Origin of the sequence: Streptomyces canus, from assembly GCF_030815415.1 — a bacterium.
GTDB lineage: Bacteria > Actinomycetota > Actinomycetes > Streptomycetales > Streptomycetaceae > Streptomyces > Streptomyces canus_F.
Window position 1 is genome coordinate 7,858,220 of the sequence record NZ_JAUSWW010000001.1, and the last position, 57,671, is coordinate 7,915,890.

Annotated in this window: 49 protein-coding genes, 2 rRNA genes and 4 pseudogenes (2 of these 55 running past the window's edge); 38 read left to right on the plus strand and 17 right to left on the minus strand. The window is 70.5% G+C overall.

Going from position 1 to position 57,671, the window contains the following annotated elements:
- From QF037_RS36355 to QF037_RS36370, 4 genes and pseudogenes are all read left to right on the plus strand, one after another.
- Positions 1–2,957: ribosomal RNA gene (locus QF037_RS36355) — 23S ribosomal RNA — on the plus strand (it extends 167 nt beyond the left edge of the window).
- A gap of 104 nt (positions 2,958–3,061) precedes the next feature.
- Positions 3,062–3,178, plus strand: a 5S ribosomal RNA gene (gene rrf, locus QF037_RS36360).
- A 108-nt stretch (positions 3,179–3,286) separates the two neighbouring features.
- Positions 3,287–4,522: pseudogene (locus QF037_RS36365) on the plus strand (hypothetical protein); the annotation flags it as partial.
- Between the two features lie 210 nt (positions 4,523–4,732).
- Positions 4,733–5,566 carry a tetratricopeptide repeat protein gene (locus QF037_RS36370; RefSeq protein WP_307037535.1) on the plus strand — a complete coding sequence of 278 codons (834 nt, stop codon included), beginning with the start codon at positions 4,733–4,735 and terminating at the stop codon, positions 5,564–5,566.
- A 65-nt stretch (positions 5,567–5,631) separates the two neighbouring features.
- Here QF037_RS36370 and QF037_RS36375 read toward each other — a convergent pair whose 3' ends face one another.
- A complete protein-coding gene (locus tag QF037_RS36375; RefSeq protein WP_307032626.1) occupies positions 5,632–6,924 on the minus strand; it encodes a DUF1015 domain-containing protein in 1,293 nt (430 codons plus the stop codon).
- Between the two features lie 72 nt (positions 6,925–6,996).
- Here QF037_RS36375 and QF037_RS36380 point away from each other — a divergent pair, with 72 nt between their 5' ends.
- The 4 genes from QF037_RS36380 (at position 6,997) to QF037_RS36395 (ending at position 11,098) form a co-directional block, all read left to right on the plus strand.
- Positions 6,997–8,025: an HAD hydrolase-like protein gene (locus tag QF037_RS36380; protein WP_307032627.1), complete on the plus strand. Its 1,029-nt coding sequence runs from the start codon at positions 6,997–6,999 to the stop codon at positions 8,023–8,025.
- Positions 8,026–8,103: 78 nt separating this feature from the next.
- Positions 8,104–9,147 carry a FecCD family ABC transporter permease gene (locus tag QF037_RS36385; RefSeq protein ID WP_307032629.1) on the plus strand — a complete coding sequence of 348 codons (1,044 nt, stop codon included), beginning with the start codon at positions 8,104–8,106 and terminating at the stop codon, positions 9,145–9,147.
- A complete protein-coding gene (locus QF037_RS36390) occupies positions 9,144–10,181 on the plus strand; it encodes a FecCD family ABC transporter permease (RefSeq protein WP_307032631.1) in 1,038 nt (345 codons plus the stop codon). The genes QF037_RS36385 and QF037_RS36390 overlap by 4 nt, the downstream gene beginning before the upstream one ends.
- Before the next feature lie 20 nt (positions 10,182–10,201).
- Positions 10,202–11,098, plus strand: a complete 897-nt coding sequence (locus QF037_RS36395; protein ID WP_307037537.1) for an ABC transporter ATP-binding protein — start codon at positions 10,202–10,204, stop codon at positions 11,096–11,098.
- A 1-nt stretch (position 11,099) separates the two neighbouring features.
- On the opposite strand, the gene QF037_RS36400 is transcribed toward QF037_RS36395, so the two are convergent.
- Positions 11,100–11,447, minus strand: a complete 348-nt coding sequence (locus tag QF037_RS36400) for an SCP2 sterol-binding domain-containing protein (protein WP_307032633.1) — start codon at positions 11,445–11,447, stop codon at positions 11,100–11,102.
- Between the two features lie 42 nt (positions 11,448–11,489).
- Here QF037_RS36400 and QF037_RS36405 point away from each other — a divergent pair, with 42 nt between their 5' ends.
- The 6 genes from QF037_RS36405 (at position 11,490) to QF037_RS36430 (ending at position 17,643) form a co-directional block, all read left to right on the plus strand.
- On the plus strand, positions 11,490–11,795 hold the full coding sequence (locus QF037_RS36405; RefSeq protein ID WP_307032634.1) for a hypothetical protein: 306 nt from the start codon (positions 11,490–11,492) through the stop codon (positions 11,793–11,795).
- Between the two features lie 7 nt (positions 11,796–11,802).
- Positions 11,803–12,618: a TlyA family RNA methyltransferase gene (locus tag QF037_RS36410; RefSeq protein ID WP_307032637.1), complete on the plus strand. Its 816-nt coding sequence runs from the start codon at positions 11,803–11,805 to the stop codon at positions 12,616–12,618.
- Positions 12,615–13,520 (plus strand): NAD kinase, encoded by a 906-nt coding sequence (locus QF037_RS36415; protein WP_307032639.1) that lies wholly within the window; start codon positions 12,615–12,617, stop codon positions 13,518–13,520. Before QF037_RS36410 ends, QF037_RS36415 begins: the two co-directional genes overlap by 4 nt.
- A 186-nt stretch (positions 13,521–13,706) precedes the next feature.
- The gene (gene recN / locus QF037_RS36420; RefSeq protein WP_307037540.1) at positions 13,707–15,425 is read left to right on the plus strand and encodes a DNA repair protein RecN; all 1,719 of its coding nucleotides are present in this window, start codon (positions 13,707–13,709) and stop codon (positions 15,423–15,425) included.
- An 85-nt stretch (positions 15,426–15,510) separates the two neighbouring features.
- On the plus strand, positions 15,511–16,284 hold the full coding sequence (locus QF037_RS36425) for a hypothetical protein (protein WP_373463982.1): 774 nt from the start codon (positions 15,511–15,513) through the stop codon (positions 16,282–16,284).
- A gap of 222 nt (positions 16,285–16,506) precedes the next feature.
- Positions 16,507–17,643: a glycosyltransferase family 4 protein gene (locus tag QF037_RS36430; protein ID WP_307032642.1), complete on the plus strand. Its 1,137-nt coding sequence runs from the start codon at positions 16,507–16,509 to the stop codon at positions 17,641–17,643.
- A gap of 5 nt (positions 17,644–17,648) precedes the next feature.
- Here the strand turns inward: QF037_RS36430 and QF037_RS36435 are convergent, their stop codons facing one another.
- The 3 genes from QF037_RS36435 to QF037_RS36445 form a co-directional block, all read right to left on the minus strand.
- Entirely contained in the window at positions 17,649–19,277 is a 1,629-nt protein-coding gene (locus QF037_RS36435; protein WP_307032644.1) for a PucR family transcriptional regulator, read from the minus strand.
- 110 nt (positions 19,278–19,387) lie between these two features.
- On the minus strand, positions 19,388–20,770 hold the full coding sequence (locus tag QF037_RS36440; protein WP_307032646.1) for an FAD-binding oxidoreductase: 1,383 nt from the start codon (positions 20,768–20,770) through the stop codon (positions 19,388–19,390).
- A 66-nt stretch (positions 20,771–20,836) separates the two neighbouring features.
- The gene (locus QF037_RS36445) at positions 20,837–22,639 is read right to left on the minus strand and encodes a glycoside hydrolase family 15 protein (protein ID WP_307037543.1); all 1,803 of its coding nucleotides are present in this window, start codon (positions 22,637–22,639) and stop codon (positions 20,837–20,839) included.
- Positions 22,640–23,151: 512 nt separating this feature from the next.
- On the opposite strand from QF037_RS36445, the gene QF037_RS36450 reads away from it, so the two are divergent.
- The 10 genes from QF037_RS36450 to QF037_RS36495 all read left to right on the plus strand — a co-directional run bounded on the left by QF037_RS36450 (position 23,152) and on the right by QF037_RS36495 (position 34,866).
- A complete protein-coding gene (locus QF037_RS36450; protein WP_307032649.1) occupies positions 23,152–24,801 on the plus strand; it encodes a CTP synthase in 1,650 nt (549 codons plus the stop codon).
- A gap of 82 nt (positions 24,802–24,883) precedes the next feature.
- Positions 24,884–25,510 (plus strand): NUDIX domain-containing protein, encoded by a 627-nt coding sequence (locus QF037_RS36455; protein ID WP_307032651.1) that lies wholly within the window; start codon positions 24,884–24,886, stop codon positions 25,508–25,510.
- Between the two features lie 233 nt (positions 25,511–25,743).
- Positions 25,744–27,807: a tetratricopeptide repeat protein gene (locus QF037_RS36460; RefSeq protein WP_307032653.1), complete on the plus strand. Its 2,064-nt coding sequence runs from the start codon at positions 25,744–25,746 to the stop codon at positions 27,805–27,807.
- A 135-nt stretch (positions 27,808–27,942) separates the two neighbouring features.
- Positions 27,943–29,067 carry an alanine dehydrogenase gene (gene ald, locus QF037_RS36465; protein ID WP_307032655.1) on the plus strand — a complete coding sequence of 375 codons (1,125 nt, stop codon included), beginning with the start codon at positions 27,943–27,945 and terminating at the stop codon, positions 29,065–29,067.
- Between the two features lie 346 nt (positions 29,068–29,413).
- Complete coding sequence (locus tag QF037_RS36470) at positions 29,414–30,592, plus strand: ParA family protein (RefSeq protein WP_307032657.1); 1,179 nt, start codon at positions 29,414–29,416, stop codon at positions 30,590–30,592.
- Entirely contained in the window at positions 30,577–31,140 is a 564-nt protein-coding gene (locus QF037_RS36475) for a hypothetical protein (protein WP_095046257.1), read from the plus strand. The genes QF037_RS36470 and QF037_RS36475 overlap by 16 nt, the downstream gene beginning before the upstream one ends.
- A gap of 18 nt (positions 31,141–31,158) precedes the next feature.
- Positions 31,159–32,208 carry a segregation and condensation protein A gene (locus QF037_RS36480; protein ID WP_307032660.1) on the plus strand — a complete coding sequence of 350 codons (1,050 nt, stop codon included), beginning with the start codon at positions 31,159–31,161 and terminating at the stop codon, positions 32,206–32,208.
- Complete coding sequence (gene scpB / locus QF037_RS36485; RefSeq protein WP_307032663.1) at positions 32,205–32,861, plus strand: SMC-Scp complex subunit ScpB; 657 nt, start codon at positions 32,205–32,207, stop codon at positions 32,859–32,861. The genes QF037_RS36480 and scpB overlap by 4 nt, the downstream gene beginning before the upstream one ends.
- Positions 32,861–33,985 (plus strand): pseudouridine synthase, encoded by a 1,125-nt coding sequence (locus QF037_RS36490; RefSeq protein ID WP_307032665.1) that lies wholly within the window; start codon positions 32,861–32,863, stop codon positions 33,983–33,985. The genes scpB and QF037_RS36490 overlap by 1 nt, the downstream gene beginning before the upstream one ends.
- A gap of 335 nt (positions 33,986–34,320) precedes the next feature.
- Positions 34,321–34,866, plus strand: coding sequence for a TIGR03086 family metal-binding protein (locus QF037_RS36495; RefSeq protein ID WP_307037544.1), 546 nt, complete (start codon positions 34,321–34,323; stop codon positions 34,864–34,866).
- 21 nt (positions 34,867–34,887) lie between these two features.
- Here the strand turns inward: QF037_RS36495 and QF037_RS36500 are convergent, their stop codons facing one another.
- Entirely contained in the window at positions 34,888–35,778 is an 891-nt protein-coding gene (locus QF037_RS36500; RefSeq protein WP_307032667.1) for a DUF72 domain-containing protein, read from the minus strand.
- A gap of 77 nt (positions 35,779–35,855) precedes the next feature.
- Between QF037_RS36500 and QF037_RS36505 the strand changes: the two genes are divergently transcribed.
- Positions 35,856–36,575: an NUDIX hydrolase gene (locus QF037_RS36505; protein ID WP_307032669.1), complete on the plus strand. Its 720-nt coding sequence runs from the start codon at positions 35,856–35,858 to the stop codon at positions 36,573–36,575.
- A complete protein-coding gene (locus QF037_RS36510; protein ID WP_307032671.1) occupies positions 36,572–37,591 on the plus strand; it encodes an ADP-ribosylglycohydrolase family protein in 1,020 nt (339 codons plus the stop codon). Before QF037_RS36505 ends, QF037_RS36510 begins: the two co-directional genes overlap by 4 nt.
- A gap of 10 nt (positions 37,592–37,601) precedes the next feature.
- On the opposite strand, the gene QF037_RS36515 is transcribed toward QF037_RS36510, so the two are convergent.
- From QF037_RS36515 to QF037_RS36525, 3 genes are read right to left on the minus strand one after another with little or no spacing between them, the layout of a single operon-like run.
- Positions 37,602–38,021: a Rieske (2Fe-2S) protein gene (locus QF037_RS36515; protein WP_307032674.1), complete on the minus strand. Its 420-nt coding sequence runs from the start codon at positions 38,019–38,021 to the stop codon at positions 37,602–37,604.
- Positions 38,018–38,602, minus strand: a complete 585-nt coding sequence (locus tag QF037_RS36520) for a DUF6529 family protein (protein WP_307032676.1) — start codon at positions 38,600–38,602, stop codon at positions 38,018–38,020. Before QF037_RS36520 ends, QF037_RS36515 begins: the two co-directional genes overlap by 4 nt.
- Before the next feature lie 26 nt (positions 38,603–38,628).
- Positions 38,629–39,291, minus strand: a complete 663-nt coding sequence (locus tag QF037_RS36525; protein WP_307032678.1) for a hypothetical protein — start codon at positions 39,289–39,291, stop codon at positions 38,629–38,631.
- A gap of 171 nt (positions 39,292–39,462) precedes the next feature.
- On the opposite strand from QF037_RS36525, the pseudogene QF037_RS36530 reads away from it, so the two are divergent.
- From QF037_RS36530 to der, 6 genes and pseudogenes are all read left to right on the plus strand, one after another.
- Positions 39,463–39,915: pseudogene (locus QF037_RS36530) on the plus strand (YidB family protein); the annotation flags it as partial.
- A gap of 46 nt (positions 39,916–39,961) precedes the next feature.
- Entirely contained in the window at positions 39,962–40,324 is a 363-nt protein-coding gene (gene aroH, locus QF037_RS36535) for a chorismate mutase (RefSeq protein ID WP_046256736.1), read from the plus strand.
- Positions 40,321–41,406, plus strand: a complete 1,086-nt coding sequence (locus QF037_RS36540; protein ID WP_307032683.1) for a prephenate dehydrogenase — start codon at positions 40,321–40,323, stop codon at positions 41,404–41,406. The genes aroH and QF037_RS36540 overlap by 4 nt, the downstream gene beginning before the upstream one ends.
- Before the next feature lie 87 nt (positions 41,407–41,493).
- Positions 41,494–42,180, plus strand: a complete 687-nt coding sequence (cmk, locus tag QF037_RS36545; protein ID WP_307032685.1) for a (d)CMP kinase — start codon at positions 41,494–41,496, stop codon at positions 42,178–42,180.
- Positions 42,181–42,233: 53 nt separating this feature from the next.
- Positions 42,234–42,821, plus strand: a complete 588-nt coding sequence (locus QF037_RS36550; RefSeq protein WP_266830159.1) for a lysophospholipid acyltransferase family protein — start codon at positions 42,234–42,236, stop codon at positions 42,819–42,821.
- 79 nt (positions 42,822–42,900) lie between these two features.
- Positions 42,901–44,379: a ribosome biogenesis GTPase Der gene (der, locus tag QF037_RS36555; protein ID WP_307032688.1), complete on the plus strand. Its 1,479-nt coding sequence runs from the start codon at positions 42,901–42,903 to the stop codon at positions 44,377–44,379.
- A gap of 56 nt (positions 44,380–44,435) precedes the next feature.
- On the opposite strand, the gene QF037_RS36560 is transcribed toward der, so the two are convergent.
- The gene (locus QF037_RS36560) at positions 44,436–44,825 is read right to left on the minus strand and encodes a hypothetical protein (RefSeq protein WP_307032690.1); all 390 of its coding nucleotides are present in this window, start codon (positions 44,823–44,825) and stop codon (positions 44,436–44,438) included.
- A gap of 80 nt (positions 44,826–44,905) precedes the next feature.
- On the minus strand, positions 44,906–45,688 hold the full coding sequence (locus QF037_RS36565) for a hypothetical protein (RefSeq protein ID WP_307032691.1): 783 nt from the start codon (positions 45,686–45,688) through the stop codon (positions 44,906–44,908).
- A 434-nt stretch (positions 45,689–46,122) separates the two neighbouring features.
- On the opposite strand from QF037_RS36565, the gene QF037_RS36570 reads away from it, so the two are divergent.
- On the plus strand, positions 46,123–46,752 hold the full coding sequence (locus QF037_RS36570; RefSeq protein WP_307032694.1) for a LysM peptidoglycan-binding domain-containing protein: 630 nt from the start codon (positions 46,123–46,125) through the stop codon (positions 46,750–46,752).
- Between the two features lie 119 nt (positions 46,753–46,871).
- Positions 46,872–47,492, plus strand: a complete 621-nt coding sequence (locus QF037_RS36575) for a LysM peptidoglycan-binding domain-containing protein (protein ID WP_307032696.1) — start codon at positions 46,872–46,874, stop codon at positions 47,490–47,492.
- Here QF037_RS36575 and QF037_RS36580 read toward each other — a convergent pair.
- From QF037_RS36580 to QF037_RS36590, 3 genes are read right to left on the minus strand one after another with little or no spacing between them, the layout of a single operon-like run.
- The gene (locus QF037_RS36580) at positions 47,425–48,099 is read right to left on the minus strand and encodes an ATP-binding cassette domain-containing protein (protein WP_307037547.1); all 675 of its coding nucleotides are present in this window, start codon (positions 48,097–48,099) and stop codon (positions 47,425–47,427) included. The two genes, QF037_RS36575 and QF037_RS36580, sit on opposite strands and share 68 nt — an antisense overlap.
- Positions 48,096–50,765, minus strand: coding sequence for an ABC transporter permease subunit (locus QF037_RS36585; RefSeq protein WP_307032698.1), 2,670 nt, complete (start codon positions 50,763–50,765; stop codon positions 48,096–48,098). The genes QF037_RS36580 and QF037_RS36585 overlap by 4 nt, the downstream gene beginning before the upstream one ends.
- Positions 50,765–51,238: a hypothetical protein gene (locus tag QF037_RS36590; RefSeq protein WP_307032700.1), complete on the minus strand. Its 474-nt coding sequence runs from the start codon at positions 51,236–51,238 to the stop codon at positions 50,765–50,767. The genes QF037_RS36585 and QF037_RS36590 overlap by 1 nt, the downstream gene beginning before the upstream one ends.
- Before the next feature lie 123 nt (positions 51,239–51,361).
- On the opposite strand from QF037_RS36590, the gene QF037_RS36595 reads away from it, so the two are divergent.
- Together QF037_RS36595 and QF037_RS36600 are read left to right on the plus strand one after the other, a co-directional pair.
- Positions 51,362–51,949: a hypothetical protein gene (locus tag QF037_RS36595; RefSeq protein WP_307032702.1), complete on the plus strand. Its 588-nt coding sequence runs from the start codon at positions 51,362–51,364 to the stop codon at positions 51,947–51,949.
- Entirely contained in the window at positions 51,918–53,210 is a 1,293-nt protein-coding gene (locus QF037_RS36600; protein ID WP_307032704.1) for an ABC transporter substrate-binding protein, read from the plus strand. The genes QF037_RS36595 and QF037_RS36600 overlap by 32 nt, the downstream gene beginning before the upstream one ends.
- Positions 53,211–53,220: 10 nt before the next feature.
- Here QF037_RS36600 and QF037_RS36605 read toward each other — a convergent pair.
- Positions 53,221–54,064, minus strand: a pseudogene (locus tag QF037_RS36605) (epoxide hydrolase family protein).
- Positions 54,065–54,126: 62 nt separating this feature from the next.
- Here QF037_RS36605 and QF037_RS51105 point away from each other — a divergent pair.
- Positions 54,127–55,162, plus strand: a pseudogene (locus QF037_RS51105) (helix-turn-helix transcriptional regulator); the annotation flags it as partial.
- Here the strand turns inward: QF037_RS51105 and ctaD are convergent.
- Entirely contained in the window at positions 55,047–56,738 is a 1,692-nt protein-coding gene (gene ctaD, locus QF037_RS36620; RefSeq protein ID WP_307032706.1) for an aa3-type cytochrome oxidase subunit I, read from the minus strand. The pseudogene QF037_RS51105 and the gene ctaD sit on opposite strands and share 116 nt — an antisense overlap.
- A gap of 397 nt (positions 56,739–57,135) precedes the next feature.
- On the opposite strand from ctaD, the gene QF037_RS36625 reads away from it, so the two are divergent.
- Entirely contained in the window at positions 57,136–57,351 is a 216-nt protein-coding gene (locus QF037_RS36625; protein WP_307032708.1) for an I78 family peptidase inhibitor, read from the plus strand.
- A 103-nt stretch (positions 57,352–57,454) separates the two neighbouring features.
- On the opposite strand, the gene QF037_RS36630 is transcribed toward QF037_RS36625, so the two are convergent.
- Positions 57,455–57,671 carry the 3' end of a phosphatase PAP2 family protein gene (locus QF037_RS36630; protein WP_307032709.1) on the minus strand. Its footprint extends 779 nt past the window's final position, so the window shows 217 of its 996 coding nt (coding positions 780–996); the start codon falls outside the window, past its right edge — the gene reads right to left on this strand; its stop codon occupies positions 57,455–57,457.

Consider the following 57,671-nt stretch of genomic DNA (forward strand, 5'->3'; position numbering starts at 1 on the left):
TAGGGTATGTGGAGGGAACGCGGGGAAGTGAAACATCTCAGTACCCGCAGGAAGAGAAAACAACCGTGATTCCGGGAGTAGTGGCGAGCGAAACCGGATGAGGCCAAACCGTATGCGTGTGAGACCCGGCAGGGGTTGCGCATTCGGGGTTGTGGGATCTCTCTTTTACAGTCTGCCGGCTGTGAGACGAGTCAGAAACCGTATGGATAGGCGAAGGACATGCGAAAGGTCCGGCGTAGAGGGTAAGACCCCCGTAGCTGAAATCTGTACGGCTCGTTTGAGAGACACCCAAGTAGCACGGGGCCCGAGAAATCCCGTGTGAATCTGGCGGGACCACCCGCTAAGCCTAAATATTCCCTGGTGACCGATAGCGGATAGTACCGTGAGGGAATGGTGAAAAGTACCGCGGGAGCGGAGTGAAATAGTACCTGAAACCGTGTGCCTACAAGCCGTGGGAGCGTCGCGCATCAAGTTTACTTGGTGCGTCGTGACTGCGTGCCTTTTGAAGAATGAGCCTGCGAGTTTGCGGTGTGTTGCGAGGTTAACCCGTGTGGGGAAGCCGTAGCGAAAGCGAGTCCGAATAGGGCGATATAGTAGCGCGCTCAAGACCCGAAGCGGAGTGATCTAGCCATGGGCAGGTTGAAGCGGAGGTAAGACTTCGTGGAGGACCGAACCCACCAGGGTTGAAAACCTGGGGGATGACCTGTGGTTAGGGGTGAAAGGCCAATCAAACTCCGTGATAGCTGGTTCTCCCCGAAATGCATTTAGGTGCAGCGTCGTGTGTTTCTTGCCGGAGGTAGAGCACTGGATAGGCGATGGGCCCTACCGGGTTACTGACCTTAGCCAAACTCCGAATGCCGGTAAGTGAGAGCACGGCAGTGAGACTGTGGGGGATAAGCTCCATGGTCGAGAGGGAAACAGCCCAGAGCATCGACTAAGGCCCCTAAGCGTACGCTAAGTGGGAAAGGATGTGGAGTCGCACAGACAACCAGGAGGTTGGCTTAGAAGCAGCCACCCTTGAAAGAGTGCGTAATAGCTCACTGGTCTAGTGATTCCGCGCCGACAATGTAGCGGGGCTCAAGCGTACCGCCGAAGTCGTGTCATTTCAGCATGAGGGCCAACGCCCGCTGGGATGGGTAGGGGAGCGTCGTGTGCCGGGTGAAGCCGCGCCGGAAGGCAGTGGTGGACGGTTCACGAGTGAGAATGCAGGCATGAGTAGCGATACACACGTGAGAAACGTGTGCGCCGATTGACTAAGGGTTCCTGGGTCAAGCTGATCTGCCCAGGGTAAGTCGGGACCTAAGGCGAGGCCGACAGGCGTAGTCGATGGATAACCGGTTGATATTCCGGTACCCGCTGTGAAGCGTCAAACATCGAACCCATTAATGCTAAGGCCGTGAAGCCGTTCCGGACCCTTCGGGGAATGGAAAGTGGTGGAGCCGCCGAACCACGGTGGTAGTAGGTGAGTGATGGGGTGACGCAGGAAGGTAGTCCAGCCCGGGCGGTGGTTGTCCCGGGGTAAGGGTGTAGGCCGAGTGGTAGGTAAATCCGCCATTCATTAGGGCTGAGACCTGATGCCGAGCCGATTGTGGTGAAGTGGATGATCCTATGCTGTCGAGAAAAGCCTCTAGCGAGTTTCATGGCGGCCCGTACCCTAAACCGACTCAGGTGGTCAGGTAGAGAATACCGAGGCGTTCGGGTGAACTATGGTTAAGGAACTCGGCAAAATGCCCCCGTAACTTCGGGAGAAGGGGGGCCATCACTGGTGATCCGATTTACTCGGTGAGCTGGGGGTGGCCGCAGAGACCAGCGAGAAGCGACTGTTTACTAAAAACACAGGTCCGTGCGAAGCCGTAAGGCGATGTATACGGACTGACGCCTGCCCGGTGCTGGAACGTTAAGGGGACCGGTTAGTCCGACTTCGGTTGGGCGAAGCTGAGAACTTAAGCGCCAGTAAACGGCGGTGGTAACTATAACCATCCTAAGGTAGCGAAATTCCTTGTCGGGTAAGTTCCGACCTGCACGAATGGCGTAACGACTTCTCGACTGTCTCAACCATAGGCCCGGTGAAATTGCACTACGAGTAAAGATGCTCGTTTCGCGCAGCAGGACGGAAAGACCCCGGGACCTTTACTACAGTTTGATATTGGTGTTCGGTTCGGCTTGTGTAGGATAGCTGGGAGACTGTGAACTCTGGACGCCAGTTCAGGGGGAGTCGTCGTTGAAATACCAGTCTGGTCGTGCTGGATGTCTAACCTGGGTCCGTGATCCGGATCAGGGACAGTGTCTGATGGGTAGTTTAACTGGGGCGGTTGCCTCCTAAAGAGTAACGGAGGCGCCCAAAGGTTCCCTCAGCCTGGTTGGCAATCAGGTGTTGAGTGTAAGTGCACAAGGGAGCTTGACTGTGAGACCGACGGGTCGAGCAGGGACGAAAGTCGGGACTAGTGATCCGGCGGTGGCTTGTGGAAGCGCCGTCGCTCAACGGATAAAAGGTACCCCGGGGATAACAGGCTGATCTTCCCCAAGAGTCCATATCGACGGGATGGTTTGGCACCTCGATGTCGGCTCGTCGCATCCTGGGGCTGGAGTCGGTCCCAAGGGTTGGGCTGTTCGCCCATTAAAGCGGTACGCGAGCTGGGTTTAGAACGTCGTGAGACAGTTCGGTCCCTATCCGCTGCGCGCGCAGGAATATTGAGAAGGGCTGTCCCTAGTACGAGAGGACCGGGACGGACGAACCTCTGGTGTGCCAGTTGTTCTGCCAAGGGCATGGCTGGTTGGCTACGTTCGGGAGGGATAACCGCTGAAAGCATCTAAGCGGGAAGCCTGCTTCGAGATGAGTATTCCCACCCCCTTTGAGGGGTTAAGGCTCCCAGTAGACGACTGGGTTGATAGGCCGGATCTGGAAGCACGGTAACGTGCGGAGGTGACCGGTACTAATAGGCCGAGGGCTTGTCCTCAGTTGCTCGCGTCCACTGTGTTAGTTCTGAGGCAACGACTGTTGCCGGCTTAGAGCAGAACGCATAACAGAAAAGTGTGCTTGTTCGCTCGAAACCATTAGGGTTTCGGTGGCCATAGCGTGAGGGAAACGCCCGGTTACATTCCGAACCCGGAAGCTAAGCCTTACAGCGCCGATGGTACTGCAGGGGGGACCCTGTGGGAGAGTAGGACGCCGCCGAACAATCTTTGGAAGGACCCCTGGTCCCAGCGTTCAGCTGGGACCAGGGGTCCTTTTGTTTTTACAATGTTTGCAGTACCAAGATTTGCAGTACCGAGACAGGAGTCACCCATGTCCACCAACTCTCCCGACGACCGACCGGAGCGCGACCAGCGGCGACGGGACAGTGGTGACCGCAACGATCGCGGTGACCGTGGCGGATACCGCGGCGGTGACCGCGGTAACGACCGAGGCGGCGACCGTGGGCCCCGTCCGGCATTCCGCCGGGACGACAACCGTGGCGGCGACAACCGTGGCGGTGGCTACCCCCGACGCGACGACCGTGGCGACCGCGGTGGTTTCCGCCGTGATGACAACCGCAGTAGCGACAACCGCAGTAGCGACAACCGCGGTGGTGGCGGCTACGTCCGACGCGACGATCGGCGTGATGACCGCCGTGACGGCGACCGCGGACCCCGTCCGGCGTTCCGCCGGGACGACCGTCCCAGTGGGCCGCGTCGGGACGACCGTGACCGCGGCTTCCGCCGGGATGACGATCGCGGACCGCGTCCCGCCGTCCGCCGTGACGACCGGGACCGTGGAGAGCGCCGTGAGGGCGATCGCGGGCCTCGTCCGGCCTTCCGCCGCGATGACAACCGCGGTGGCGACAGCCGTGGCGGTGGCTACCCCCGACGCGACGATCGGCGTGACGACCGCCGTGGCGACGACCGCGGGCCCCGTCCGGCGTTCCGTCGTGACGACAACCGTGGCGGCGACAACCGCGGTGGCGGCTTCGAACGGCGCGATGACCGACGTGACAGCGACCGGGGCGGCTTCCGCCGGGATGACCGTGATCGCGACCGTGGCGGATTCCGGAGCGACGACCGCGACCGTGGCTTCCGTCGCGACGACCGGGGCGACCGCGGTGGTGACCGTGGCGGCTTCCGTCGCGATGACAACCGTGGCGGCGACAACCGTGGTGGCGGCTTCGAGCGTCGCGACGATCGTCGTGATGACCGCCGTGGTGATGACCGTGGGCCGCGTCCGGCGTTCCGTCGTGACGACAACCGTGGTGATGACCGTGGGCCGCGTCCGGCGTTCCGTCGCGATGACAACCGTGGCGGCGACAACCGTGGTGGCGGCTTCGAGCGTCGCGACGATCGTCGTGATGACCGCCGTGGTGATGACCGTGGCTCCCGTCCGGCGTTCCGTCGTGACGACAACCGTGGTGATGACCGTGGGCCGCGTCCGGCGTTCCGTCGCGACGACAACCGTGGTGATGACCGTGGGCCCCGTCCGGCGTTCCGTCGTGACGACAGCCGGGGAGGCGACAACCGCGGTGAGCGCGGTGGCTTCCGTGGCCGGGACGACCGGGGCGACCGCGGACCGCGTCGGGACGACCGTGGGGGCCGTCCTGGAGGGGCCCGTGGGGATGACCGTGGTGGCCGTCCCGGAGGGTTCCGTGGGCGCGACGACCGGCGTGACGACAGCCGTGGGGGATACGAGCGTCGTGATGACCGGCGCGGTGGCGGCGGTTTCCGTGATGAGCGGGACCGGGACCGGGAGCCGATCAAGCGGCTGCCGATCCCCGAGGACGTCACGGGCGACGAGATCGACAAGGACGTCAGGCAGGAGCTGCAGAGCCTGCCGAAGACGCTCGCGGAGGACGTCGCCAAGAACCTGGTGATGGTCGCCCGGCTCATCGACGAGGACCCCGAGGGCGCGTACGCCTACTCCAAGATCGCTCTGCGCCTGGCGTCGCGTGTCGCCGCCGTACGGGAGGCGGCCGGATTCGCGGCGTACGCGAACCAGAAGTACTCCGAGGCGCTCGCCGAGTTCCGGGCCGCGCGGCGGATGAGCGGCGGTGTGGAGCTGTGGCCCCTCATGGCCGACTGCGAGCGTGGTCTCGGACGGCCGGAGAAGGCGCTGGACATGGCCGGGGCGCCCGACGTGAACAAGCTGGACAAGGCCGGCCAGGTCGAGATGCGGCTCGTCGCGGCAGGTGCCCGGCGTGACCTGGGGCAGCTGGACGCGGCCATCGTGACGCTGCAGAGCCCGGAGCTGGCCTCCAACTCCGTACAGCCGTGGACGGCGCGTCTGCGCTACGCGTACGCCGACGCCCTGCTCGCCGCCGGCCGGGAGGACGAGGCACGGGAGTGGTTCGCCAAGGCCGTGGAGTCCGACAAGGACGGCAGCACGGACGCCTCGGACCGGCTCGCCGAGATGGACGGTGTCGATTTCGTCGACGCGCTCGGTGAGGAGGGCGACGCCGAGGCCGAGGGCGTTTCCGCGAAGGTGGAAGCGGAGGCGGAAGCGGACGTCGCCGAAGCGGACGTCGCCGAAGCGGACGACGTGGAAGCGGACGATGTGGAAGCGGATGATGTGGAAGCGGATGAGGACGGCAAGGACTGACGTCCGTAAGTGACAAAGGCGGGATCCCCTCAACGGGATCCCGCCCTTTGTCGTTTGACGGCGGCTCAGAGTTCCAGCGCGCGCAGCACCAGGCCCGACGCCGGCTTGGGGCCGAACGACGTCGACTTGCGGGGCATCGTGACGCCCTGGCGGGCCAGGTCGCGGACGACCTCCTCGCGGACCGGGTGCATGAGGACGGCCGTACCGCCGTCGCGCTCCGCCTTGCGGACCGTGGCGGCGGTGTCGTGGATGTAGGCGATGCGGGTGGGGTCGTCCTCGGGGACGTGCCAGACGTGGTCGAGGAGCGTGGCGTGCAGGACCGTCGCGTCCAGGGTGCGCCAGGCCGCGGGGCGGTCCGTGGGGACCGTACGGGCGAGGAGATCCTGGTCCGGGCGGTCGATGAGGTGGAAGGCGCCGTCTCCGGCGAGCAGGAAGGCGTTGCCCGCGCAGGCCGCGTCGGCGAGGGTGTCCAGGGCCTCGGCCAAGGGGACGTCGAGACGGCGTACGCGGAACAGACCCTCGAGCGGGGCCAGGGCGTCCGCTACCGGCAGGCCGTGCAGAAGGCGGTGGATGGCGCGGACGCGCAGGGGGTAGCGGGCGGTGTCGACCAGGAGGACGAGGCCGTAGTCCCAGGGGCTGGGGGAGGGGTGCTCCGCGCGTAGACGGAGGGATGTCGCCCAGCGGTGATGACCGTCGGCGATGAGTGCCTGGTGACCGGCCAGGTCGTTCTGGATCGTGGCCACGTCGGCGGGGTCGGTGATCGCCCAGAGGCGGTGGCGGTAGCCGTCCTCGGTGGTGGTGGCCAGGAGCGGCTCCTGCTCCGCCGTGAGTTCGACGACGGCTGTCGTGTCGGCCGGGGAGCCGTTGCCGCGGTACGTCAGGAGCAGGGGCTCCAGGTTCGCGGAGGTGGCGCGCATGAGGGCGGCGCGGTCGGCGACCACGTGCGGCATGACGTCCTCGTGCGGCAGGACCACGCCCTCGGACGGATCCGACAGCCGCAGGGTGCCGATGACGCCGCGTTGGAGCATGCCGTCGGTCGCGCGCTGCTCGTAGACGTACAGGCAAGGGTCGGGGTCGGCTGTCAGGACGCCCTCCGCGAGCCAGCGGCGCAGGGTGTCGGCCGCCTGTTCGTTGCGGGCGGTGGAGGTGATCGCCTGGGGCAGGATCAGCCGGACGATGTTGTACGGGTCCGCGGACTGGAGGTGGACGACGCCGTCGGGGCGTACGACGACGTCGTACGGCGGGGACGTCACGGCCGCGAGGCTGCCGACCCGGTCGGGGTCGTAACGAAGACCTCGGAACGGGGTGAGTTCCAGGCCCCGGCGCGCCATTGCTTCCGAGTGACCTGCGGTGTTCATCCCGGCATCGTACGTGTGTCAGTGGCGTGAGGGATGATCGGGGGAAAGCCGTCGAGCGAGGAGCGATGTGGAATGAGCCAGAGCGTCAGGACGAGGCCCGAGGGCAGTGGCCAGGCCCTGAGCGAGGCGTACGACACCGCGCTGCTCGACCTCGACGGGGTGGTGTACGCGGGCGGGAACGCCATCGTGCACGCCGTCGAGTCGCTGGCCACGGCTCGGGCCGGCGGCATGCATCTCGCGTACGTCACCAACAACGCGCTGCGGACGCCGGACACCGTCGCCGAGCATCTGACCGAGCTGGGCATACCGACGGAAGCCGGTGATGTCATCACCTCGGCTCAGGCCGTCGCGCGGCTCATCAGTGAGCAGGTGCCCGCAGGGGCGCGGGTGCTGGTGATCGGCGGGGAGGGGTTGCGGGTCGCGCTGCGGGAGCGGGGGCTGGAGCCTGTCGAGTCGGCCGATGACGATCCGGCCGCGGTGGTACAGGGGTTCGGCGGCCCGGATCTGCCGTGGGGGCGGTTCGCCGAGGCTTCGTACGCCGTCGCGCGCGGGGTGCCGTGGTTCGCGTCCAACACCGATCTGACGATTCCCAGCGGACGCGGGATCGCGCCGGGCAACGGGGCGGCGGTGGAGGTCGTGCGCATCGCGACCGGTGCCGAGCCGCAGGTCGCGGGCAAGCCGTTGCCTCCCATGCACCGGGAGACGATCCTGCGGACCGGGGCCGAGCGGCCGCTGGTGGTCGGGGACCGGCTGGACACGGACATCGAGGGCGCGTTCAACGGGGAGGTCGACTCGCTGCTCGTTCTGACCGGGGTGACCGACGGGGCGCAGCTGCTGGCCGCGCCGCCGCAGCACCGGCCGACGTATGTCGACGCCGATCTGCGCGGCATGCTCACGGGACAGCCCGAAGTCACCGAGGCGGGTGGGGGGTTCCGGTGCGGCGGTTGGACGGCTACGGCCGGTGCCGAGCTGCTGGAACTGGCTGGTGAGGGGGAGGCCCTGGACGGGCTGCGGGCGCTGTGTGCGGCGGCGTGGTCGGCGGCCGGTGCGGGAACGTGCGAGCTGGACGGAGGGAAGGCGCTCGCGCGGTTGGGTCTGTGAGGGGTGCGCCTGGCGCCCATCCGGTGAACCCGTGCAGCGGGATCGTAGCTGAATCCGAGGGTAGGCTAACCTAACTGCGTGTTGGTCGACAGTCCTCCCGAACAGCGCGCGGAGACCGCCCCCGCGCCCCCAACCCGCCGGGCGATACGTGCCCTTGGGTTGCTCGTGTCCGTCGCGATCCTGGTGCTCGTCGCCTTGGCGAGCATCGCGATCGGGGCGAAAGAGCTGTCGATGGGGCAGGTGTGGCACGGCCTGTTCGAGGACTCGGGGACATACGGCGATGTCGTCGTCACCGAGCGGCTCTGGCGGACCCTGCTGGGTCTGCTGGCCGGTGCCGCGCTCGGTCTGTCGGGTGCGGTCCTCCAAGCGCTCACCCGTAATCCGCTGGCCGACCCCGGGCTGCTCGGCATCAACGCGGGTGCGTCCGCGGCGGTCGTCACCGCCATGACGTACTTCGGTGTCACGAGCCTGACGGGCTATGTCTGGTTCGCCTTCTTCGGGGCGGCCGCAGTCGGGGCGCTCGTGTGGTTCCTCGGCGGCAGCCGGGGGGCGACGCCGGTGCGGCTCGCGCTCGCCGGCACGGCGATCAGCGCCGCGCTCTACGGCTATCTCCAGGCCGTGATGATCACGAACGAGGCCGCGCTCGGCAAGATGCGCTTCTGGACGGTGGGTTCGCTCTCCTCGGCCAGCGAGTCGACCATCCTCCAGGTCCTGCCGTTCCTCGCGGTCGGCACGTTCCTCGCCCTCGCGCTCGCCCGGCCGCTCAACGCCATGGAGATGGGCGACGACACCGCCAAGGCCCTCGGCGCCAACCTCAACCGCACCCGGGCGCTGTCGATGCTCGCCGCCACCGTGCTGTGCGGGGCCGCGACCGCCGCCTGCGGACCGATCGTGTTCGTCGGCCTGATGGTGCCGCACGTCGTGCGCTCCTTCACCGGACCCGACCTGCGCTGGATCATGCCGTACGCGACCGTCCTGTCGCCCGTGCTGCTGCTCGGCGCCGACGTCATCGGCCGGATCGTCGCCCGGCCCTCCGAACTTCAGGTCGGCATCGTCACCGCGATCCTCGGTGGCCCGGTGTTCATCTTTCTCGTACGACGGCGGAGGACGGCGCAGCTGTGAAGACCAACCGTGCCATCAGGACGCCGGGCGGGCTGTCGGTCCGCCTCGACGTCCGTGCCTTGACCGTCGTACTCCTGCTGCTGGCGGCCGCGCTCACCGCGAGTGTCGTGCTCATCGGCACCGGCGACTTCCCGATCCCGGCCGGCGACGTGCTCAAGACGCTGCTCGGCAACGGGAACGCGGGCCAGGAGTTCATCGTCAACGAGCTGCGGCTGCCCCGGGTCCTCGTCGGGCTGCTGGTCGGCGCCTCGCTCGGGCTCGGCGGCGCGCTGTTCCAGGCCGTGTCCCGCAACCCGCTGGGCAGCCCGGACATCCTCGGTCTCGGGCAGGGGGCGACGGCCGGTGCGCTCGTGATGATCGTGCTGTTCTCCGGGAGCGCGGCCGAGGTCACCGTCGGGGCGCTGGTGGGCGGTCTGGTGGCGGGGCTCGCCATCTATCTGCTCGCGTGGAAGCAGGGTGTGCACGGATACCGGCTGGTGCTGGTCGGCATCGGTGTGTCCGCGATCCTCACGGCGGTCAACGGCTATCTGATGACCGTGTCCGACATCGTCGACGCGGCCCGGGCGATGGTCTGGATGACCGGGTCGCTCAGCGGCCGTGACTGGGACCAGGTGTGGCCGCTGCTCGGGCTGTGTGCCGTCCTCGTACCGCTCGTCCTCGCCAACGCGCGTGGGCTGCGGATGATGGAGATGGGCGACGACGTGTCGTATGCCCTCGGGGTGCGCGTGGAGCGGGTGCGGGGGCTGCTGATGATCGCCGCCGTCCTGCTCACCGCGTCCGCGACGGCCGCCGCCGGTCCGGTCAGCTTCGTGGCGCTCACCGCGCCGCAGCTCGCCCGGCGCCTGACCCGCTCGCCCGGCCCGAACCTGCTGCCCTCGCTGTGCATGGGCGCCGCCCTGCTGGTCGGTGCCGACTGGATCTCGCAGAAGGTCTTCGGCGCCGACCAGATGCCGGTGGGCGTGGTCACCGGTGTGCTCGGCGGTGTCTATCTGCTCTGGCTGCTGGTCACCGAGCGGAAGGCGGGCCGGATATGAGCGGCTCGCGCAAGCCGGACATGAGCGGCTCGGCGAACAACAACACCCGGGCGAACCGGAACACCCGAAGGAGCACCGTGAACCGCCTCTCCGCCGAGAACGTCACCCTCGCCTACGACCAGCGCGTCATCGCCGAGCAGCTGTCGGTGGAGATCCCCGACAACTCCTTCACCGTGATCGTCGGCCCGAACGCGTGCGGCAAGTCCACGCTGCTGAGGGCGCTGTCGCGGATGCTGAAGCCGAACCAGGGGCGGGTGCTGCTCGACGGTCAGGTCATCCAGTCGATGCCCGCGAAGAAGGTCGCGCGGACGCTGGGCCTGCTGCCGCAGTCGTCCATCGCGCCGGACGGGATCACCGTCGCCGACCTGGTGGGCCGCGGCCGCTACCCGCACCAGGGCATCCTGCGCCAGTGGTCGACCGAGGACGAGCGGGTCGTGCAGGAGTCGATGGCGCAGACCGGGGTCGCCGAGCTCGCGGACCGGTACGTCGACGAGCTGTCCGGCGGTCAGCGCCAGCGTGTGTGGATCGCCATGGCGCTCGCCCAGCAGACCCCGCTGCTGCTCCTGGACGAGCCGACGACCTATCTCGACATCCAGCACCAGATCGACGTCCTCGACCTCTGTGCCGAGCTGCACGAGGAGCAGGGCCGCACGCTGGTGGCCGTTCTCCACGACCTCAACCACGCCGCCCGGTACGCCACGCATCTGATCGCCCTGAAGGACGGCAGCGTCATCGCCGAGGGGGCGCCGAACGACATCGTCACGGCCGAGCTGGTCGAGGAGGTCTTCGGGCTGCGCTGCCAGGTCATCGACGACCCGGAGACGGCGACGCCGCTGGTGGTGCCGGCGGCGCGGAAGGCGCGGGTGGAGGACAGGAGGACGGACGTGCGGAAGGTGGCTGCCGCCGAGGCCTCCTGAGCTACAGGAGCTTCCGCAGCTGGAGCAGGTCGCGCAGGCCCGCCTCCAGCTTGACCCGGCCCGAGCCCCAGGCCTTGGCGAAGTTCAGCTGGCCGTCGACCAGGGCCACCAGGTCGTCGCTCTTCATGGTCAGTCTGATCTGGGCCTTCTCGGGGGGCGGGCCCTGGACCGTGTCGTGCACCACGATCCGGCCGTTCGTCATCCGGCCGACGAAGGTGGTGTCGAGGTCGGTGATCCGGCAGCTGACCGAGCGGTCCATGGCCGCCGCGGTGCGGACGTCCCCCTCGGTGCGCTGCATGGTGTCGGAGAGCTTTTCGAGTGCGGCGCGGCACTCCTCGATCGTGGCCATCGAGATCGACGGTACCCCAGCCCTTCGGGGTAGCGTCTGGGTATGAGCGACGCAGCACCGGAGACGCAGACCCTCGAGGAGGCGGTGGAGCCGGAGCACGAACCCGCCGCCCCGGCCCCGCTGAACGTCTCCCGCACCCCCACCGGCAACGCCGAGGTGGACGCCCACCTGGAGCGGCTCGGCGACGCCGACCACCTCGCCACCGACGGACACGTCGAGGTGTACGAGGATGTACACCGGGGGCTGCGCGACGCGCTCACCGCGCTCGACGCCCGCCCGGGAACGCCGGCGCCCCCGTCGTCGTATGAACAGAGGGCGCCTTCACCCTCGTATGGCAATAGGAGCTGAACCGAACGTGGCAGGAGTCGCACGCCAACGTCTCGACGCGGAGCTGGTCCGGCGGAAGCTCGCGCGCTCGCGCGAGCACGCCAGTCAGCTGATCGCCGCCGGGCGGGTCAGTGTCGGCAAGACCGTCGCGACGAAGCCGGCCACGCAGGTGGAGACCGCGGCGGCGATCGTGGTCTCGGACGACGACGGCGATCCCGGCTATGTGTCCCGGGGCGGGCACAAGCTTGCGGGCGCGCTGCAGGCGTTCGTACCGCGGGGGCTCGTCATCGAGGGGCGGCGGGCGTTGGACGCCGGCGCGTCCACCGGCGGATTCACCGATGTGCTGCTGCGGTCGGGGGCCGCGCACGTCGTCGCCGTCGACGTCGGGTACGGGCAACTCGCGTGGACTCTTCAGAGCGATGAACGCGTCACCGTCAAGGACCGTACGAACGTACGCGAGTTGACGCTTGAAGCGATCGATGGGGAGCCCGTGGACCTTGTAGTGGGGGATCTGTCCTTCATTCCGCTCGGGCTGGTGCTGCCCGCCCTGGCGCGGTGCGTGAAGCCGGACGCCGACCTGGTGATGATGGTCAAGCCGCAGTTCGAGGTGGGGAAGGAACGGCTGGGCAGTGGGGGAGTCGTACGGAGTCCGCGGCTGCGGGCGGAGGCCGTGCGCGGTGTGGCCGAGAAGGCATGGGAACTCGGGCTCGGGGTGAAGGGGGTCACGGCAAGTCCGTTGCCCGGACCCTCGGGCAATGTCGAATACTTTCTGTGGCTGCGTGCCGGGGCACCCGCCCTGGATCCGGCCGACGTTGACCGTGCAGTGGCGGAGGGGCCGCGTTGACCCAGAACCGAGCTCGTACTGTTTTCCTGCTCGCCCACACCGGGCGGCCAGCGGCCATCCGCAGCGCCGAGCTGGTGGTGAAGGGCCTGCTGCGTGAGGGCATCGGCGTGCGCGTGCTGGAGTACGAGGCCGCCGACCTGCCGTTGCCGGACGAGGTGGAGCTGGTCAAGGAGGCGACTCCGCTGTGCCTCGACGGGTGCGAGCTGCTGATCGTGCTGGGCGGGGACGGGACGCTGCTGCGGGGGGCCGAGTTCGCCCGGGCTTCCGGGGTGCCGATGCTCGGCGTCAACCTCGGGCGCGTCGGGTTCCTCGCCGAGGCCGAGCGGGATGATCTCGACAAGGTCGTCGACCGGGTGGTGACGAAGTCGTACGAGGTCGAGGAGCGGATGACCGTCGATGTCGTCGTGCACAGCAACGGGGACATCGTGCACACGGACTGGGCGCTGAACGAGGCGGCGGTGCAGAAGGCCGGCGCGGAGAAGCTGCTCGAGGTCGTGCTGGAGATCGACGGCCGGCCGGTGACGGGGTTCGGGTGCGACGGGATCGTGCTGTCGACTCCCACCGGGTCCACCGCGTATGCCTTCTCCGCCGGTGGGCCTGTGGTGTGGCCCGAGGTGGAGGCGTTGCTGATGGTGCCGATCAGTGCGCACGCGCTGTTCGCGAAGCCGTTGGTGACGTCGCCGGATTCTGTGTTGGCTGTGGAGGTTCTGCCACATATTCCGCCGGGGGTTCTGTGGTGTGACGGGCGGCGGACGGTTGAGCTGCCGCCCGGGGCCAGGGTCGAGGTGCGGCGGGGGGCTGTGCCGGTGCGGTTGGCTCGACTGCATCATGCGTCCTTTACCGACCGGCTTGTGGCGAAGTTTGCGTTGCCGGTATCCGGGTGGCGGGGGGCGCCGCACTAGCCATCTGCGGGGGGTGGTGACGGAGCGTTGGCGGGTGCGGGTGATCTGTGGCTGGTCGCGCCCACGCGGCGGAGCCGCACATCGATACAGCCCCGCGCCCCTTCAGGTTTCTCCACTCGCCCGGGTGACAGGGTGCCTCGCGCTTGTCCCGCCCTACCTCGTAAGGTCTTCACCGTGCTGGAAGAGATGCGGATACGGTCGCTCGGAGTCATCGACGACGCGGTCGTCGAGCTGTCGCCCGGGTTCACCGCTGTCACGGGTGAGACGGGCGCGGGCAAGACCATGGTGGTCACCAGCCTGGGGCTGCTGCTCGGTGGGCGGGCGGACCCGGCGCTCGTGCGGATCGGGGCCGACAAGGCGGTCGTGGAGGGGCGGATCAGCGTTCCCGCGGGCTCTTCGGTCGTGGTGCGGGCCGAGGAGGCCGGGGCAGAGCTCGATGACGGGGCGCTGCTCATCAGCCGTACCGTTTCCGCCGAGGGGCGGTCCCGGGCGCATGTGGGTGGGCGGAGCGTGCCCGTCGGAGTGCTGGCGGAGCTCGCGGATGAGCTGGTGGCGGTGCACGGGCAGACGGATCAGCAGGGGCTGCTGAAGCTGTCCCGGCAGCGGCAGGCGCTCGACCGGTACGCCGGGGACGCCGTCACCGTGCCGCTGGCCAAGTACACCGAGGCCTATCGGCGGCTGCGGGCCGTGGTCGTGGAGCTCGGCGAGATCACCACACGTGCGCGTGAGCGGGCCCAGGAGGCCGACATGCTGCGCTACGGCCTCGACGAGATCGCCGGCGTCGAGCCACGTGCCGGGGAGGACGTCGAACTGGCGGGGGAGGCCGAGCGGCTCGGGCACGCGGAGGCCCTGTCGTCCGCCGCCACGGTCGCGCACGCCGCTCTCGCCGGTAATCCCGAGGACCCCGAGGGCATCGACGCCGCCACGCTCGTCGCGGGCGCCCAGCGGGCCCTGGAGGCCGTACGGTCGCACGACCCGGCGCTGTCCGCGCTCGCCGACCGGATCGGGGAGATCGGGATCCTGCTGGGCGATGTCGCGGGGGAGCTGGCGGGGTACGCCGACGACCTCGACGCCGATCCGCTGCGGCTGGCTGCCGTCGAGGAGCGGCGGGCGGCCCTCACGGCGCTCACCCGGAAGTACGGCGATGATGTCGCCGCCGTGCTGGCCTGGGCCGAGCAGGGGGCCGCGCGGCTCACCGAACTTGACGGCGACGACGAGCGGATCGACGAGCTGACCGCCGAGCGGGACGCGCTGCGGGCGGAACTGGGCGGGCTGGCGCAGGCGTTGACGGATGCGCGTGCGGAGGCGGCCTCGCGGTTCGCCGCCGCTGTGACCGCGGAGCTGGCCTCGCTCGCGATGCCGCACGCGCGCGTGTCCTTCGACATCCGGCAGACCGAGGATCCGGAAGGCGTCGAAGTCGGCGGGCGAGCCGTCGCGTACGGGCCGTCCGGGGCCGACGAGGTCGAGCTGCTGCTCGCTCCGCATCCCGGGGCGCCGCCGCGGCCGATCGCCAAGGGGGCCTCCGGTGGTGAGCTCTCCCGCGTGATGCTGGCCGTCGAGGTGGTGTTCGCGGGGACGGATCCCGTGCCGACCTATCTCTTCGACGAGGTCGACGCCGGCGTCGGTGGCAAGGCCGCGGTCGAGATCGGGCGACGGCTCGCCAAGCTGGCGAAGTCCGCGCAGGTCGTGGTCGTGACGCATCTGCCGCAGGTGGCCGCCTTCGCCGACCGGCAGTTGCTGGTCGAGAAGACCAACGACGGTTCTGTCACGCGCTCCGGTGTGAAGGTCCTCGAAGGCGAGGAGCGGGTACGGGAGTTGTCCCGGATGCTCGCCGGGCAGGAGGACTCGGAGACCGCGCGGGCGCATGCGGAGGAGTTGCTGGAGGCGGCTCGGGCGGACGCGTAGGGCTCTGCACGCACAGGGTTCTGCACGCGCAAGGCGTTTCGCGCACAGGGCCCGTCAGGGGCGTGCGGACTAGGGTGGCCGGATGATGATCGGCCGCCCCGTCTCCCTCGCTCTCGCCGCCGTCCTCACCCGCGCCGCCGTCAGCGCCCTGCGGGCCGGCGCTCCTGGCGGACGTGACCGTTGGGAGCGGAAAAACTACGCCGGGCGCACCGTCGAGTTGTACGCCGGCCCCGCGTCCGCGGTGGGCGCCGCGCTCGTCGCCGCTCGCGTCCACCCCGCCGCCGCGCTCGCCGTGGCGGCCGCCGGGGTCTGCGGGGCGTACGACGATGTCGCCGGCGCCGGTGACCCGCGCCGTGGCTTCCGTGCGCATCTCCGCGCGTTGCGGGAAGGCGAAGTCACCAGCGGCGCCGTCAAGTTGTTCGGCGTCTCGGCCGCCGGGCTCGTCGCGGGGGCGTTCCTCAAGGAGCGGGTCGTCGACAAGGTGCTGGCGGGCGTGGTGATCGCCGGGGCCGCGCACTTCGTCAACCTGGTGGATGTGCGGCCGGGGCGGGCGGCCGGTTCGGTCGTCGCGTTCGGGGTGCCGGGGATGCTGCGCGAGGGGCCCGGGGGAGAGCTGGCCGCCGCGGTCGTGGGCGCCGCGGCTGCCGTGCTGCCGGAGGACCTCGGTGAGCGCACGATGATCGGCGACATGGGCGCGCACGCGCTGGGTGCGGCTCTGGGCGCCGCTGTGGTGGCGGGCAACGGGCGGGCGGGGCTGGTGGCCCATGCCGTCGCTGTCGTGGCCGCGGCCGTGTACGGGGACAGGGTGAGTGCGGTCGCGCGGTCGCTGCCGCTGGGGCCGGTCGGGCTCCCCGAGTGACCCCACTCGCTCCGAGCGCGCCCCGTTTCTCACCCGTGTGAGTGACCCACCCCCTCTCCTTCCAGAACCCCCACACCCCCGGCGTTCCCGGAACACCCGTGCGTGCTGGCATCCTTGGCCTAGAACGCAGTAAGCGTAGGAAGCGCGCGGTACACCCCTCCGCCCGACACCTTCTGTACGTTTCCTCGTGACCGCCCGACCCGAACCAGGAGCCCCGGCCACGTGACCCCCGTGAGCAGCCACTCACCGCACGGCCAGTCGCCGCTGCGCACCGTTCAGGTGCTCGGCGGTGGCAACGCCCGCAGCAGCGCGCATGTGCGGTCCCTGGCCTCCGGGCTGGTCGCGAGGGGCGTGCGGGTGACCGTGTGCGCCCCTGCTGACGCCGATCGCGCCTACGACTTCAGTGGTGCCGGCGCCGACCATGTGCACGTGCCGCGCAGCAGCGACCCGGGGGCCGTCGCCGCGTTGCGTGCCGCCTGCGCGGACGCCGACCTCGTCCACGCGCACGGGCTGCACGCCTCGTTCCGTGCGGTGCTCGCGCTCAGCGGGCGGCGGACTCCGCTCGTCGTCACCTGGCACGACCGGGCACATGCCGAGGGTGCGCGGGCCCATCTGGTGCGGCTGCTGGAGCGGCGGGTCGTGAAGGCCGCCTCCGTGGTCCTCGGGGCCAGTTCGACGCTGGTCGACCGGGCGCGGGCGACGGGCGCGCGGGACGCGCGGCTCGCCGCCGTCGCACTGCCCGGGGTCCGCAAGGCCGTGCGGCTCGAGGACCCCGACCGGCCGCGGCCCAAGGTGCGGGCCGAACTCGGCGCCACCGGGCGCCCGTTGCTGATGGCCGTCGGCTCCCTCGACAGCCATCGGGGGTACGACACCCTGCTGGACGCCTCACGCGCGTGGCGGGAGCTCGACCCGGTGCCGCTCGTCGTGATCGCGGGGGAGGGGCCGCTGCGTGCGGAGTTGCAGCGCCGGATCGAGGACGAGGGGCTGCCGGTGCGGCTCATCGGGCGGCGCGACGACGTGGCCGAGCTGCTCGCGGCGGCCGATCTCGCGCTGCTGTCGAGCAGTTGGGAGTCCCGTTCCGTCCTGGCCCAGGAGGCCCTCCACGCGCGCGTGCCGCTCGTCGCGACCGACGTCGGCAGCATGCCCGAGCTCGTGGGCGACGCCGCCGAACTCGTGCCGTACGGCGACGCGGAGGCCCTCGCCGACACCGTCGTACGCCTTCTCGGCGATCCCGAGCGGTGCGAGGAGCTGCGGGCGAAGGGGGTACGGCAGGCCGCCAGCTGGCCGTCCGAGGACGAGACCGTCGCCCAAGTGCTCAGCGTCTACGACGAGTTGACTCAGCCGCGGCCCCTCGTCTGAGGGACCTAGACGACGTGCCTGCGGGCTCTCAGGGCCAGGCTCAACGCCAGGACCGTCTGCGGGTCGTCGAGGTCGGTGCCCAGCAACTCGCCGATGCGTGCGAGGCGGTTGTAGAGGGTCTGCCGGTTCAGATGCAGTTCGCGTGCCGTCTCCGCCTTGCGGCCCGCGTGCGCGAGGTAGGTCTCCAGGGTGGGCAGCAGCGGTGGCTTGGAGCGGTGGTCGTGGTCGCGGACCGGGCCGATCGCTCGGTCGACGAAGGCCGCGAGGTCCGGATGGTCGCGCAGCCGCCACAGCAGCAGGTCGATGTCGAGGCGGCGGGCGTCGTACCAGGGCCGGTCCGACAGACCCTGCGCGGCGGTCGCCGTCTCCGCGGCGTGCCGCAGCCCTGCCGAAGCCGCCGCCCAGCCGCCCGCCACACCGACGACCACCACCGGCGGCTGTGCCCCCGGCCGCTGCATCCCGGCCCGCTCCACTCCCGCCCGCAGCGCCGCCGCGACCCGGTCCGCGACCGCCGCTCGCTCCGACTCCGAGCGCAGCCCCAGCAGCACCAGGACGCGGCCCTCGACCGGCCGTACGCCGAGCAGGACCGGCACCCCCACGGCGGCCAGCTCCTCCGACACCGCCCGCGCCAGCACCGCCCAGCCGCCGCCGGGGGACAGGGCGTCGCCGAGCCGCATCACCACCGGCAGCAACGGACTGGCGCCCGGCTTGAAGCCCAGCACGCGCGCCTGCGCGGGCGCGTCCTCGGCGGCGATACGGCCCTCGGCGAGGTCGGTCAGGAAGTCGCCCCGGCCCCGCGCGGCCAGCTCCTCCTCCTGCCGGGCCTGCATCAGCACCACGGCGAGGATGCCCGCGGCCCGCTCGGCCGCCATCCGGTGCACAGGGACCAGGGGAGCGCGTACGGGGAGCAGGACCAGCCGCGCGCGCACCGAACCCGTGCCCGGGCCGCCCCCGGGCACGTCCACCAGCACGGAACCGGCCGGCGGGGCGTCCTTGTGCTGGCTGCGCAGCCCCTCCCACACCTGGAGCGGATCCGCACCCTCGGGGCCCGCCCCGGCGGCGTAGAGCAGCTGGCCGTCGGTCGTCTCCAGGAAGACCGGGTTGTCGCTGAAGTCGGCCAGGATGCCCAGCACCTGGGGCACCCCGCCGCCGCCCAGCAGGGCCTCCGTACAGCGGCGATGCACCTCCTCCGCCCGCTGCACCAGGGCGTAGTGGCCGTTGACGATCTCGGTGTGGATCTCCTCCGTCACTGTCACGAAGGGCACCTCGCGGTGCAGTTGGACCAGTGGCAGCCCGGTCGCGCGGGCCGTGTCGACCAGGGCCGCCGGGAGGCGGGTGAAGCGCGGGCCGAGTTCGACGACCAGGGCCGCGATGCCCCGCTCGGCCAGGGTGCGGACGAACGCACGCTGCTCGGCCGGACGGGTACCGAGCCCGTAGCCCGTGGTCAGCAGCAGTTCGCCGCCCTTCAGCAGGGAGGCGATGTTGGGCACCTCACCCGCGTGCACCCAGCGCACCGGCCGCTGGAGCCGGTCGGCGCCCGCGAGGATCTCGGGGAGGCCGCTGCGCAGGCCGGGCAGCTCCAGCGCCCGCTGCACGGTGATGGCGGCGCCCTGGCTGTCGAATCTGCTGTCCATGAGCCGGACGCTACCCGCGCCCGTGCCCCGGGCACATCTCCGGGCGGCGGACCCTGACGGCGCTCGCCCCGGCCGCCGCTGACCGGCTGCCCTCCGTCGGTCCCCGGACCTCACGCCGGTCTGATGTTGTGGTTGAACCGGAAGACGTTGTCCGGGTCGTACTCCCGCTTGAGGGCCGCCAGCCGCCCCGTGTTCTCGGCCCCCAGCCCGGCCACCACCCGTTCCGTGCCCTCGTCGCCGATGAAATTGAGGTAGACGTCACCGGTGCGCCACGGGCGGGCGTCCGCGCGGACCTCGCGCACCCACTCCACGCACCGGTCGTCGTCGGCCGGGTCCTCCCAGGCAGCGAAGGGGTGCACGCCCCACGGCGCGCCCCGGTACGGCACGGGGTACTCGGACGGGCCGTCGGTGACCGCGCCGCCCTCCGGGAACAGCACATGCAGCGTGTTGCTCGGGACCGGCATCGAGTCGGCGCGGGCGCAGAAGACGTCCACGTAGTCGTCGGGCAGGCCCGTCAGATACTCCGCCGACCAGTAGTTCCGCAGGCCGGGCGGATCGTCGAGCATGCACTGGACGTCGGCGTAGGGCATCTGGCCGACGATCTCCACCTCGTGCGGCAGGGCCAGCAGCGGCTCGGCGAGTTTGCGCATGTCCTCCTCGGTGCCGGCGTACGTCAGCAGCGCACCGCACAGCATCGTGCCCACCAGCTGGGGCGGCATGAACTCCTCCGCCTGGCCGGTGAGATAGATGACGGCGCCGCCCGCCTCCAGGGGGCCGGGCTCAATCATGTCGCGGTAGGTGCGCACGACCTCACGGCCGAACTCCGGGAGATACAGCAGCAGGGCGATGGAGAACGCCGGCAGTTCGTGCAGCTTGAGGGTGAGCGCGGTGGCGATGCCGAAGTTGCTGCTGCCGCCGTGCAGGCCCCAGAAGAGCTCCGGGTTCTCGTCGGCGCTCGCATGGACCTTCGAGCCGTCGGCGGTGACCAGCTCGACGCCGAGGAGGTTGTCGGCGGCCAGTCCCCAGCAGCGTTCCAGCCAGCCGCTGCCGCCGCCCAGCACGAAGCCGCCCACCCCGGTGGTCGAGGCGCGTCCGCCGGTGGTGGCCAGACCGAACGGCTGGCAGGCGCGGTCCAGGTCGCTCATCGTGGCGCCGCCCGCGACCCGTACCGCCGCGGCGGCCGGATCGACGGTGACCCCGCGCATATGGCGCAGATCGACGACCAGACCGCCGTCGTTCAGCGCCATGCCCGCCACGCTGTGCCCGCCGCCGCGTACCGCGATCGGCAGATCCAGGTCACGGGCGAAGCGCACGGACCGTACGACGTCGTCCTCGGCCACACACTGCGCGACCACCGCGGGACGGCGGTCGATCATCGCGTTGTAGACGGTCCGGTTCTCGTCGTAGCCCGGATCCCCCGGGGCGAACACGTCGCCCACCAGGTCTTCGCGGAGCGCGGCGAGTGCCGTGCCCGCCTTCGACGGGGATGCCATGGGGCGCCCCCTTTCTCGCAGGGGCTATTCGTCCCAGCCTAGGCGGGCTCGGCTCGTACAGCGCGCTCAGCCGCCGTAGGCTCCCGACGCCGTCAGTCGCAGCGCGGTGTCGATGAGCGGAACGTGGCTGAAGGCCTGCGGGAAGTTGCCGACCTGGCGCTGTGCCACCGGGTCCCACTCCTCCGCGAGCAGCCCGAGGTCGTTGCGCAGGGCCAGCAGCTTCTCGAAGAGCTTGCGGGCCTCGTCCACGCGGCCGATCATCGCGAGGTCGTCCGCCATCCAGAACGAGCAGGCCAGGAAGGCCCCTTCGTCACCGGGCAGACCGTCGACGCCCTCGCTCTGACCCTCGGTCGGGTAGCGCAGGATGAAGCCGTCCGACGTGGACAGCTCACGCTGGATCGCCTCGATGGTGCCGATCACCCGCTTGTCGTCCGGCGGCAGGAAGCCCATCTGCGGGATCAGCAGCAGGGAGGCGTCCAGCTCCTTCGAGCCGTACGACTGTGTGAAGGTGTTGCGCTCCTTGTCGTAACCCTTCTCACACACGTCCCGGTGGATGTCGTCGCGCAGCTCGCGCCAGCGCTCCAGCGGGCCGTCCGCGTCGCCGGACTCGATGAGCTTGATGGTGCGGTCGACGGCGACCCAGGCCATCACCTTGGAGTGCACGAAGTGCCGGCGCGGCCCGCGCACCTCCCAGATGCCCTCGTCCGGCTCGTCCCAGTGGTCCTCCAGGTAGCGGATGAGCTTGAGCTGGAGCAGGGACGCGTAGTCGTTGCGGGCCAGGCCCGTCATGTGGGCCAGGTGCAGGGCCTCGGTGACCTCGCCGTACACGTCCAGCTGGAGCTGATGGGCGGCGCCGTTGCCGACCCGGACCGGGGCGGAGTTCTCGTAGCCGGGCAGCCAGTCCAGCTCGGCCTCGCCCAGCTCCCGCTCGCCCGCGATGCCGTACATGATCTGCAGGTTCTCGGGGTCGCCCGCGACCGCGCGCAGCAGCCACTCGCGCCAGGCGCGGGCCTCCTCGCGGTAGCCGGTGCGCAGCAGCGAGGACAGCGTGATCGCGGCGTCGCGCAGCCAGGTGTAGCGGTAGTCCCAGTTGCGGACACCGCCGATGTCCTCGGGCAGCGAGGTGGTGGGGGCGGCGACGATGCCGCCGGTCGGCGCGTACGTGAGGGCCTTGAGCGTGATCAGGGAGCGGACGACGGCCTCGCGGTAGGGGCCGTGGTACGTACAGTGATCGACCCAGTCCCGCCAGAACTCCTCGGTCGCCTCCAGCGACTGCTCCGGCTCCGGCAGCGGCGGCGGCTGCTTGTGCGAGGGCTCCCACGAGATGGTGAACGCGATCCGGTCACCCGGGGCGACCGTGAAGTCGGAGTACGTGGTCAGCGACTTGCCGTAGGTCTCGCACTCGGTGTCGTACCAGACCGAGTCCGGACCCGCGACGGCGACCGTACGGCCCTCGTGCTTGTGCACCCACGGCACCACCCGGCCGTAGGAGAAACGCATCCGGAGCGCGGACCGCATCGGGACGCGGCCCGAGACGCCCTCCACGATCCGGATCAGCTGCGGTGCGCCGTCACGTGGGGGCATGAAGTCGGTGACCCGGACCGTGCCGCGCGGGGTGTCCCACTCGGACTCCAGGATCAGCGAGTCGCCGCGGTAGGTGCGCCGGGCCGCGGTGGGCGGCTCCGCGTCGGCCGCGTGCGCGGGGCCCAGTCTCCAGAAGCCGTGTTCCTCGGTGCCCAGCAGACCGGCGAAGATGGCGTGGGAATCGAAGCGGGGCAGGCAGAGCCAGTCCACCGTGCCGTCCCGGCAGACCAAAGCAGCGGTCTGCATGTCTCCGATGAGTGCGTAGTCTTCGATGCGCCCGGCCACGTGCAACTCCAGTCGAACGGCCACGTCGCCCCCCGAGGAAAAAGGGGGGCTGTCGCTCTTGCGGTCAAGGGGTCGTTGTAATGCGTCGTTGAGCGGTGAAGCAAAGCAGCCGTTCGGCTGTGAGGCAAAACGACAATCTGTACTCAACGAACTGTCGAGCTCACGTTGTTCCGGTGCTTACGGGCGGGGGGTGGTGCCGTGTGGCCGGCCGGGCTCGGCAGCGAATGTCCGAGCAGGATACGTCGCACGTAGATGATCTGGGTGCCGCTCCGGGCAACGTGGATGGGCCGATCGGGTGAGCGACGGGTGAGAACCATGAGACGTGTACGCGTCTGTGTCGGCGTGTGCGCGGAGCGTGGCCGGAAGCCATCCCGTCGAGGCGCTGATACCCTGGTAGCCCGTGGACCGGTGGTGGATAAAACCCCCGACCGCAGCGACGGCGAAGCCGGAGATCTCCGGTTGCAGCGCCGCCCCGCACCCCAGATCGCGACCACGGGAGCCCCGTCTTGGCCATGCCGCCGAAATCTACGACGACCAAGCACATCTTCGTCACCGGGGGTGTCGCCTCCTCTCTCGGCAAGGGCCTGACGGCCTCCAGCCTCGGCATGCTGCTCAAGGCGCGCGGCCTGCGCGTCGTGATGCAGAAGCTCGACCCGTATCTGAACGTCGACCCGGGCACGATGAACCCCTTCCAGCACGGTGAGGTGTTCGTCACCAACGACGGCGCCGAAACCGACCTGGACATCGGACACTACGAGCGTTTCCTGGACCGCGACTTGGACGGCAGCGCCAATGTCACTACAGGCCAGGTGTACTCGACGGTGATCGCCAAGGAGCGGCGCGGCGAGTACCTGGGCGACACCGTGCAGGTCATCCCGCACATCACCAACGAGATCAAGCACCGCATCCGGCGTATGGCGACCGACGAGGTCGATGTCGTCATCACCGAGGTCGGCGGCACCGTCGGCGACATCGAGTCCCTGCCGTTCCTGGAGACCGTCCGCCAGGTCCGCCACGAGGTCGGCCGTGACAACGTCTTCGTCGTCCACATTTCCCTCCTGCCGTACATCGGCCCGTCGGGGGAGCTGAAGACGAAGCCGACCCAGCACTCGGTTGCGGCGCTGCGGAACATCGGTATCCAGCCGGACGCGATCGTGCTGCGCTGCGACCGCGAGGTGCCGACCGCGATCAAGCGCAAGATCTCGCTGATGTGCGACGTCGACGAGGCCGCCGTGGTCGCCTGCCCCGACGCCAAGTCGATCTACGACATCCCGAAGACCGTGCACGGCGAGGGCCTGGACGCCTATGTCGTCCGCAAGCTGGACCTGCCGTTCCGCGACGTGGACTGGACGACCTGGGACGACCTGCTCGACCGCGTCCACAACCCCGACCACGAGATCACCCTCGCCCTGGTCGGCAAGTACATCGACCTGCCCGACGCCTATCTCTCGGTCACCGAGGCGCTGCGCGCGGGCGGCTTCGCCAACAAGGCCCGCGTCAAGATCAAGTGGGTCACCTCCGACGACTGCAAGACCCCGGCCGGCGCCGCGGCGCAGCTCGGTGACGTCGACGGCGTCTGCATCCCGGGCGGCTTCGGCGACCGCGGTGTGCTCGGCAAGGTCGGCGCGATCAAGTACGCCCGCGAGAACAAGATCCCGCTGCTCGGTCTCTGCCTGGGCCTGCAGTGCATCGTGATCGAGGCCGCGCGCAATCTGGCCGACATCCCGGACGCCAACTCCACCGAGTTCGACTCGGCGACCTCGCACCCGGTCATCTCCACCATGGCCGAGCAGCTCGACATCGTCGCCGGTGACGGCGACATGGGCGGCACCATGCGCCTGGGCATGTACCCGGCCAAGCTGGCCGAGGGCTCGATCGTGCGCGAGGTGTACGAGGGCAAGGAGTATGTCGAGGAGCGGCACCGGCACCGCTACGAGGTGAACAACGCCTACCGCGCGGAGCTCGAGAAGAAGGCGGGCATCCTGTTCTCCGGCACCTCGCCGGACGGCAAGCTCGTCGAGTACGTCGAATACCCGCGCGAGGTCCACCCCTACCTGGTGGCCACGCAGGCGCACCCCGAGCTGCGCTCGCGTCCCACGCGACCGCACGCGCTGTTCGCCGGCCTCGTGAAGGCCTCGGTCGAACGGAAGAATTCCAAGTAACACACCAGTTGTACGGTTGCCGGGGTGCGTACCTTCAAGGTCGCACCCCGGTTTTTTCTTGAACGTGTGGAAGGGACAGGGCATGACGATCAAGGACACCCCCGAGGAATGGGAGATCCGGGCGACGGAGACCCCCTTCGTGGGCAACAAGACCTCCGTCCGCACGGACGACGTGGTCATGCCCGACGGCAAGGTCGTCCGCCGCGACTACCAGGTCCATCCGGGTTCGGTCGGAGTCCTCGCCCTGGACGACGAGGACCGGGTCCTGCTGATCAAGCAGTACCGCCACCCCGTACGCCAGAAGCTGTGGGAGATCCCGGCCGGCCTGCTCGACGTGCCCGGTGAGAACCCGCTGCACGCCGCGCAGCGCGAGCTGTACGAGGAGGCGCACGTCAAGGCCGAGGACTGGCGGGTGCTGACCGACGTCTACACCACGGCGGGCGGCTGCGACGAGGCCGTGCGGATCTTTCTCGCCCGCGATCTGTCGGAGGCCGAGGGCGAGCGCTTCGAGGTCGAGCACGAGGAGATCGACCTGGAGTACGCGCGCGTGCCCGTCGATGAGCTCGTACGGGGTGTGCTCGCCGGTGAGCTGCACAACAACTGCCTGGTCGTGGGCGTGCTTTCACTGGTCGCCGCGCGGGCCTCCGGCGGTCTGGACACGCTGCGCCCGGCGGACGCGGAGTGGCCTGCCCGCCCCTTTGAGGCGTAGTGCCAGACCGTTTTCGGCTGCGGGTCCGCCGTGGCTGGTCGCGCAGTTCCCCGCGCCCCTGAGCGGCGTGGCGAAAACCGTCGGTCCTATGATCCGTTGATCCGATCGGGGGAGTCTCCGTCCGTCACCGCCGCGTACCCCGCGGAACGTTGCAGAGCGTGAACTAGGCTCTGAAACTGCCCGAACCGGAGTCCCGGCGGGCTTGCGCGTGCGGTGGGACGGGAGTGTGGCCCGTGACGGACCAGGCGGTGGACACAGGCGGCGTTCAGCTGTCAGTCGAGGGTCATTTCCTGGGCCGGACACGGGAGTTGAAGGAGCTGCTCGCCGACATCGAGCGAGCGGGCCTCGACACCCTCTCCGGGAAGAAGGCCCCCCGCGCGCGCGTGCTGCTCATCGCGGGCAGACCCGGCTCCGGCCGCACCGCGCTCGCCGAGGAACTCGTACGGCAGGTCGCGGAGCGTTACGACGACGGAGTGCTGCGCGCCCGGCTCAGCGAGCCCGACGGCACCCCCGTCCCCGTCGAGCGCATCGCCCGCGAACTGCTCACCGCCCTGGACCTTCCGACGCCGGCCGGCGCCTGCGAGGACGACCTGACGGCAGCCCTCCGCGACGCCCTCGCCGACCGGCGCGCCCTGCTTCTGCTCGACGACGCGGTGAGCGCGGAGCAGGTCGACGCCCTGCTGCCGGAGACCCCGGAGTGCCTGGTCGTGGCCGTTTCCGGCGGTCCGCTCACCGGCATCTCCGACGTCCGGCCCTGCACGCTCGGCGGCCTCGACACCAAGTCCGCGCTGGATCTGCTGAGCCGCTCCACCGGCTCGGTCCGCATCACCGTCGACCCGCGGGCGGCGGAGGGCCTCGTCGAGGTGTGCGAGGCACAGCCCGCCGCCATGATGCTCGCCGGCGGCTGGCTCGCCGCCCGTCCCAAGGCCGCCGTCGCCGACCTCGCCAAGCAGTTGCGCACGGAGGGTGACGAGGGAACGCCGCTCAGCCGCGTCTTCCGGTTCGCCTACTCCGCCCTGCCCATCCCCGCCGCCCGGATACTGCGGCTGCTCTCCCTCGCCCCGGCGGGCCTGGTCGACCCGCACACCGCCTCCGCCCTCGCCGGCTGCTCGGTGGGCGGTGCCCGCACCACCCTGGACGACTTCGTCGCCCTCGGTCTGCTGCACGCCGTGGAGTCGCCGCTGCCGCAGTACGTGGTGCCGGGCTGTCTGCACCCCCTGCTCAAGGCGCTCACCGAGACCCAGGACCGCCCCGGCGAGCTCCAGCTCGCCCGCGCCCGGATGCTGGAGCGGACCGTACGGCTGTTGCAGTCGTCCCGCGCGATCACCGAGACCGACAGTCCCGAGGCCCGCGAGAAGCTCCAGGGCATGCCCCGCTCGCTGCGCTACCCCAGCCCCCGGGCCGCCGAGGACTGGCTGCGCATCCGCAGGTCAGCCCTGCTGGCCTCGGCCCGCCTGGCCGTCGCCGACGGGGAGCTCGACACCCTCGCCCGCCGTCTGATGTCCCAGCTGGTCAGGGCGATGGTCGCGCACTTCGGCACCCAGGCGGCGGCGGCCGACCTGTACGGCCTGCACCGGCTCGTCCTGGATGTGGCCGAGCGCCGGGAGCTGCCCCGGGAGAAGGCGGCGGCGCTGCTGAACCTCGGCGACCTGGACGCGCAGACCGGTCGCACGCAGGAGGCGCTGGCCCGGTACCGGGCCGCGCTGGACGCCGGGCGCGAAGCGAATGACCCGTATGCGACCGGTCGCGCGATGGAATCCGTAGGCGGTGCGCATCTGGAGCTCGGGGACTACGACCGGGCCGCCGACTGGTTCGGTCGCGCCCTCGCCCAGCGGCTGGCCCGGGACGAGCGTGCGGACGCCGCGCGGCTGTACGGCCGTATCGCCGCGGCGCACACCTACGCGGGCCGCTACGGCGAGGCGATGCGCGGATGGCGGGCCGCGGTCGCCGGGCACCGCAGGAACGGGGATGTGGCCGCCCACGCACGGGCGTTGAGCGAACTGGCGCGTGTCCAGGAGTACGCGGGGCGGCCCGAGGAGTCGCTGCGCACCTGCCAGGAGGCCGTCGAGTGGGCGCGGCGCGCCGAGGACGTACGGCTGCAGGCCGCGCTCCAGCTGAGGCTCGCCGACACGCTGGAACACCTGGGCGATCCGGCCGCGGCGGGGCTGCACCGGGGGGCCGCCGAGCGGCTGCTGGGAGAGGAGCTTTCGGAGGCGGAACCGGAACCTGAGCAGGCTGATCCCGCGAAACACGACCCTGATGCCTGCGAAATCCGTAGTACATCCACTGAAGATTGATGCAATGAAAGGCTAGACAGCGGGAACGCCTTCATTAGACTGGCTCTGCCGCACCTTCTCCTGCGGTGCATCCCGGTGTGCTCATGCGTGCCCGGGTATGTGTTGTATTGCCCCATACCCCCTGAGCCAAGGACCGTGATCGACGTGAAGGTCGGCATCCCCCGCGAAGTCAAGAACAACGAGTTCCGGGTGGCCATCACCCCCTCCGGCGTGCACGAGCTGGTGCGCCACGGCCACCAGGTCCTCGTCGAGCAGAACGCCGGTCTCGGCTCGTCGATCCCGGACGCGGAGTACGTCGCCGCCGGCGCGCAGATCCTTGCCACGGCCGACGAGGTGTGGGCCACCGCCGACCTGCTGCTCAAGGTCAAGGAGCCCATCGCCGAGGAGTACCACCGCCTCCGCAAGGACCAGACGCTCTTCACCTACCTGCACCTGGCCGCCTCCAAGGAGTGCACCGACGCGCTCATCGAGTCCGGCACCACGGCGATCGCCTACGAGACGGTCGAGCTGCCCTCGCGCGCGCTGCCGCTCCTCGCCCCGATGTCCGAGGTCGCCGGCCGGCTCGCCCCGCAGGTCGGCGCCTACCACCTGATGCGCTCGGCCGGCGGCCGTGGCGTGCTCCCCGGTGGCGTGCCCGGCACCCAGCCCGCGAAGGCCGTCGTCATCGGCGGCGGTGTCTCCGGCTGGAACGCCACCCAGATCGCCGTCGGCATGGGCTTCCACGTCACGCTGCTCGACCGCGACATCAACAAGCTGCGCGAGGCGGACAAGGTCTTCGGCACCAAGGTGCGGGCGATCATGTCCAACTCCTTGGAGCTGGAGAAGGCCGTCCTGGACGCCGACCTCGTCATCGGCGCGGTCCTCATCCCGGGCGCCAAAGCCCCGAAGCTGGTCACCAACGAGCTCGTGTCGCGGATGAAGCCCGGAAGTGTCCTTGTCGACATCGCGATCGACCAGGGCGGCTGCTTCGAGGACTCCCACCCGACCACGCACGCCGAGCCGATCTTCCAGGTCCACGACTCGGTCTTCTACTGCGTCGCCAACATGCCCGGCGCGGTGCCCAACACCTCCACCTACGCGCTCACCAACGCGACGCTGCCCTACATCGTCGAACTCGCCAACCGCGGCTGGGTCGAGGCGCTGCGCCGCGACGCCGCGCTCGCCAGGGGTCTCAACACCCATGACGGCAAGGTCGTTTACAAGGAGGTCGCCGAGGCGCACGGCCTGGAGCACGTGGAGCTCGAGACCCTGCTCGGCTAAGTCACCTTTTCGTAAAGGCGATACGTCAACAAGGCGCGTCAACGACTCGCAGGCGGCCGGACCTTGCCCGACGAGGTCCGGCCACATGTGTGTATGGTCACTTTGCGACGCTCGGTCAACTCGCCTCGAACGTAACCCTTTGGTCGATTCGCACACCGGTGAAACCTGCCGTGCGACGGCCGTACGCCCTTGACAGCGCGATGTTTGATTGCCGACACATCCTGCCGGGTCCGGCGGATTGTGTTGCTGTGAACACCCGACACGCCATAGAGTCGCCAACCGTCGGCATGGTGCCACGCTGACCTTGTCTAGAAGTTTCCTGGTCACCAAGGAGGTAAGACGACTTGTGAATGAGTCGACATTTACTCCCGGAGGTGGTCAACCAGGAACGCCTGCACGGGCTGAGGGCCCCGCGGGGTTCGAGGCTGTCGGCTCCGTCGCGGTGCGCACCTTCGCAGCCCACCAGGGCCACCTGAACCGGAGGGTGACTCTGTCAGCACACCAGAGCATGGATGGCCATCACGTGAACGCCATGGCCGGCGACGGAAGTGGCGCGCCCCACAGCCAGTTCGCCGACTACGACGAACTGCCCGAGGGGCACTTCTACGACCCCGACGCCGAATACGAGCCCGACCCCGAGTACGCGGCCACGCTCGCTCCCGACGCTGCGCGCCAGCGCCGTGAGCGCATCGGCCCGACCGGACGCCCGCTGCCGTACTTCCCGATCCCGGGTCCGCTGACCGATCACGGACCCGCGAAGATCATCGCGATGTGCAACCAGAAGGGCGGCGTCGGCAAGACGACGTCGACCATCAACCTGGGTGCCGCGCTCGCGGAGTACGGACGTCGCGTGCTGCTCGTGGACTTCGACCCGCAGGGCGCGCTGTCGGTGGGCCTCGGTGTCAACCCGATGGAGCTCGACCTCACCGTCTACAACCTGCTCATGGAGCGGGGTATGGCGGCCGACGAGGTCCTGCTGAAGACCGCGGTCCCCAACATGGACCTGCTGCCGAGCAATATCGACTTGTCGGCGGCGGAGGTCCAGCTGGTCTCCGAGGTCGCGCGCGAGTCGACATTGCAGCGGGCCCTGAAGCCGCTCATGGCCGACTACGACTACATCGTGATCGACTGTCAGCCTTCACTGGGTCTGCTCACGGTCAACGCCCTGACGGCCGCGCACAAGGTGATAGTGCCACTGGAGTGTGAGTTCTTCGCCCTCCGTGGTGTCGCCCTGCTGACGGAGACCATCGAGAAGGTCCAGGAGCGGCTCAACCCGGAGCTGGAGCTCGACGGGATCCTCGCCACGATGTACGACTCGCGCACCGTGCACAGCCGTGAGGTGCTCGCGCGTGTCGTCGAGGCGTTCGACGACCACGTCTACCACACGGTCATCGGGCGCACGGTCCGCTTCCCGGAGACCACGGTCGCCGGTGAGCCGATCACCACGTACGCCTCCAACTCCGTCGGCGCCGCCGCCTACCGCCAGCTCGCCAGGGAGGTGCTCGCCCGGTGTCACGCCGAGTGAGTCTGCCGGGGGCCGACGAACTCTTCCGTACGACAGGGGGAATGGCGCTCCAGCCGTCCACTCCGCGGCGGGGGGCCAACGGCGAAGCCCGGGTGCCCGCGCCCGCGGGGGAGAGTGACGGGGCCGCGGCCGGGTCGTCCGAGGACGCGCCGCAGTCGGTGCCCGCGCAGGGCGGTGACGGCGACGGGGCGGAGCATGTGGCCACGGAGCCGGCCGCGGCCGGCGAGTCCCGCAGCCGGGACGCGGAGCGCTCCGGGCGACGTCAGGACGCGCAGGAAGGTTCTGCCGCGCCGCGCAAGCAGCGCGGCGGTGGCCGGGCGGCCTCACGCCGGCCCAGCGGGCGTGAGCGGCACGACGAGAAGATCACCGTGTACGTCTCCGCCGAGGAGCTCATGGATCTGGAGCACGCCCGTCTGGTGCTCCGCGGCGAGCACGGGCTGGCCGTCGACCGCGGGCGCATCGTCCGCGAGGCGGTCGCCGTGGTGCTGGCCGATCTGGAGTCCCGGGGAGACGCGAGCATCCTCGTACGCCGACTGCGCGGGCGGTAACGGTAGCCTGCGAGGGCCATGACCTCGAACGACGTTCCCACCCCCGGCGCACCTGCCGGCCGTCGGCGTGTGCTGGGGCGGGGCGCTCTGCGGGTCGAGCCGGAGAGCGAGCCGGTGGCCGAGGCCGGTGGGCCGTTGTCCCCACCCGGGCCGGTGGCACTGGAGCCGGAGGTCGCGGAGCCCGAGGCCGTCGTACCGGAACCCGAGCCGGAGCCCGAGGCCCCGCCGCCTGAGACCCCCGCCGAACCCCAGGAACCCGGCGACGGTGTCTTCAAGGTCCGTCTCTCCAACTTCGAAGGTCCCTTCGATCTCCTCCTCCAGCTGATCTCCAAGCACAAGCTGGATGTGACCGAGGTCGCCCTGTCCAAGGTGACCGACGAGTTCATGGCGCACATCAGGGCGATGGGGCCGGACTGGGACCTGGACCAGACGACCGAGTTCCTCGTGGTCGCGGCCACGCTCCTCGATCTCAAGGCGGCCCGTCTGCTGCCCTCCGCCGAGGTCGAGGACGAGGCCGACCTCGCGCTCCTCGAAGCACGTGACCTGCTCTTCGCGCGACTGCTGCAGTACCGCGCGTACAAACAGATCGCCGACATCTTCAACCACCGCCTCGACGAGGAGGCCCGCCGCTACCCCCGTACCGTCGGCCTCGAACCGCACCACGCCGCACTGCTGCCCGAGGTCGTCATCAGCATCGGCCCGGAGGGGTTCGCGAAGCTCGCCGTGAAGGCGATGCAGCCCAGGCCCAAGCCGCAGGTGTACGTCGACCACATCCACGCGCCGCTGGTCAGCGTGCAGGAGCAGGCCGGGATCGTCGTCGCCCGGCTGAAGGAGCTCGGCGAGGCCAGCTTCCGGACGCTGGTCGAGGACACCGACGACACCCTCACCGTCGTAGCGCGATTCCTGGCGCTGCTGGAGCTGTACCGGGAGAAGGCCGTCGCGCTGGACCAGGAGACGGCCCTCGGCGACCTCATCGTGCGGTGGACCGGCGGGGAGGGCGACGCCGAGCCGATGGTGACCGACGAGTTCGACCGACCGCCCGAGCCGCCCAAGGAGGAGAAGGCGTGAGCGAGGAGACCACCGACGTCCCGGCCGGGCCGCGCACCGTCGCCGACCTCGATCTCAGGCCCGCCCTGGAGGCCGTCCTCATGGTCGTGGACGAGCCCGCCACCGAGGAACACCTCTCGAAGATCCTCCAGCGGCCCAGACGGCAGATCGCGGACGCGCTGCGGGCACTGGCCGACGAGTACACCGTCCAGGGGCGCGGTTTCGAGCTGCGGCTGATCGCCGGGGGCTGGCGTTTCTACAGCCGGCCCGAGTTCGCGGCGGCCGTCGAGGGCTTCGTGCTGGACGGCCAGCAGGCCCGGCTCACCCAGGCCGCGCTGGAGACCCTGGCCGTCGTCGCCTACCGTCAGCCGGTGAGCCGCAGCAGGGTCTCGGCCGTACGAGGAGTCAACTGTGACGGGGTCATGCGGACCCTCCTCCAGCGCGGTCTGGTCCAGGAGGCGGGCGCGGAACCCGAAACAGGTGCGATCCTGTACGTGACGACGAACTACTTTCTGGAGCGGATGGGCCTGCGAGGCCTGGACGAGCTCCCGGAGCTCGCGCCCTTTCTCCCCGAGGCGGAGGCGATCGAGGCCGAGACGCTGGAAGGGGTCCCGTCGTTCGATCCGGACGCACCGGATGCAGATGCAGACGACACGACGACGACGGAACTTTGATGCGAAGCAGTGGCAGCGGCAGTGGCAACAACAGCGGGCGCGGCAAGCCCCGGGGAACCGGTGGCGGCGGCAACCCCCGCGGGACGGGCGGACGCGGCTCCCAGCCGACGGGCGGGGGAGGGCGCGACGACAAGCCGAAGCGCGCGGGCAAGCCCCGTCCCGAGGAGCGCCGTTACGACGTAGGGCCGGGCGGCACCCATGAGGGCCCGAAGTCCGGGCGCGGTGCTTCCGCGCGCGGCGGTGCCAAGGGCGGCCCCAAGCAGGGCCAGGGCGGCACCGGGCGCGGTCGCTGGGTCCCCGCGACTTCCCGCGAGTACGAGGCGCGGGCCGAGGAGCGCAACCGCGAGCGGTACGCGAACAAGAAGGACGTCAAGCTGCCCAAGACCTTCCCGGGCGCCGAGCAGGAGGGCGAGCGGCTGCAGAAGATCCTCGCGCGCGCCGGCTACGGCTCCCGGCGGGCCTGCGAGGAGCTCATCGAGCAGGCGCGGGTCGAGGTCAACGGCGAGATCGTCCTGGAGCAGGGCAAGCGTGTCGACCCGGAGAGGGACGAGGTCAAGGTCGACGGCCTGACGGTCGCGACGCAGTCGTACCAGTTCTTCTCGCTGAACAAGCCGGCCGGCGTCGTCTCCACCATGGAGGACAACGAGGGCCGTCAGTGCCTCGGCGACTACGTCACCAACCGGGAGACGCGGCTCTTCCACGTCGGACGGCTCGACACCGAGACCGAGGGTGTCATCCTGCTCACCAACCACGGCGAGCTGGCGCACCGGCTGACCCACCCCAAGTACGGCGTGAAGAAGGTCTACCTCGCGCACATCGTGGGTCCGATCCCGCGTGACCTGGGCAAGCGGCTGAAGGACGGCATCCAGCTGGAGGACGGGTACGCGAAGGCGGACCACTTCCGGGTCGTCGAGCAGACCGGCAAGAACTACCTCGTCGAGGTGACCCTCCACGAGGGCCGCAAGCACATCGTGCGCCGCATGCTGGCGGAGGCCGGCTTCCCGGTCGACAAGCTGGTGCGGGTCGCCTTCGGCCCGATCACCCTGGGCGACCAGAAGTCGGGCTGGCTGCGGCGGCTGTCCAACACGGAGGTCGGGATGCTGATGAAGGAAGTCGACCTCTAGGTCTCGCCGTTTCGTGCGTACGACGGCCGGTTCCGGATTCTTCTCCGGGGCCGGCCGATGCGTTTTCGCGCTCCCGTCGGTCTGCATCCCACACGGACGAGGGGAGCGGGCATGACCAGGACGACGGATCCACGGGCTCGGCGGGGCCACGACGGGGACGAGGGCCGGACGCCCTCGCGGACCGGGCCGCACCGGATCGCCACCAGCACGTGTCTCACGGCCCTGGAGAGCCGTGCGCGGCATCCGGCGCCCTCCGGGCCCGGAGGGTCGTCAGAGGCGTCTGAGAGGTCACTGAGGGTCCCTGTGAGGGTGTCGTGGCCGGCCGGGGGGCCGTCGTGAACCCGGGGGAGCTGCTGGAGCGGTCGCTCGCGTATGCGCTGGGGAGCGTGGCCGTGGTGGGGGCTGCCGGACTCGGCCGGGCGACGCCCTGTGCCGGGTGGGATCTGGGGGAGCTGCTCGAACATCTCGACGACTCCCTGGACGCGCTGCACGAGGGGCTGACCGGCGGGCGGATCGGGCCGCTGCCGCAGAGCGACCGGGTGTGCGGCTTCCGTACGCGCGCGTGTGCGGTGCTCGGTGCCTGGGCGGCCGGCCCTCCTGATCTGGTCCACGTCGGAGAACGGCCGCTGGACGTACGGGTGATGGGCGCGGTCGGCGCCGTCGAGATCGCCGTGCACGGCTGGGACGTGGCGCGGGCCTGTGGACGGTCGCGGCCCTTCCCGGTCGCTCTCGCGGCCGAGTTGCTGCCCATCGCGCGGTGCGTGGTCTCCGAGGAGGACCGCGGGGTGCGGTTCGCGGAGCCGGTCGCCGTCCCGTCCTGCGCGCCGCCCGACGTCCGGCTGCTGGCCTTTCTGGGGCGGCGCGATTCCTTCCCGGGATGAGTCCGCCGGGTTCTGCGGCGGCTAGGGCTCCCGGGCCGCCTGCCCCTCGAGCGCCGGGGACCGGCCGGTACCGGCCAGCAGGCGCCGCATCGTCTCCGCGGCCCGGACGGAAGCGGTGCCGCAGCAGTTGTTGAACAGGACGTGGAGCTGCTCGACCCGCCCGGCGAGCGAGCGCAACCGGGGCAGCCACTCGGCGAGTTCGTCCTCGCCGTACTCGTACCGGAAGCGGTCCTCCTTGCTCCCCGATCCCCAGGCGGTGCTGCGACCGTGGAAGCGGACGACGGACAGCCGCGGTGCGGTGACGGGAGCGACGGGCGGGATCGAGGAGGGGAGCGTCTGGGTCATGTCGACGGCCACGGCGGACATGCCGTAACGGGCGAGCAGCGCGCAGGTCACGTCCGCCCACTCCTTGCGCCACCAGCCGGGATGCCGGAACTCCACGGCGACCGGCCACCCGGCGGTCCGTTCGGCGCACTCCCGCAGGAACTCCCCGGCCCGCTGTCCGGGCCGGAACCACGGCGGGAACTGGAACAGCACGCTGCCGAGCCGTCCGGCCGCCCGAAGGGGCTCGATCCCTTCGGTGAACCGCGCCCACACCTCGTCCAGCACCGTCGGGTTCCCGGGCTCGGCGGGCAGCCCGCCCGGCATCGCGGAACTCCGTGTCGGATGCCCGGTGAGCAGCGAGAACGCCTTCACGTCGAAGACGAAGCCCGGCGGCGTCCGCTCGGCCCACTGCCGGCTGTTGCGGGCGCCGGGCAGCGCGTAGTACGCCGAGTCGACCTCGACGACCGGGAACTGCTCGGCGTAGTGCCGCAACCGTCCCTCGGCGTCTCGTCGGCCCGGCGGATACCAGCCGCTGCCGGTCAACGCCCGGTCCGTCCACGAACACGTGCCCACCAGGATCTCGCTCATGCGGTGCGGTTACCCGGGTTGCGCGATCCCATCCGGCAACTTTATAGTCGTAGTGACTATTAAAGGGGTGGTGGTGCGTGGACGCATACGACAAGTACGCCTACGAGCCCTTCGCCGTCACCGTCGATCTCGCCGTCCTCACCGTCACCGAGGGCGCTCTGCACGTCCTGCTCGTGGAGCGCGGACAGGAGCAGGACGCCGGGCACTGGGCCCTGCCCGGCGGCTTCGTGCAGCCCGACGAGTCCGCCGAGACGGCGGCCCGGCGTGAACTCGCCGAGGAGACCGGGCTGTCGGACGTCTCCGGGCTGCATCTGGAACAGCTGCGGACCTACAGCGAGCCCGACCGCGACCCCCGGATGCGCGTCGTGTCCGTCGCCTTCGCCGCGCTGCTGCCGGACCCGCCCGAGCCGCACGGCGGCAGCGACGCCGCGGATGCCCGCTGGGTGCCGTACGGCGCAGCGCGGCCGCTCGCCTTCGACCACGACCGGATCCTGGCCGACGCCCGGGAACGCGTCGGCGCCAAGCTCGAGTACACCTGCCTCGCCACCGCCTTCTGTGGGACGGAGTTCACGCTCGGAGAGCTCCAGCAGGTCTACGAGACCGTGTGGGGCACCGCCCTAGACCGCCCCAACTTCCGGCGCAAGGTGCTCGCCACGCCCGGCTTCGTCGAACCGGTCCCGGGCGCCGCGCGACTGACCGGCGGCCGCGGCAAACCGGCCGCGCTCTACCGCGCGGGCACGGCCACGACGCTCCATCCGCCTCTGCTCCGAACGCCTCGGGAAGGACGTCCCGCATGACCGCCACGACCGTCAGGAAGCGCGCCGCCACGGGAGCCCTGCTGGGCCTCGCCCTGGGGGACGCGCTGGGCTTCCCGACCGAGTTCAACGACGTGCCGTCGATCCTCGCCAAGTGCGGGCCGTGGCGGGAGATGGAGCTGCCGAAGCCGGCGATCGTCACGGACGACACGCAGATGACGCTGGCGCTGGGGCGAGGGCTGCGCACGGCCATGGACCGCGGGCTGCTCGCGCCCAAGCGGATGGAGCGTCCGGTGCGCGAGGAGTTCGTGGACTGGTACCAGTCGCCGGAGAACAACCGCGCGCCGGGCCGGACCTGTCTCGTCGCGTGCAACCTGCTGAAGACCGAAGGGCGCCTGTGGCAGGACGCCAGCCAGATCCACTCCAAGGGCTGCGGCGCCAACATGCGCGTCGCCCCCGTCGGCCTGGTCCCCGGTCTGAGCGACGAACAGCGCTCCGGCGCCGCCCAGTTGCAGTCCGCGCTCACGCACGGGCACCCGACCGCGCTCGCCGCGTCCGACCTCACCGCGCACGCCGTACGGCTGCTCGCCCAGGGCGCCGAGCCGACCGGACTGGTCGGGCAGCTGCGGTCGTACGCCCTCGAGAACCGCACCCGTTACCACCACCGCTGGCTCGGCGACCTGTGGACCCGCAGCCAGGACCCGACGGCCGAGCACTTCATCGCGCGCGGCTGGGACGAGTGCCTGGAGATCCTCGGGCGCCTTCAGGGAGCGGTCCGTTCGGTGTCCCCGGAGACCGATCCGTGTCTGGCGACCGGCGAGGGGTGGATCGCCGAGGAGGCGCTGGCTACCGGGCTGCTGTGCTTCCTGCTGTTCGTCGACGAACCGGTGACGGCCCTGCGGCGGGCCGCCTGCACCGCCGGGGACTCCGACTCGATCGCCTGTCTGGCGGGGGCCTTCGCGGGGGCGTACCACGGGGCCGACGTATGGCCCGCCGAGTGGGCGGACCGGATCGAGTACCAGAGCGAGCTGGCGACGCTCGGTGCCCTCTGGGACTAGTGCCGCGGCACTAGGCCAGCCGGATCGAGTCGTCCTGCACCGTGATCTTCTTCTCGGCCAGCGGCCGGGGCGCCGGCGGGTTCTGCACCGAGCCGTCCGTGATGCTGAACTTGCTGCCGTGGCAGGTGCAGTTGATGGTGCCGCCGTCGACGTTGGCCACCGGGCACTGCTGGTGGGTGCAGATGCTGGTGAAGGCCTTGAACTCGTCTTCCTTCGGCTGGGTGACGACGACCTTCTCGTCCTTGAAGATCTTGCCGCCGCCGACCGGGATCTCACCGGTCTTCGCCAGTTCCTGGCCGGCGGAGGCCTCGACGGTGTTGGACCCGGAGTCGCCGTCGCCCTCGTTGCCGTACTCGCCGCAGCCGACGGTGAACGCCGCGGCCCCGGTCGCGAGGAGGACCGTGCGTCGCGTCGGGCCGTGAGTCGTCATGTCGTCACTCCGAAGGTGCGGAAGAACCAGAGGGCGGAGGTCAGCCAGATGATCGTGAGCGCGGTGAAGACGAGCCCGCCGACGATCGGCAGCAGCCAGTTGGGGAGTCGCTCCGAGCGGAGCAGCAGCATCTTGGCACTGAACACCCCGAAGAAGAAGCAACCCAGGAGGGAGTGCCAGAAAACGCGCGCTTCGTACGTCTGGTAGCCCAACGCGTACAGACAGTGCACCGCCACCGGCACCGCCACCAGGAACGCCACCCGCCCCGACCAGCGGTGCAGCACCCCTGACCAGCTCGGGCCCGGCAGCCTGCCGTACATCATCAGCGCCGAGAAGAACTGGACGACGGCGAAGAAGACCGCGACCGTCGCCATCCAGGACTTCACCGCGCCCGTGCTGCTGAAACCGGCGAGGTTGAAGGCGGTCCCCGCCGGGTCGTGGACCTTGCCGTACACACCGAGGGCGACCGCCACCGCGGCGGCGACCAGCGCGGGAACCAGATAGCGCGCCGGGCTCGGCCGCGGCTCGGCGGGCCGGGGAGAGGGGAATCCCTGGGTGGCGGCGTTCGGGTCGGCGGTCATGTCGGCTCCCTCGTACGGACTGGAGTTCAGGGGGTGACGGGGCGGGCCGTGAGCTGCTGTCCGTCGACCGTCACCACGCCGGTCTCCGGGTCGATCTCGGGTGCGGGGGAGGGCTTGCCGTCCTTCTTGAGGATGCCGACCTGGCTGCCGTCCTTCAGTACGATCCAGCCGCCGTCGAACTTCGCGTCGCGCACGGTGGCCGTCGCCCGGTACAGACCGGACGGCTTGATCGCCTTGTCGGCGGTGAAGGTGTAGTGCCCGCCGCCGATGTCGACCGTGCCGCTGATCCGCTTGCCCTCCTTGAGGGTGCCGTTCAGCTTCGAGCCGTCCTTGGCGGTGAGCTTCATGGTGCCGTCGTCCTCGACGTCGCCCTTGAGCCACGACTCCTTGTCCCGGCCGTCGCAGAAGTACGCGATCGCCCGGCCGTCGCGCAGGGACACGGCGATCGCGGAGGAGTCGTCGTCGGTGCGGCCCGCGTAGTCGGCGTTCGGGACGGGCACCCTCGACGGCGAAGGGGACGGAGACGGGGTCGTCCGCGTGGGAGCCGGACTCGGTGACGCCTTGGTGCTCGGCGACTCCTGAACCGAGGACGAGGTGGTCTTCTCGCCCGTCGTCGCATTCAGCGACAGCATGAACAGGCCTACCAGCAGACCCGCGAGAAGGGTGAGCAGCGGTCCGGAACGCTTCATTACGGGCCTCCCCCGAGGCGAGCTTCCTGCCATGAGAGCGGACCCGGGGCCCCGCGTCCAGAGGCGCACGGACGCGTTCTCACCACAAGTAGCGGAATAGGGCAATCTGGGTGACATTGGCAGAGTTCGGCGCCGGGTCCCCCGGGCTCGGCCGACCTCGCGAAAGGCACGACCATGGCGGGTAACGACGTCGGCAGTCTTCTGGGAGGACTCCTCGGCTCGGGCAACGGTTCCACCGGGAGCAACATCCTCGGCGCGCTGCTCTCCGCGCTCGGCAAACAGGGCGGCAACGGCAACAACCCGCTGGGCGGGCTGCTCGACACCCTCGCCAAGTCGGGTCTCGCGGAACAGAAGGACTCCTGGGTCGGCACCGGCGCCAACCAGTCCGTGACCGGCCAGCAGATCCAGCACGCGCTGCCCGGCGAGACCCTCCGGCAGGTCGCCAAGGAGACGGGCGTCTCCCCGGACAAGGCCGCGGACGAGCTGGCGCAGGTGCTGCCGCGGGTCGTGGACAAGCTGACGCCGGACGGACAGGTGCCGGCCGGCCTCGACGAGCTCGCCAGGCAGCAGAACCTGCAGGTGTCTCAGCGGGCGGGCGGCGCACACCGGCCCGACGCGGGCTGACTAGGCTGGATGTACCAAGAGCCGTACACCAGCAAGGAGCAGAGCCGTGGCGGTACGAGCGGTCCGGGGCGCCGTCCAACTCGAACGGGACGAAGCCGGCCACATGGACGAGCAGGTCGGAGCGCTCCTCACCGCCGTCCTGGAGCGGAACGACCTCACCGCGGACGACCTGATCAGCATCTGGTTCACGGCCACTCCGGATCTGCACAGCGACTTCCCGGCGGCCGCGGCCCGCAAGCTCGGCATCGTGGACGTCCCGCTGATCTGCGCCCAGGAGCTCGACATCGAGGGCGCCATGCCCCGCGTCGTGCGGATCCTCGCGCACATCGAGTCCGACCGGTCCCGTACCGAGATCAACCACGTCTACCTGGGCACCGCGGCCGCCCTGCGCAAGGACATCGCCCAGTGAGAACCGCACTCGTCATCGGCACCGGCCTCATCGGCACGTCCGCCGCGCTGGCGCTGGTCAGCCGGGGCGTCCAGGTCCACCTGGCCGACCACGACCCCGAGCAGGCCCGCACCGCCGCCGCGCTCGGCGCCGGCACCGACGAGGAGCCCGAAGGACCCGTCGACCTCGCGATCGTCGCCGCCCCGCCCGCCCATGTGGCCGCGGTGCTCGCCGACGCCATGCGCCGGGGCGTGGCCCGCGGCTACATCGACGTGGCGAGCGTCAAGGGCGGACCGCGCCGCGAGCTGGAGGCGCTCGGTGTCGACCTCGCCTCGTACATCGGCACGCACCCCATGTCCGGCCGCGAGAAGTCCGGCCCGCTGGCCGCGACCGGCGATCTCTTCGAGGGCCGCCCCTGGGTGCTGACGCCGACCCGGGACACCGACACCGAGGTGCTGAACCTCGCCCTGGAACTGGTCTCGCACTGCCGCGCCGTACCGGTCGTGATGGACGCCGACGCCCACGACCGCGCCGTCGCGCTGGTCTCCCACATGCCCCACCTGGTGTCGAGCATGGTCGCGGCGCGGCTGGAGAGCGCCGAGGAGGCCGCCGTACGACTGTGCGGTCAGGGCATCCGTGATGTGACCCGGATCGCCGCGTCCGACCCCCGGATGTGGATCGACATCCTGTCCGCGAACCCGGGACCGGTCGCCGACCTGCTCACCGACGTCGCCGCCGACATCGAGGAGACGGTGCGGGCGCTGCGGTCCCTGCAGTCCTCCGACGAGGCCAAGCGCGGTGAGGGAGCCGTGGGTATCGAGGACGTGCTGCGGCGCGGGAACGCGGGACAGGTGCGGGTACCCGGCAAGCACGGGTCCGCCCCGCGCACCTACGAGGTCGTGGCCGTGCTCATCGACGACCAGCCCGGTCAGCTGGCCCGTATCTTCGCGGACGCGGGACGGGCCGGGGTCAACATCGAGGACGTGCGCATCGAGCACGCGACCGGGCAGCAGGCGGGTCTGGTGCAGCTGATGGTGGAGCCGCAGACGGCGCCGGTCCTGACGGCGGCACTGCGGGAGCGTGGCTGGGCCATCCGCCAGTAAAGAGGCCGCCGACGAGCCAGTACCCTTGTGCGGGGCCCCATCGCGCCCCGCACTCCCCGCCACACCGCACCAGGAAGGTCTCCTCCCGTGGAAAACGGCGCCGCCCAGCCCGTGATCGTCGCCATCGACGGTCCCTCCGGCACCGGCAAGTCGAGCACGTCGAAGGCCGTCGCGGCGCAGCTCGGTCTGAGCTACCTGGACACCGGCGCCCAGTACCGGGCGATCACGTGGTGGATGGTGACCAACGGGATCGACATCGAGGACCCGACCGCGATCGCCGCGGTGGCCGGCAAGGCGGAGATCATCTCCGGCACCGACCCGGCCGACCCGACGATCACCGTCGACGGCGTCGACGTCGCCGGGCCGATCCGCACCCAGGAGGTCACCTCCAAGGTCAGCGCGGTGAGCGCGGTGCCGGAGGTACGGGCGCGGATCACCGAGCTGCAGCGCTCGATAGCCGCCTCGGCGGAGCGGGGCATCGTCGTCGAGGGCCGCGACATCGGTACGACCGTGCTGCCCGACGCCGACCTCAAGATCTTCCTCACCGCGTCCCCGGAGGCGCGTGCCGCCCGCCGCAGCGGTGAGCTGAAGGGCGCGGACGTCAACGCCACCCGCGAGGCCCTGGTCAAGCGGGACGCGGCCGACTCCAGCCGGAAGACCTCGCCGCTCGCCAAGGCCGGTGACGCGGTCGAGGTGGACACCACCGAGCTCTCGCTGACGCAGGTCATCGAGTGCGTCGTCACCCTCGTCGAGGAGAAGCGGGCCGGGAAGTGACCGTGCCTTCGGAGCGGGGTGCAGAGGTCGGGCGGCGCATCGGCGTCGGCCTGATGTACGGGCTGTGGAAGCCGCGTGTGCTCGGCGCCTGGAAGGTGCCCGCGACCGGCCCGGTGATCTACGCCGTCAACCACTCCCACGCCATCGACGGCCCGATGGTCATGGGTGTGGCGCCCCGGCCGACGCACTTCCTGATCAAGAAGGAGGCCTTCATCGGCCCCCTCGACCCGTTCCTGCTCGCCATCGGACAGGTCAAGGTCGACCGGTCGGGCACCGACCGCACGGCCATCACCCAGGCCCTGGACGTACTTTCGGCCGGCGGGGTCCTCGGGATCTTCCCGGAGGGCACTCGTGGCGAGGGCGACTTCGCCGCGCTGCGCGCCGGGCTCGCGTACTTCGCCGTCCGCAGCGGCGCCGCGATCGTCCCGGTCGCCGTGCTGGGAAGCTCCGACCGGCCCGGACGGTTGATAAAGGCGCTGCCTCCGTTGCGCAGCCGTGTCGACGTGGTCTTCGGTGACCCGTTCGAGGCGGGCGACGGCAGCGGGCGGCGTACCCGTAAGGCGCTCGACGAGGCGACCGAGCGCATCCAGAAGCAGCTCACCGCGCACCTGGAAAACGCCAGGCGCCTGACCGGGCGCTGAGCGACACTAAGTAGTGGATCAAACCGGAGAAACCGGGAGGTCCACCGATCACCACGATGAACGACGAGGTACGGACTTCATGAACGACCACATCCACTCCGACGGCTCGGGCGAGCAGCACGACCACGGAGCGCTTGGCGATGCCGAGTACGCGGAGTTCATGGAGCTCGCCGCGGAAGAGGGCTTCGACGTCGAGGACGTCGAGGGCGCGCTCGAGGAGGCAGGTCACGGGCCGCTGCCCGTGCTCGCCGTCGTCGGCCGCCCGAACGTCGGCAAGTCGACTCTGGTGAACCGCATCATCGGCCGCCGCGAGGCCGTCGTCGAGGACAAGCCCGGCGTCACCCGCGACCGCGTGACCTACGAGGCCGAGTGGGCGGGCCGCCGCTTCAAGGTCGTCGACACCGGCGGCTGGGAGCAGGACGTCCTCGGCATCGACGCCTCCGTGGCCGCGCAGGCCGAGTACGCGATCGAGGCCGCTGACGCGGTCGTCTTCGTCGTCGACGCCAAGGTCGGCGTCACCGACACCGACGAGGCCGTCGTCCGGCTGCTCCGCAAGGCCAACAAGCCCGTGGTGCTCTGCGCCAACAAGGTCGACGGCCAGAGCGGCGAGGCCGACGCCACCGCCCTGTGGTCCCTCGGCATCGGCGAGCCGCACCCGGTCTCCTCGCTGCACGGCCGCGGCACCGGCGACATGCTGGACGCCGTCCTGGAGGCCCTGCCGGAGGCGCCCGAGCAGAGCTTCGGCACCGCTGTCGGCGGTCCGCGCCGCATCGCGCTCATCGGCCGCCCGAACGTTGGCAAGTCCTCGCTCCTGAACAAGGTGGCCAACGAGGAGCGCGTCGTCGTCAACGAGCTCGCGGGCACCACCCGTGACCCGGTCGACGAGCTCATCGAACTCGGCGGCGTCACCTGGAAGTTCGTCGACACGGCGGGCATCCGCAAGCGCGTCCACCTCCAGCAGGGCGCCGACTACTACGCCTCGCTGCGCACCGCGGCCGCCGTCGAGAAGGCCGAGGTCGCGGTCATCCTGATCGACGCCTCCGAGTCCATCTCGGTGCAGGACCAGCGCATCGTCACCATGGCGGTGGACGCGGGCCGCGCGATCGTCATCGCCTACAACAAGTGGGACACCCTCGACGAGGAGCGCCGCTACTACCTGGAGCGGGAGATCGAGACCGAGCTCGCCCAGGTCGCCTGGGCGCCCCGGGTCAATGTCTCGGCGCGCACCGGCCGTCACATGGAGAAGCTGGTCCCGGCGATCGAGACCGCCCTGGCCGGCTGGGAGACCCGTGTTCCGACGGGCCGCCTGAACGCCTTCCTCGGCGAACTGGTCGCCGCCCACCCGCACCCGGTGCGTGGTGGCAAGCAGCCCCGCATCCTGTTCGGTACCCAGGCCGGCACCAAGCCCCCGCGGTTCGTCCTCTTCGCCTCCGGCTTCATCGAGGCGGGCTACCGCCGCTTCATCGAGCGCCGGCTGCGCGAGGAGTTCAGCTTCGACGGCACCCCGATCCATATCTCGGTGCGGGTGCGCGAGAAGCGCGGCGCCAAGAAGAAGTAAGCACGGAAACGCAGGAAGGGCGGCCCCTGTCGGGGCCGCCCTTCCTGCTCACCGCCTCACAAGCCGCGGCGCTGACCCGGCGGCAGCGCCGGCACGTGCTGCACCATCGTGCCGTGCTGCCCGATCTGTCCGACGCGCTGCAACTGCGACTGCTGCTGCCCGACGCGGGCACTCTGCGCGCCCGCGCTGTAGGCGCTGTACGAGCTGCTGAACGACCCCGGCCGGTCGCCGCCGTACGTGTCCTGCGAAAGGTTCCCGAACGCGGTGAACCCCAGCTCCTCCTCGCCACTGCGGTCACCCGGCAGCGAGCGGAACGACTTGACGTACTCGGCGTAGAGCGCGTCGTAGATCGGCGTGACCGATGGGCCGCACAGCGGGTCCGGAGTCGGCCGCGAGGACGGGATCGACTGGTAGGACTGGCGGCGGGGAACGTCGTAGGTGTGCACGTATGTCCAAACGACCCCGGGCAGCATGAGATGCGGCTGCTTTCAGGGGTGCACGCGCCGTCCCTACGCGTCGGGCGTGCTCAGGTCCCGGCAAGAGGCATCGCGGAAGCGACCAGCTTCCCGTTGGCCGCGGCCTTGTCGATCGCGTCCCGCAGCAGGTCCTCGCGGGGCTGACGCCCGATCGATCCCACCGGCGCCGCGAACATCAGCACCTGCTGATGCTTGTTCGCGGCGGCCCGCCAGCCCTCCGTGACCTGCAGCGGCTGATGCGCCTGCCACCACGCGACCGGCTGTCCACCCGTCGGTCCCGGCTGCAGGACCGCGTGCAGCCGGCCCATCGCCAGCAGCACCGACCACCCGTGCAGCACCGGCGGCACCTCCGTCAGTTGCGTCACCGGCATGAACCCCTGCTCGATGAGGAGCGGCAGGAAGTCGTCGCCGACGTCGGTCGCGCCGGGGCGCACGATGGGGGCCGTCGGCTCGACCACGAGCGCCGGGTGCAACTCCCCGGCGATCAGCACGAGTCCGCTGGTGACGCCGAGCACCGCCTGCTCGGGTACGGCCTTGGCGGGGTCCGGCTCGACATGGTCGCCGCTGATGGAGCGTACGGCTCCCTGGAGTTGCTCCTCGGTGACCTGGACGATCTGCGAGGGCAGACAGGTGGCGTGGGCGAAGGCGAGGACGGCGGTCTCGTCGCCGATGAACAGGACGGTGCTGGTGCGCTCCGCTTCGGAGTCGCCCGGGGTGCGGCAGGAGGTGCAGTCGTAACTGCCGGGGGCGTTCTCTCCGGCGAGCAGCCGGTCGGCCTCATCGTCGCCGATCTCGGCGCGGACCTCGTCGCTGACGTCGAGCATGCGCGGCACGGGTGACTCCCTCAGGAAACGATGCCCGGGTGGGTCCCGGGCTCATGAAGAAGACAACGGCCGATCTGTGGCGGGAGTCACGCTCCGGGGCGAACGGAATCGAACCATCGGGCGCACAGGGTCACGCCGGGCCCGGAAACGGGCACTCAACGTCAATCCCTAGGAAGTCCAAGGAAGTTGGTCGCGTGAAGTGGGTCACAGGTCACCAGAGTGACGGGTCGACAAATCAGGAAATCAGCGAATGAAGTGGGTGGCTGAAAAAAGTCGCTACCCGCGGTAATGGCGAACTGGCCTGGAGTGACAAGCAATTGGTTGATACCGGGCGGTCGCCCTCCCTAGATTCCTCGGCCGTGCGCAACGAGCACCGCTCGGGTTCGTCCGCCGGCCGTACCAAAGCGCCTCGGGGGACCCCGGGTCCTTCGAGAGGGAATCACATGTCCGAATGTGCCGATACCACTCGCGACAACGTTCGTAAGACACGTACGACGGCGGTTCTCGCCGGGGCGGCCCTGCTCGCCCCTCTCGGACTGCTGGCCGCGACCGGCAACGCCGCGGCGGCGGACGGCGGAGTATGGGACCGCATCGCCCAGTGCGAGAGCGGCGGCAACTGGCACATCAACACCGGCAACGGCTACTACGGCGGCCTGCAGTTCTCCGCCTCCACCTGGCGCGCGTACGGCGGCGGCACCTACGCGGCGACGGCGGACAGGGCGAGCAAGTCTCAGCAGATCGCCGTGGCCACCAAGGTCCAGCGCGCCCAGGGGTGGGGCGCGTGGCCCACCTGCTCCGCCCGGGCCGGGGCGTCCGGCAGCGCCCCCGCGGTCTCCTCCGGTTCGGCCACCACGAAGGCCGCTCCGTCCAAGCCGTCGAAGGCGCCGGCCCGTTCCCAGAACCACTCGGACCGCAGCGCGTCGCGTGGCGACTACACCGTCCGCAAGGGCGACACGCTGAGCGGCATCGCCGCCCGGTACGGGACCACCTGGCAGGCGATCCACGCCGCCAACAAGGCCGTCATCGGCGGCGATCCCCATCTGATCGTGCCCGGGCAGCGTCTCGAGATCTGAGCTGCTCCCCCCTTTCCGGGCACGGGACCCCGCCCGTTCGGTGCGCCGACCGGGTGGGGCCCCTGGATCTTCCGCCGCGTATCGACGGCCGTCCGCGCGGCACTGCTTAGCGTGGGCCGATGCGCCGCATGCCGATCAAGCTCCTCCTCGCCGCCTGTCTGCTCTCCGGAGCGGCGCCCGTACCGGCGTACGCGGCACCACCGCCCCCGGCCCCCGGTCCGTCGCCTCTTTCCGTGCCGTACGACTGTGCCCGCGACGGGTGGCCCTGGAGCTGTGTCGCGCTGTGCGAGAGCAGCGGGCGCTGGGACGCCGACGCCGGCAACGGCTTCTACGGCGGCCTGCAGTTCTGGCAGCCCACCTGGGAGGAGTTCGGCGGCCTGGCCTACGCCCCGCGCGCGGATCTCGCCACCCGTGAGCAGCAGATCGCCATCGCCCAGGAGGTGCTGGCCGTGCAGGGGTGGGAGGCCTGGCCGGTCTGTGCGAAGCGGTACGGGCTCAAGGGCCGTATGCACACGGTGAAACCCGGCGACACGCTCGCGGCGATCGCCCGCGCGTACGGCATCCAGGGCGGCTGGCGAGCGCTCTACCAGGCCAACAAGGAGATGATCGGCGACTACCCGGACCGGCTGAACGTGGGCACGCTGCTGGTCGTCCCGAAGGGATCGAAGAGTGCTACCCGGGGCCCGGCCGTGTTCGGTCCGCCCCTGTCGGCGGGGCCAGTTCGGCGGCCTCTCCGCTGAACACGACCGTGCCGCGGCGCAGTTCGTAGACGACGGCCGTCCGGCCGTGCAGGACGGGCGGCAACCGTTGCTCGGCGACGACCACGCAGGCGTCGAGCCCGCTCAACAGGTCGTACGTGCGGGCCGCGACCGTCGGCGACATGCCCTGCGTCGGCTCGTCGACCAGCACCACGCGCGCGCGTGCCAGCAGGGCGCGGGACAGGGCCAGCATGCGCTGCTCGCCACCGGAGAGGGTGCCCGCGCGGCGGGGGAGCAGCGCGGTGAGCTGAGGGTAGGCGTCCAGGGCCCGGTCGTACGACGGTGCGGCCAGCGCCAGGTTCTCGCGCACCGTGAGCGAGCCGAACACCGCCTGCCGCTCGGGGACCAGGCACAGGCCGTGCCGGGCGCGCTCGTGGGCGGGCACGCGGGTCACGTCGGTGCCGTCCCACACCACGGCGCCGCCGGACAGCGGCACGGTGCCGGCGAGGGCGCGCAGGACGGTCGTACGGCCGCTGCCGTTGCGGCCGAGCAGGACGGTGATGCCGGGGCCGGGGGCGGCGAGGGTGACGCCGTGGAGGGCCTCCAGGGGGCCGTAGCGCACGCGCGCCTGGCGCAGGGCGAGGGTCATGGGGCGACCGCCCATGCGGTGTCCAGGACATGGTCGGGCGGGCCCGAGGCGACGATGCGGCCCGCCGTCATGACGTGCACGACGTCGGCGAGGTCGGCGACCAGGTCGAGGTCGTGTTCCACGACGAGGAGGGCGGTGCCGTCGGCGGCGAGGGCCTTCAGCACACGGGTCAGGGCGGTCACTTCCGCCGTGTCCAGGCCGGCGGCGGGTTCGTCGAGGAGGAGGACCCGGGGGCTGCCGGCGAGGGCTCTGGCGAGTTCCACGCGACGCAGGGTGCCGGTGGGGAGGGCGGCGGCGGGGAGGTCCCGGAGCGGGCCGTCCAGGGTGAGGAGCCTGAGAGTTCGCTCCGCGGCGGCAGGGTCGGGGAGGCGGCCCTGTTCGGCGCCCACGTGAACGTTCTCGGCCACGGTCAACGAGGGGAAGACCGCGAGTTGCTGGAAGGTGCGGGCGATGCCGAGGCGGGTGCGGGCGTGGGCGGGGAGGCGGGTGATGTCCCGGGCGCCGAGGAGGATCCTGCCGCCGGCGGGGCGGAGCGTGCCGGCCAGACAATGGAACAGGGTGCTCTTTCCTGCGCCGTTGGGGCCGATGATCGCGGTGACGCGGCCTGGTGTGATGTCCAGGTCGACGCCGTCCAGGGCGGTGAAACCGCCGTAGCGGGCCTTGAGGCCGCGGGCTGTGAGCGCGGGTGCGGGCTCCTGTGGGTGTGGAGCGCCATCGGTGGCTGCGGCATGCGTATCGGCGGCCGACGGTCGTCCTGCCCGGGCCCTGCTCGCCGCACCGGTCGACACCGCTACCCGCGCGGGGCGTTGCTCCACCGGACGCAGCCGTTCCCGCACCCGTTCCCCGAGCGGGGTCAGCACCGCTCCCCGCCGCAGGCGCAGCCTCACCGCCGCCGTTCGCAACGCCTCGTACGGGCCGCCCGGGAAGCGGCCGACCAGTACCGCGAGGACGCCGATGAGGGCCGCCGCCATCCCGCCCCGCGCGCCCGCGTCCAGTCCCACCAGGAGCGCCGCCGCCAGCAGCGCGCCCAGGGTGCTGTCGGAGCCCAGGACCACCACGGCCGCGAACCACAGCAGCCCGCGGACGGGGTCGTAGGCGCCGGGGTCGAAGGCGCGCAGGCCCATGCCGAGCATGCCGCCGCCGAGGGCGGCCAGCGCGGCGCCCGCCACGAAGGCCAGGAGCTTGAGGTACGGGACCTGGACGCCCGCCGCCGACGCGCCCGCCTCGTGGTCGCGCATCGCCGCCAGCGCCCTGCCCGTACGGCCGGTGCGGAGCAGACGCGTCGCCAGAAGGGCGGCTGCCAGGAGCGCCAACTCCAGGACGTAGTAGGCCCGGTCACCGTCGAAGCCCGACGGGCGGCCCAGGGACAGTCCCGAGGTGGCGTACGGCTGGGCGAAGACGAAGCGGCTCACCCCCACGCCGACCGCGAAGGTGGCCAGGGCCAGCGCCAGGCCCCGGCGGCTGATCGCGGGCCAGCCCGTCAGCAGGCCCAGGGGCGCCACCAGCACGACGGCCACCGCGAGCGCGGCCAGTTCGGGTAGGCGGGGCAGTCCGGGGAAGCGGCCCGCCGCCAGCAGTGCCGTGAACAGGGCGCCCAGTCCGGCGTACGCCGCCTGCCCCAGCGAGATCTGGCCGCCGCGGCCCGTGACCACCACCAGCGACAGCAGCACCACGCCCAGCGCCGGCACCTGCACCGACGTCTGCAGATCCGAGCCCGCGAAGCCCAACGGCAGCAAGAACAGCACCACCGCCACGATCCACGCGCCCGGCGGAGTCGCCACGCGCGCGGTGGCCGTGCGCGGGAGGGCGTCGCGGGTGCCGATCCGCGGCAGCACGAGCGCCGCGACCAGCAGCGCCACCACGAACAGGTTCGCCCCCACCGCCTGCAGCAACGGCTCGCCCCAGCCCGACGGATGCAGCCGCGTCAGCTGGCTCTGCGCCACCCCGATGCCCAGCGCGACCAGCACGGCGACCGGCAGACCGCGCATCCGTGCCGCCACCGCGACCGCGACGACCTCCATGACCAACAGCGGCAGGCCGTACGGGTCCAGGCGTACGAAGGGCGCCAGCAGGACGCCCGTCAGGCCCGCAGTGAACGAGCCGAACGCCCAGCCCGCCGCGGCCACCCGGTCCGCGTCGATCCCGCCCAGCACGGCCAGTTGCCGGTCGTCCACCACGGCCCGCAGCTCGCGCCCGAAGCGCGTCCAGCGGATCACCGCCCCCACGCCCCCGGCGAGCACCAGCACCACGGCGAGCTGACCCCACGGGTCCGCCGACACCAGCTCCGGGGCGTCGTCCCGCGCCCCCTGCCCCCACACCAGCGCCGCCCCGCCCACCAGCAGCACGAACACCCCGATGGACGCGACCAGCGTCTGCGCCGGGTCGCTGCCCAGGACCGACAACGGACGGAAGACGAAACGCTCCAGCACCACGCCGAGGCCCGGCGCCAGGACCAGCAGCGTCAGCGTGGCGCCCGCCCACAGGGGCCAACCCCACTCCACCACGCACTGCCGCAGCACGAACGCGCACACCATCGCGATCGCCCCGTGCGCGAAATTCAGCACCCCCGTCGCGCGGTACGTCACGATCAGGCCGATTCCGGTGAGTGCGGCGGCGCTGCCGACCGACAGGCCGGCGAGGGTGAGGTCGTACGTGAGGGACGACATCAGTCGGTTTCTTCGGCGGGCTCGCAGATGGGACAGGGCCCCAACTCGCCGCTCGCCGCCAGCTTGGCGTCCACCGGCACGGCCTCCACCTTCCCGGAGACCAGCGGACAGTCCGCGCGGTGCCACAGCGTGCCGCCCGGCACCATCAGCAGGTCCCCGCTGACGGCGATCGGCGCCGTGGCCCGGCCGGGCGCCTCGGCGTCCGCGGGTTCCGTGGCCACCAGGAGGCCGTACAGCTCCTCCACGCGCAGCGCGGCGATCGTATCGCGGCCGTGCGCGAGCAGTACGGCTCCGGCGATGATCAGCGCGGCGCCCGGGACCGTGCAGGAGGCCAGGTAGGGCAGCTGACGTTCGGCGTAGCGCTCGCCGGAGACGCCGTACCAGCCGATGACGCAGAGCACCGCACCCGTGGCGAGCGCGGCCCAGCCGGCCCACAGAACGGGGTGCACGGTCCGCAGTCGACTTGTCCGCATCTCTGGCCCCCACACGTCACGTGTCTGTCCATGTCAGCCAATGGCTTGCACTATGCCTTCTGGAAGCTGACCCTGAAAGCACCGGGCGCACATGGCCCGGACCGACACCCGGTGGTGAGCCAGATGGTTCTCGGGAGCGACCTCAGGCGGGGGAACGCACGGCGGGGCCGCGGCCCACGCCCGGTGGGACGGGGTACGGCGGCGCTGGCCGCCCTGGTGCTCCTCCTCGGCCCGGCCTTCGTGGCCTGCAGCGACGACAGCGGCGGGAACGAGACCCCGTCCACGACCCCGACCCCGGAGACGACGACCGGTGCGCCGCAGACGAGCGCACCGGCCAGTGGGCCCGCCGACCAGGCGGCGGCCGAGAAGGAGGTCAAGGAGAACTGGGAGAAGTTCTTCGACCCGAAGACCTCCACGAAGGAGAAGCAGGCCGTCCTGGAGAACGGCGAGGCGATGGGCCCGGTCATGGCCGCCTTCAGCGGCGACGAGCGCGGCGGACAGGTGGAAGCGCAGGTCACCGAGGTGGAGTTCACCTCACCGACCAAGGCGACCGTGATCTACACCCTCCTCATGAACGGTGCCACCGCCCTGCCGGACACCTCCGGGACGGCGGTCGAGGACGACGGCACCTGGAAGGTGTCCGTCAGCACGCTGTGCGCTCTGGTCCAACTGAGCGGCAATGCGTCGGCGTCGGCCCTTCCGGGCTGTTGAGGCCGCGGCCGCGGTGCTGCTGCTCGCCCTGAGCGCGGCCTGCGGCAGCCGGCTGCCGGAGAGCGACTTCGAGCACGGGGAGCGGGCCGGTCCCGCACCGGACGGCACGCCGATCCGCGTGGGCATCATCACCAGCGCCACCAGCCCGGTCGGCGGCGACACCTTCGTCGGGCCCAGCGAGGGCGCCAAGGCCTGGTTCGACCGGCTCAACGCGCGCGGAGGCATCGACGGGCGCCGCGTCGAGGTCCGCGAGTGCGACGACGGCGGCAGCGGTGTCGGCAACAACACCTGTGTGCACCAGCTGGTCGACGAGGACGAGGTGGTGGCCCTGGTCGCCACCACCGCCCTCGACTACGCGGGCGCCTCCCGCGTCTCGCACGCGCGCGTGCCCGACATCGGCGGCCAGCCCATCGGGGCCGCCTACGACACCTATCCGCACCTGTACGGCATCTACGGCAGCCTCGCGCCCCGCGACGGCACCAAGGGGTGGAACGGCAAGCAGTACGGCGGCACGGAGGTCTACCGCTACTTCAAGCGGGAGCACGGGGCCCGTACGGCCGCCGTCGTCTCGTACAACCAGGCCGCCTCGGCCGCCTACGCCCGGCTCGTCGAGCGGGGGCTGGAGGCCGAGGGCTACGAGGTGGTGAGCGAGCAGGTCGACTTCGCGCTGCCCAACTTCCGTGCCGTCGCGGCCGATCTGAAGGAGCAGGGGGCGGACCTGGTCTTCGACGCCATCGACTCGCACGGCAACGCCCAGTTGTGCGAGGCGATGGACGACGCCGGTGTGCGGGTCACCGCGAAGGTCACCAATGTGCAGAACTGGAGTTCCGCCGTCCCCGACGACTACAAGGACGCACCGCGCTGCCGCAACGCCCTGTGGGCCACCGGCTCCAGCCGCAACTACGAGGACACCGACCAGGAGGCGGTGCGGGAGTTCCGGGACGCCACCGAGGGGCTGGAGACGCATTCGCAGTGGCAGTTGGAGGGCTGGGCGGCCGCGATGTGGTTCACGGAGGCCGCCGAGTCGTGTGCGGGAAGCGGCGCCGGCGTCACGCGCGCGTGCCTGGACGCGTTCATGAACCGCAGCGAGGACTACACCGCCGACGGGCTGCTGGTTCCCGTCCGGTTCGAGCGGCTGGCCGGGCCACCGACGACCCGCAGGACGTGTCTGTCGGTGGCCCGGTGGCAGGACGGCAAGGGATGGGTGTCGCAGGGCGACATGGACGACACCTGCTTCGACGTGCCGCAACTGCCTTACTGATCCGCCGCGCTCACCGCAGCGAGCCGAAGAACTCCCTGACGTCACCGGCCAGCAGCTCCGGGACCTCCAGGGCCGCGAAGTGGCCGCCGCGGTCGAACTCGGTCCAGCGCGCGAGGGTGTTGGCCTGCTCGGCCCAGCGGCGGATCGCCACGTCCTCCCCGAAGTTCGCCACCGCCGTGGGCACACGGTTCCGTCCCGGCTGGCGTTGAGGGAGTAAGACCTTGTGGGCCGCTGGTCTGTGGGGCTTCCTGAGTCAGGAATTCCCCTGCTTTGGCTGGGGAAGGGTTCAAATGGACGCCGACGACCGACTCGGGGGCGACCCGGCCGAGCGCCGGTGAGACCAAGGCGCCAGGTCGTCGGCCTGGGCGCCTTGTCGTTCATAGCCGAGCCGGCGCATCAGCTCCCAGGCGCGGGCGACACGGTTGACGTTCGAGCCCTTCTCGCGGGTGGGCCGGAGAAGCCGAAGCCCGGGATCGCGGGGATGACCAGGTGGTGGTCCTCGCTCAGCCGGTCGATCACGCCGAGGAACTCCACGATCGAGCCCGGCCAGCCGTGCGTCAGGATCAGCGGCAGCGCGTCCGGCGCGGACGAGCGGATGTGCAGGAAGTGCACCTGGGCGCCGTCGATCCGCGTCTCGTGCTGCGGGAGCTCCTTGCGGGTGGTTTCGGGCATGCGTCGTAGGTGCTCCGCCCATTCGTCGCGAGGTCGCGGAGATACGGCAGTGAGGCGCCGTACTCCCAGCCCGCGTCCGGCAGTTCGTCCGGCCAGCGGGTCAGGTCCAGGCGGGTGTGCAGCTCGTCGAGCTGAGCCTGGGGGATGTCGATCCGGTAGCTGTGCACGCTGTTGTCTGCCATGAGTCCAAGGTAGGAACCCTTGCGGACAGCGACTGTCCGCGAGGGCTGCCAGACTCGGATTCATGTTGGAGACCTCGGCACGACTCCTGCGTCTGCTCTCGCTGCTCCAGGCCCACCGCGACTGGTCCGGCGCCGACCTCGCCGAACGCCTCGGCGTCACCCCGCGCACCGTGCGCCGGGACGTCGACCGGCTGCGCGAACTGGGCTACCCGGTCAACGCCAGCCCCGGCACCGGGGGCGGCTACCAGCTGGGCGCGGGCGCCGAGCTGCCGCCGCTGCTCCTGGACGACGACGAGGCGGTCGCCGTCGCCGTGGGGCTGCGCACGGCCGCCGGGCAGGGCATCGAGGGCATCGGCGAGACCTCCGTACGCGCCCTCGCCAAGCTGGAGCAGGTCCTGCCGAGCCGGCTGCGCCGTCGCGTGGGCGCCCTGAACGCCTTCACCGTGCCGATGCTGCGCGGCCCCCAGCCCTCCGCCGTGGACCCGGCCGTGCTGACCGAGCTCGCCCACCTCTGCCGGGACGCCGAGCGCCTGCGCTTCGCGTACCGCAGCCACAACGGCGACTCCACCCGCCGCACCGTCGAGCCGCACCGCCTGGTCTGCACCGAGCGGCGCTGGTATCTGGTCGCCTGGGACCTCGACCGCGACGACTGGCGGACCTTCCGTGTCGACCGCATCACCCCCAAGCCGCCGCACGGCCCCCGCTTCACCCCGCGCACCACCCCCGGCCGAGGACCTGGCCGCGTTCGTCTCCCGGGGCGTCTCCACGCGCGCGTACGCGGCGCAGGCCGTCGTACGGCTCCTGGTGCCCCTGGAGGAGGCCGTCGAGCGCGTCTCGCCCTCCGCGGGGCAACTGGAGGCCGACGGACCGGACGCCTGCATCCTGCGCACCGGGGCCGCGAGCCTCGATGTGATGGTGATCCACGTGATGCTGATGGGCTTCGAGTTCGAGGTGCTGGAGCCCGCCGAGCTGACCGAGGCGATCAGGACTGCTCGGGACCGGCTTGCTCGCTCTTTGGCTCGGGCTGAGACGTCAGCGCCGCGTACTCGGGATGGTGCAGATCGAACGCCGGGGACTCGGAGCGGATCCGCGGCAGCGTCGTGAAGTTGTGCCGCGGGGGCGGGCAGGAGGTCGCCCACTCCAGGGAACGGCCGTAGCCCCACGGGTCGTCGACCTCGACCCTCTCGCCGTACTTGGCGGTCTTCCAGACGTTGTAGAGGAACGGCAGCGTCGAGATGCCCAGCACGAACGCGCCGATCGTCGAGATCGTGTTGAGCGCGGTGAACCCGTCGGCGGTCAGATAGTCGGCGTACCGGCGCGGCATGCCCTCCGCGCCCAGCCAGTGCTGCACCAGGAACGTGGTGTGGAAGCCGACGAACAGCGTCCAGAACTGGATCTTGCCGAGCCGCTCGTCGAGCATCTTCCCGGTGAACTTGGGCCACCAGAAGTAGAAGCCGCCGAAGATCGCGAACACGACCGTGCCGAACACGACGTAGTGGAAGTGCGCGACGACGAAGTACGAGTCGGAGACGTGGAAGTCCAGCGGCGGCGACGCCAGAATCACCCCGGTCAGACCGCCGAACAGGAACGTCACCAGGAAGCCGGTGGCCCACAGCATCGGCGTCTCGAAGGACAGCGAGCCCTTGAGCATGGTCCCGGTCCAGTTGAAGAACTTCACGCCGGTCGGCACCGCGATCAGGAAGCTCATGAACGAGAAGAACGGGAGCAGCACCGCCCCCGTCACGAACATGTGGTGCGCCCACACGACCACGGACAGCCCGGTGATCGCCATCGTCGCCCCGACCAGCGTCAGATAGCCGAAGAGCGGCTTGCGGCTGAAGACCGGGAGGATCTCGGTGATGATGCCGAAGAACGGCAGCGCGATGATGTACACCTCGGGATGGCCGAAGAACCAGAACAGGTGCTGCCACAGCAGCGCCCCGCCGTTGGCCGAGGCGAACACCTGGGAGCCGAACCGGCGGTCCGCCTCCAGACAGAGCAGGGCGGCCGCGAGCACCGGGAACGCCATCAGGATCAGGATCGACGTGAACAGGGTGTTCCAGGTGAAGATCGGCATCCGGAACATCGTCATGCCGGGGGCGCGCATCCCGATGATCGTGGTGACGAAGTTGACCGCACCGAGGATCGTGCCGAAGCCGGCCAGCGCGAGACCCATGATCCACAGGTCCGCGCCGATGCCGGGCGAGCGCTCCATGCTGTTGAGCGGCGCGTAGGCGAACCAGCCGAAGGCCGCGGGCCCGGACGGCACGAGCAGCGAGCCCAGCACGATCAGACCGCCGAAGAGGAACAGCCAGTACGACAGCATGTTCAGCCGTGGGAAGGCCACGTCGGGGGCACCGATCTGCAACGGCATCAGCTCGTTGGCGAAGCCCGCGAAGCTCGGGGTCGCGAAGAGCAGCAGCATGATCGTGCCGTGCATCGTGAACATCTGGTTGAACTGCTGGTTGTCGATGATCTGGAGCCCGGGCCGGGCGAGTTCGGCGCGCATCAGCAGCGCCATGAGGCCGCCGGTCAGGAAGAACACGAACGACGTGATCAGATACAGATGACCGATCTTCTTGTGGTCGGTGGTGGTCAGCCAGTCGACGACGACCTTGCCGTGGTTCCTGGTCCGCACGGGTCGCACCGTCGAGTGCACGGTCTGGGTCCCCATCGCTCACTCGCCCCTTCGCTCGTCGCGTCCCGGGTCCGCCGTCATGATGCTCGCGTCGCCGCGCACTGCGACAGGGGGCGTGCGGGGGTTCTGTGCGGGAAGCGTGTTTTTCCTATGTGGCGTCAGCTTCCGTGGGCCCGTGCCGAATGGGAATGGAAAGGCCCCGGCAGTGCATCTCCCGGAACCTTTCCGTCTGGTTATTCGAGGCGCGATCGCGACACGCGGGAATTGCGTTCGATTGCGCGGGGAAGGCGTACGGAACCCCTCGTAGGAGTGACAAGGTTCCACCGAAACGGCTGTCGTGATCCTGTGACAGAAGCGTGACCGCAGGGGGATCAGTGACCCACAGTGTCCTGCTCCCTGGCCCGAGCGAGCACCGAGGCTCTAGCGTGGCCGTATGGCACCGATACCGAAACCGCCCGCCGAACCCCACGACAACCCGGACGCCTATGTGGGTCTGGAGCAGGCCCGGGCCGAGCGGCTCGCGCGCGAGAAGGGCTGGTCGACGGTCCGCTCGCTGCCGCCCGGCGCGATCATCACCATGGAGTACCGAAGCGGTCGCCTGAACTTCGAGGTGAAGGACGGGCGCGTGGCGCGCTCCTGGAAGGGCTGAGACACACCGGGCAGGCATACGACGACGGCCCCCACTCGTGAGGAGTGGGGGCCGTCGCTGCGGGGTGGGTGTGTGCGTACCGTCCCCGCTGTCCGCCGGTGGCCTATCCGCCTGTCAGGGGGCGGGCCGCCGAGGTCGTGCCGCGTGCGACGCGGTCGGGATGGGGTGGCCTGCGCGGGCCGACCGGGGTGACCGGGGTGCGCTCCGAGCGGGCGGTGTGCGGGCCCGGCGCCAGATAGGCGGGCGCCCGGGTCGAGCGGGCCGCGGGCTCGCTCTGCGGGGCGGTGCGCGGCTTGAGCGGCACCGGGACCTCCACGGGC

Bases quoted from the DNA above. Each gene is read 5' to 3' on its own strand.
- QF037_RS36375 (WP_307032626.1), bottom strand. From the start codon at position 6,924: ATGAACACCGCAGGTCACTCGGAAGCAATGGCGCGCCGGGGCCTGGAA.
- QF037_RS36380 (WP_307032627.1), top strand. From the start codon at position 6,997: ATGAGCCAGAGCGTCAGGACGAGGCCCGAGGGCAGTGGCCAGGCCCTG.
- QF037_RS36395 (WP_307037537.1), top strand. From the start codon at position 10,202: ATGAGCGGCTCGGCGAACAACAACACCCGGGCGAACCGGAACACCCGA.
- QF037_RS36400 (WP_307032633.1), bottom strand. From the start codon at position 11,447: ATGGCCACGATCGAGGAGTGCCGCGCCGCACTCGAAAAGCTCTCCGAC.
- QF037_RS36405 (WP_307032634.1), top strand. From the start codon at position 11,490: ATGAGCGACGCAGCACCGGAGACGCAGACCCTCGAGGAGGCGGTGGAG.
- recN (WP_307037540.1), top strand. From the start codon at position 13,707: ATGCGGATACGGTCGCTCGGAGTCATCGACGACGCGGTCGTCGAGCTG.
- QF037_RS36425 (WP_373463982.1), top strand. From the start codon at position 15,511: ATGATCGGCCGCCCCGTCTCCCTCGCTCTCGCCGCCGTCCTCACCCGC.
- QF037_RS36435 (WP_307032644.1), bottom strand. From the start codon at position 19,277: ATGGACAGCAGATTCGACAGCCAGGGCGCCGCCATCACCGTGCAGCGG.
- QF037_RS36440 (WP_307032646.1), bottom strand. From the start codon at position 20,770: ATGGCATCCCCGTCGAAGGCGGGCACGGCACTCGCCGCGCTCCGCGAA.
- QF037_RS36450 (WP_307032649.1), top strand. From the start codon at position 23,152: ATGCCGCCGAAATCTACGACGACCAAGCACATCTTCGTCACCGGGGGT.
- QF037_RS36455 (WP_307032651.1), top strand. From the start codon at position 24,884: ATGACGATCAAGGACACCCCCGAGGAATGGGAGATCCGGGCGACGGAG.
- QF037_RS36480 (WP_307032660.1), top strand. From the start codon at position 31,159: ATGACCTCGAACGACGTTCCCACCCCCGGCGCACCTGCCGGCCGTCGG.
- QF037_RS36490 (WP_307032665.1), top strand. From the start codon at position 32,861: ATGCGAAGCAGTGGCAGCGGCAGTGGCAACAACAGCGGGCGCGGCAAG.
- QF037_RS36500 (WP_307032667.1), bottom strand. From the start codon at position 35,778: ATGAGCGAGATCCTGGTGGGCACGTGTTCGTGGACGGACCGGGCGTTG.
- QF037_RS36510 (WP_307032671.1), top strand. From the start codon at position 36,572: ATGACCGCCACGACCGTCAGGAAGCGCGCCGCCACGGGAGCCCTGCTG.
- QF037_RS36515 (WP_307032674.1), bottom strand. From the start codon at position 38,021: ATGACGACTCACGGCCCGACGCGACGCACGGTCCTCCTCGCGACCGGG.
- QF037_RS36520 (WP_307032676.1), bottom strand. From the start codon at position 38,602: ATGACCGCCGACCCGAACGCCGCCACCCAGGGATTCCCCTCTCCCCGG.
- QF037_RS36525 (WP_307032678.1), bottom strand. From the start codon at position 39,291: ATGAAGCGTTCCGGACCGCTGCTCACCCTTCTCGCGGGTCTGCTGGTA.
- QF037_RS36550 (WP_266830159.1), top strand. From the start codon at position 42,234: ATGTACGGGCTGTGGAAGCCGCGTGTGCTCGGCGCCTGGAAGGTGCCC.
- der (WP_307032688.1), top strand. From the start codon at position 42,901: ATGAACGACCACATCCACTCCGACGGCTCGGGCGAGCAGCACGACCAC.
- QF037_RS36570 (WP_307032694.1), top strand. From the start codon at position 46,123: ATGTCCGAATGTGCCGATACCACTCGCGACAACGTTCGTAAGACACGT.
- QF037_RS36575 (WP_307032696.1), top strand. From the start codon at position 46,872: ATGCGCCGCATGCCGATCAAGCTCCTCCTCGCCGCCTGTCTGCTCTCC.
- QF037_RS36580 (WP_307037547.1), bottom strand. From the start codon at position 48,099: ATGACCCTCGCCCTGCGCCAGGCGCGCGTGCGCTACGGCCCCCTGGAG.
- QF037_RS36585 (WP_307032698.1), bottom strand. From the start codon at position 50,765: ATGTCGTCCCTCACGTACGACCTCACCCTCGCCGGCCTGTCGGTCGGC.
- QF037_RS36590 (WP_307032700.1), bottom strand. From the start codon at position 51,238: ATGCGGACAAGTCGACTGCGGACCGTGCACCCCGTTCTGTGGGCCGGC.
- QF037_RS36595 (WP_307032702.1), top strand. From the start codon at position 51,362: ATGGTTCTCGGGAGCGACCTCAGGCGGGGGAACGCACGGCGGGGCCGC.
- QF037_RS36600 (WP_307032704.1), top strand. From the start codon at position 51,918: ATGCGTCGGCGTCGGCCCTTCCGGGCTGTTGAGGCCGCGGCCGCGGTG.
- ctaD (WP_307032706.1), bottom strand. From the start codon at position 56,738: ATGGGGACCCAGACCGTGCACTCGACGGTGCGACCCGTGCGGACCAGG.
- QF037_RS36625 (WP_307032708.1), top strand. From the start codon at position 57,136: ATGGCACCGATACCGAAACCGCCCGCCGAACCCCACGACAACCCGGAC.